The following is a 57,671-nucleotide window of genomic DNA, read 5'->3' as shown; positions in this document are numbered from 1 at the left end:
AGATTGCTGCTCGATACAATGGCAATCTTTACTATTCTTTTTCTGTTTTCAACAAAAGTGAATAATCTTTTCGAGATAATCTATTACTAAAATCTGGTAGAAAAACTACCATTTGCATCTCTATCATTAGGCAAAATTATGACAACCATCAAGCGCAAAAAAATCTATAATCCGGAGTCCAAGGAACACGTCAACGACCGCAAGATCTTCGGCGGAAATCCAACCGGTATTTTTGAACTTAACAACATTAAATATCAATGGGCCTACAATCTTTGGGAGGTGATGCTGAACAACACCTGGTTTCCCAAAGAGGTTGATATGACCCGCGACGCCAATGACTATAAAAACCTGACTGACGGTGAGAAGACAGCCTATGACAAGGCCCTTTCTCAGCTGATCTTTATGGATTCGCTGCAGACCAACAACCTGATTGACAACGTCAACCCCTATGTCACTGCGCCTGAGATCAACCTTATCTTGGTGCGCCAGTCGTTTGAAGAGGCGCTGCATTCACAATCCTACGCGGTTATGGTGGATTCGATCTCGCAAAACTCTGCCGAGATATATGATCTTTGGCGCAAAGATGTCATGCTTAAATCCAAGAACGATGCTATCGCGAGCAAGTATGAGTTGCTTTCGGAGAATCCGACCGATACCAACTTCCTGAAAGCCTGTTTTGCGAACCAGATACTGGAAGGGATCTATTTCTACAGCGGTTTCACTTACATCTACACATTGGCCCGCGCAGGCAAGATGCTCGGCTCGGCACAGATGATCCGTTTCATCCAGCGTGATGAAGTGACGCACCTTATTCTTTTTCAAAACCTTATCAACTCGCTGCGCCGTGAAAAACCCGAGCTTTTTACCGAAGAGCTTATTGAAGAGGTCTATCAGATGTTCAGAGATGCTGTTAAACTGGAAGCATCCTGGGGTAAATACATCACACAGGGCCAAATTCTGGGACTTACGGACGCGATTCTGGAACAGTATATTCAGTATCTTGCCGATGAGCGCCTTCGTGCGGTGAAGCTGGAACCGATCTATAATGTGAAAAATCCGATCAAATGGGTGGATGACTTTGCTTCATTTAATGACCAAAAGACCAACTTCTTTGAAGGTACGGTTACCAATTACTCCAAGGGTTCACTGAGTTTTGACGACTTTTAAAGAGCGCCCGCTCTGTTCGCTCGCCTTTGCCAGCGAGGCTAACAGTTATGAAGAAAACCTCTCCGCGTTACTTTCTCTCGTCAAAAAAGCACCTTCAAATGCCGTGATCGTTTTTCCTGAAGTAGCAGTCACCAATTTTGATTATGATCATTTTGAAGCGGCGGCGGCTTATGCGGAGGTTATTACCGGGGCACTCAGTGAGGCGGCACAAGAGCAGATCATCATCGCAACGATGATAGAGAAGCGCCAAGACGGGAAGACATACAATGTCGCAAAGGTGTTTCATCAGGGGCGTGTTGTCCATGAACAGGCCAAGGTAAAGCTGTTTACATTCGGCGGCGAGCATGACTATTTTGCGCCGGGAGACGAGAGCGAGATCACACTTTTCGACGTGGATGGGCTCCGTTTCGGCATGCTGATCTGTTTTGAACTGCGTTTTAAAGCGCTTTGGCAGAAGCTGGAGGGGGCGGACATAATGTTAATTCCAGCACAATGGGGTAAACTACGCAGTCAAAATTTTGTAATCCTCACCAATGCGCTGGCCATTATGAACCAGTGTTATGTTGTGGCTTCCGATGCAAAGAACAGTGACACAAGCGGGATGAGCGGTCTCATCACGCCTTTCGGCGAAGAGCGCCGAAACGGTGGTCTGGTCTGCTTAGAGGGAAATTTCAGTGAAAAAGAGGTGCGTAAAATGCGCCGATATTTGGATGTAGGTATAGCGTGATCGATAAAATAACAGCAATTAAAACAAAACGCATGGCCGATGAGATCGACAGCGTCTTTAAACTCAGCCCGAAGGTCAAAGAGGCGATTATCAATACAAATCGTGAAAAGTTCGTTCCTGTCGCGATGCGTCAGCACGCTTATAGGCTGGATGCTTTGCCTATAGGGGCAAAACAGTGGATCTCTTCACCGTTGACCGTGGCGAAAATGACCGAGTACCTTGAGCCTGAAGGGGCCGACAGGGTTTTGGAGATAGGCTGCGGCAGCGGTTATCAGGCAGCAGTGCTTTCGCATCTTTTTCGCGGCGTCTTTTCGATAGAGCGTATTGAGTCGCTGATGGTGGAGGCAAAGCAACGTTTTAGAGAGCTCGGTATTCAAAATGTGCATACCCGCACCGACGACGGGCAAAAAGGGTGGGTCCAGTACGCGCCGTACGACCGTATACTTTTTTCGGCAGCACCGACCCATATTCCGCAGGCACTGATCGATCAACTTGTTCCCAGGGGTGTACTCGTCGCTCCGATAGAAAAGGACGGAAAACAGGTGATCACCCGCTTTGTCAAGATCGGCGATGAGTTGATCGAAGATGAGCTGGAGACGTGCGAATTTGTACCTGTTCTTGACGGTGTACAACGGTAGCCACAGCACCTTTTAAGGCACAGTTTGCCTAATATATAATAAGATATTATATAACTATCTCAAGAAAGGAGCTGTCCATGCAAAAGTCTTCACTGTTGATGCCATTGTTGTTTACCCTGCAGCTAACAGTGTTTGCGGCAGCGCCTTATAATCTTGAAGGGATCGCGTCGCTGAATGTTCTGGTGATCGACAGCGGCAAGACAATTACTCCCGCATTAAAGCAAAAGATCGAAAACGAGCTGAAAGAGAAGCTTGAAAAGAGCGGTATCAAAAGCAAAAAAGAGGGTGTCGGAGCACTGTTTGTAAAGATCGACGCGCTTAAGTCCGCAAACAGCACCGTCGTCAGCATCTCTTTCGGCGTGGGCGAAGATGCGAGGATTGAACGTGCCGGAACCGTTGACAGTTTTGTCCTGAGTTACAGCAACGATGATTTTTTTGAGAGCGAAGATGTGAATGCAGACGTCTATGACTCGATCGTCAACTATTTGATGGAGGAGTTCATTGAACAGTTCCGAGAAGATAATGAAGAGTAAGGGATTGATGTGAGTATTCAAAAGATGTGGAATGAGAAGTTTTCCCGTGAAGGTTTTTTGTACGGTAAAGAGCCGAATGCCTTTCTCGCGTCGAATAAGACGCTTTTTAGCCCGGAAAGCACTATTTTGATGTTGGGTGAAGGTGAAGGCAGAACAGCGTGTTATATGGCCTCTAAAGGCTTTAGAGTGAGTGCTTTGGATGCTTCGGACGTCGGGCTTGAGAAGACCAGGGCTTTGGCGGATGAGATGGGTGTCAAAGTCGAGACTATTCATGCAGATCTCGATACATGGCGGAGCAGAGAGAAATACCGTGGTGTTTTGACCTCATTTCTGCACCTGCCCGATCCGCTGAGGACAGAAGCCTTCAGCCATGCGGTCGATATACTTGAGAACGGCGGTTATTTTGTGGGGGAGTTCTTTTCGCTCAAACAGCTCTCGCGTGATTCGGGCGGACCCAAGATGGCGGAGCTTCTCTACACGCTTGAATCGCTTGAAAAGATTTTCAGCCGCGATGATGTGAAGATCATTAGGCTCGAGGCGTGTGTCGATTACCTCTGCGAAGGCAGCGGCCATCAGGGCGATGCCGAACTGATACGTATCATTGCACAAAAGATTTGAGGAGCGCAAGATGAGCAAACCGTTCATTCATCTGCCGGAACTGACGTTGAAGGCGCTTTTCGATTACAGTATTGAACACTACGGCGACCGTCCGGCTCTGGGGCAGGTAGATGGTGAATGCATGCGCTATGCCGAATTTGCATCCAAAGTTGCGCAGGTGCAGCAGCAGCTTCGTTCGCACGGTATCCGCCGGGGAGACAAGGTGGCGCTCTACAGTGAGAACATGCCCAACTGGGGCGTGATCTATTTTGCCGTTACGACAATGGGTGCGGTCATCGTCCCGGTACTGCCCGATTTTCACCCCGCCGAAGCGCTGCATATCGCCAATCACGCCGAGTGCAAAGCGGCGTTTATTTCGCAGAAGCTGTTTGAAGCTGTTTTGGATGAAGTGCAGCCGCCGGCAATGCGGCTTGTCGTCTATACCAACAACCTGGAAGTATTGGAGAAGCTCTCCGTGCCGAGCAAGGTGGATATGGCCCTGCAGAAAGGCGGGGAGCATCTAAACAGAGCGATGGGTAAACTTGGCCGTGAGAACGACACGGCCCCGATCAAAGAAGATGATCTCGCCGCCATCATTTACACCTCCGGTACAACGGGGAGTTCGAAAGGGGTGATGCTGAGCCACAAGAACCTTGCCTTTGAGGCGACGGCGGCACAGCATATTGTCGACATCTATCCCGAAGACCGTTTTCTCTCCATCCTGCCGATGGCGCATACCTACGAATGCACGATAGGTTTTCTTATCCCGTTTCTCAACGGGGCATCGGTCTACTACCTCGCCAAACCACCGACCCCGACACTTCTGATCAGGGCGATGGCGAGCGTCAAACCGACCTTTATGCTGAGTGTGCCGCTTGTGATCGAGAAGATCTACAAGAACAAGATCCTGCCGAACTTTCATAAGAACGTTGTTATGCGCACCCTCTATGCCGTTCCGTTTGTCCGCAAACAGCTCAACAAGATAGCCGGGAAAAAGCTGATGGAGACCTTTGGCGGTGAACTGCGCTTTTTCGGTATCGGCGGTGCGGCTCTTTCACCGACGGTCGAGCTGTTTCTCCGCGAAGCCGGTTTCCCCTACTGTATCGGTTACGGATTGACCGAGACCGCCCCCCTGCTGGCAGGTACCAACCCGTCAATCACCAAGTTCCGTGCCATTGGCCCTTCCCTGCACGGCGTAGAGCTTCAACTGCGCGACAAGAACGAAAAAGGGGTTGGCGTGCTCTGGGCGCGCGGCCCGAATGTGATGAAGGGCTACTACAAGGACCCCGAAAAGACAGCTGCCGTCATGGACGATGAAGGGTGGTTCAACACCGAAGATATCGGCTACTTTGATGAAGACGGCTATTTCTTTATGAGCGGCCGTGCTAAAAACATTATTGTCCGTCCGTCCGGGGAAAACATCTATCCGGAACAGGTGGAAGCCGCGATCAATATGCACGAACTGGTCGCTGACGCGTTGGTGTTTGACGACAACGGAAAATTGACGGCACGGATCAATCTTGATTATGAAAAACTCGACGAGCTGTTTGGTGTCAGCAACACCTCCGAGACCAGGATGCACAAGAAGATCGAAAAGATTCTCGAAGAGATCCGTACCGAAGTCAACGAGAACCTCTCTTCGTTTTCCCGTATTCACAAGGTGATCGAGCAACGCGAACCCTTCGTCAAGACACCGACGAAGAAGATAAAGCGCTATCTCTATGTCGAGGCAAAGTAGTGGTCAGATCGATCCTCTTTGTCTGTCACGCTAACATATGCCGCTCACCTATTGCAGAGGCTATTGCAAGCAAGATTGCCAGAAACAGAGGGCTCGATCTCACAATCGACTCCTGTGGTTTAAGCAGCTTGTACGCGGGGGAGATGCCCTGCAACTATTCTGTCCGTATCGCAGGGGAGCACGGTATCGACATCTCTTCGATGCGCGCGCGCCAGATAACCTACAAAGATATCGATACCTTTGAGCTGATCATCGCGCACGACGACAAAAACAGACTGGAGCTTATGGAAATGGGTGCTAAGAATGTTTTAAAACTGGGGGCTTTCGGCTATAACGGCGGGGATATCCCCGACCCCCACTTGTTCCCGAGTTATGAAGGGGTAGACGAGGTCTATGCGATAATCGAGCGCTGTGTCACCAATCTGTTAGAAGAACTAACAGAAAAGTAAACTCCCCTCCCCTGTAATTTTCATACTCTGTTATCTATACTTCTTCCATATTTGCACGTTTGATGCATAGATGAAGTTTTCCAGCTTCATACAAGGATGTATCTTTAAGTAGAATTATCGGGAGAAATAACCTATAGCGAATCGGCAGCACTGAAGTAAAAATTTTAACGATGTGCCAAAAGAGTAGTAAAAACAGCTGTTATTGAAGCGTTGATCACAAGCTGATTATCAGCTGCCAAAAGGACGCTCTTCGTATTTCATCGAGCTGCCGATCAGATAGAGAGACGCGCTTTTAAGCGCCTCTAACGAGCTGTAGCTGCCTATAGATAAACCGCACATGCCACCTTCAAAAACGATGCTGATCCCTTCACTCATATCAACAAACGGCAGTTTGTTATCTTCGACCAGCTGGGCGTCGCTGACACCGTCGATCTCAAATGCGATATTGATCCAGTCATTGCCACGGTTTCTGTCCTGCACAGAGAGTTCAAGGGTGAAGTTGAGTGGTGAGTTCATGACGACGGAACGGAGCTCGCCGTCGATCGCGTTATCGATGCGTGTTAATAGTTCGTTTGTTTTATTGGATAACAGAGGTTTCATAAAGCTCCTGAAAAGGTGTGAAAAATGGAGAGGAGAGAGAACAGCTCTCTACAAACAGTTCAGGTTTTCGGCCTATTGACAGCCGACGCACTCCATTGAACGGTCTTCGACATCACCGCTTGTTTCCGGCGACTGCGAGCGCAGGTAATAAGTCGATTTGATACCCAGTTTCCAGGCCAGCATATAGATGTCGTTCAGGTATTTACCGCTTGCTTTGTCAAGCGTGATAAAGACATTGAGACTCTGCCCCTGATCGATCCATTTCTGGCGGATAGCGCCGGCTTTGATCAGGATACGCTGGTCAAGGTCATAGGCCGGTGTGTAATACGACCATGTCTCAGGGCTCAGGTTCGGCACGACAACCGGGATGAGACCGCTAAGGTTCTCTTCGTACCATTTACGTTTATAGACCGGTTCAATCGCCTGTGTCGTACCGGTCAGGATCGAGATCGAAGATGTCGGTGCGACAGCCATCAGGTAGCCGTTACGCATACCGTTTTTCTTGATCGTTTCGCGCAGTTCATCCCACTCATACGTTGAAGCAAAGAGACCGCCGCGGTCGACAAGGTTGCGAACTTCCGCATTGGCATGATCCATCGGAAGGATGCCTCGACTCCATTTTGAGCCTTCAAACTCAGGATAAGAACCTTTTTCGACTGCAAGATCGGATGATGCTTTGATCGCGTTATAGCTCACGGCTTCCATCACTTCATCGACTTTGTCGAAATGTTCCTGGCTTCCCCAGCTGATGCCGGCTTCGGCTAACATCTGGGCTTCACCCATAACACCAAGACCGACGGAGCGCGAACGCATGTTTGTGCGTTTGACCTTCTCTAATGGATAGAAGTTAAGATCAATAACGTTGTCAAGTGCCCGCATGGCAACCGGAACGATGCGTTCGATATCCTCTTTTTTGTTGATACGCGAGAGGTTGACCGAGGCCAGGTTACAGACAGCCGTTGCCCCGTCGATCTTCTCTTTTTCCACGATGAAGATCTGACGTCCGCCGATGCTGTCGAGCGCCGTGACCTTGTTAGCCGGTTTTTCAATACCGCTGTCGACCTTGATCAGTTCGTCTTCTTCGAATGTCAGGAAATCACCCTCTTCAAACTTGAGCTTGATCAGGTAGTGGTTAGGGTTGGTGTTTTGGAAGATCTCGGTACAGAGGTTAGAACTTCTGATAATGCCGTAGTGGTCATTCGGGTTAGCACGGTTAGCATTGTCTTTAAAACAGAGGAACGGGCTGCCCGATTCAAAGTAGGAGGTCAGGATCTTGCGCCAGAGATCTTTTGCCTTGACCGTCTCTTTGATAATGTTTTCGTCGTTTTCATATTCAACATAACGTTTCTCAAACGCTTCGCCGTAAAGGTTTGTCAAGTCACGTGTCTGGTATGGATCAAAAAGGGTCCAGATCGCATCCTCCTCGACACGTTTCATAAAGAGATCGCTGATCCAGAGTGAAGGGAAGAGGTCGTGCGCACGGCGGCGTTCCTCACCCGAGTTCTTTTTTAGATCAAGGAAATCATTGATGTCGATATGCCATGGTTCAAGGTAAACGGCGATTGCGCCCTTGCGGGTACCGAGCTGGTCAACAGCAATGGCAACATCATTGGTGATCTTCAAAAACGGAACCGTACCGCCGGCCGCATTCTGGTGACCATCGATGTAGGAACCGATAGAGCGGACCTGCGTCCAATCCCAGCCGATACCGCCGCCGAATTTAGAGAGCAGCGCCATCTCTTTGTAGCCGTCAAAGATTCCTTCGATGTTGTCCGGAGTCGATCCGATATAACAGGAGCTGAGCTGGTGGCGCGGCGTACGTGCGTTTGAAAGTGTCGGTGTCGCAAGCATGATTTCAAACTTGGAGATCATGTCGTAAAACTTGATGGCCCACTCTTCTCTGTTCTCTTCGTTCTGCGCCAGAAACATTGCGATGCCCATGAACATATGCTGCGGTAATTCGATAGGCTTGCGCTTGCCGTCTTTGATCAGGTAACGGTCGTAAAGGGTTTTGACGCCAAGGTAGTTGAAAAGCATATCGCGTTCTGGAACAATGTGTTTGTCCAGTTCTTCAAGGTCGTACTTGTCGCGTAATCCAAGAAGAATACGTCCCTCTTGTTCGCCGCGTTCAAAATACTTCTCCAAGCTGTCATAGCCCGTAAAACCGTTGACCTGGTGGTAAAGATCGAAAAGGAAAAGACGTGCTGCTACAAAGGTCCAGTTAGGCGCATCGATATCGATCTTGTCGACGGCCGTCTTGATCAGTGTTTCCTGGATCTCTTTTGATGTGATGCCGTCACGGAAGTGGAGCTGTGCATCCACCTCAAGCTCACTCTGACTGACATTGCTGAGACCCTCTACCGCAGCCGAAGTGTACTTCTGAATTTTGGCGATATCGAGCGTTTCTCGTCGACCGTTACGTTTAATAATCGTGATCATTTTTTCCCTTGGCACATAATTTTTATTAATGATAGCTTGTAATAATTACAGCTTTACTTAAATACGCGTTTAAAGATCGCATCCACGTTTTTCGTGTAGTAATCATAGTTGAAACATTCACGGATCGCATTTTCGTCCAAGCTTGCGCGCAGCTCTTCGTCGGCTAACAGATGGTTAAGATAGAGACTCTCGCCTTTTTCGTTAGTCGTCGGTTTGCCCTGCTGGATCTCTTCCCATACTTTCATCGCATTGCGCTGAACGATCCTGTAGGCATCTTCACGGCTGACACCTTTTAGAGGCAGCTCAAGAAGGACACGCTGAGAGAAGACCAGACCGCCCGTCAGGTTCAGGTTCTTCATCATGTTCTCAGGATAGACCGTCAGGTTTGCGATAACACTGTTCATACGGTGCAGCATAAAGTCAGTCGTGATGAACGCATCCGGCAGCCAGAAACGTTCACTTGATGAGTGAGAGATATCACGCTCATGCCATAATGCTACGTTTTCCATAGCAGGATTTGCATACGCACGGATCATGCGTGCAAGGCCTGTTACGTTTTCTGTTAGGATCGGGTTACGTTTGTGTGGCATAGCAGAAGAACCTTTCTGCCCTTTTGCAAAATATTCTTCAGCCTCATATACTTCCGTTCTTTGCAGGTGTCTTACTTGAACAGCGAACTTCTCAACGGAAGAAGCCAGCAGTGCCAAGGCAGTAGCAAGACGAGCGTATCTATCCCTATGTACGACCTGGTTTGAACATGGTTCAGGTTTAAGGCCAAGCTCTGCCATCGCATATTCTTCAAGTTCAAGAGGTGCGTGTGCAAAGTTACCCATAGCGCCTGAGATCTGTCCTACAGAGATAACATCCATCGTCTCTTCAAGGTTTTTCAAGTGACGTGCGACTTCATCATACCAAACCGCCAACGTCAAACCGAAAGTTATAGGCTCACCATGGATACCATGACTTCGTCCTACCATCAACGTGAACTTATGCTCTTCGGCACGTTTCTTGATCGACTCCATCAACATCTTAACATCATCGATGATAATGTTTAAAGAGTCTCTCATCTGTAGTGCTACACCTGTATCAACTGCATCTGAACTTGTCATACCATAGTGGAACCATCGCGACTCATCACCAAGGCTCTCGGCAACGCTGGTGTTAAATGCGATCAGGTCATGTTTGGTGACCGCTTCGATCTCTTCGATACGCTCTACGGAGAACTTCGCATTTTTAACGATCTTGTCTGCATCCTCTTGAGGGATCTTTCCAAGTTTTGCCCAGGCTTTTACCGCTGCTTTCTCTACTTCTAGCCATGCTGCATATCGAGCATACTGTGTCCATTTTTCAGCCATTTCGGGGCGTGAATAACGTTCTACCATTTTGTACCTTTGTGTTGTTGAGTGATGAATACGTACCAACCGCTTAGAATCAATTCGACTAAGGTATAATTCGTACGAAAATCTCTGGATAAAAGACCATCTTTTTACAGTTTTTTATCCAGAGATTTCATCCACATTTTATCTATAAATAGTACAGGAAATAGACTAATAAAGGGTTTAAAAATGCCATTTATCATCAAGCAATTCAGTGTTGAAAAGAAGACGCCGGCTTTTCTTTTTCTCATCCGTGAATTAGGCATGACACATAAAGTTGCACAGCGTATGATTTCAAAAGGACGTCTCCTTTGTAACGGCGAATATGTGATGAAAGACTCTTTCCAGCTCGAGGGAAAAGTTGAGCTGATAGATTTCGAGCCTCAGACAAGAGGATTGGTACCCATCTTTGTTACTAACGATTTCGCTCTTTTTGACAAACCGTCCGGTGTTTTAATTCATCCGCAAAACCGTCATACGCCCTACTCGCTCATCGATGAGATCAAACACCACTTCGGCAGGGATGCAAACATTACTCACCGCATAGACCAGGAGACGAGCGGGCTTGTGTTAAGTGCTAACAATAAAAAGAGCGAACGCACACTCAAGATGATGTTTGAAGAGCGTAAAATGCAGAAACGATATCTGGCACTGGTCCATGGTGAAGTCAAAGAGATTATGGACATCAAAGAACCCCTGCTTCGCAGAGAAGATGAGAGCGCGATCGTGCGCATGGTTGTCCGTGTCCATCCCGAAGGCAAATATTCTGAAACCCTGATCACGCCAATCCAATATTTTCCCGAGCTTGATATGACACTGGTCGAAGCAAAGCCCTTGACCGGACGGCAGCATCAAATAAGGGTGCATTTGTTTCACGTGAAACATCCGATCGTTGGTGACCCGATATACGGGCAAAGCGAATCGGATATCGTCCGTTTTCTAGATAGAGATATCGACAGCAGTGAGCGAATTAAATTGGGAGGAGCGAAACGTCTTTTGCTTCACGCATCACAGTTGGAGTTCAGTTATGGCGGCAACGATTATGTAGTGAAATCCAAGACCGATTTCTTAAAAGAGTGCTACGAAGCTATGACCACATAGCAATAGAAATGAGAATATTTTACAGGAAGCGGCAGCTCCATACTCGGTTCTGTTAAGTCAGCCTTTTTTATTGTTTCACGTGAAACAATAAATATTATTTCCTCTATGAAACAGTAATGAGATCTGCAAAATATATGGATCGATTCAGCCACCGTTCAGTGTATCGCTACGGATATAGCGTTTCTGTTTTGATGCTTTCATCAGCTGCCGGTCTACAAGAATGTAACCATCTACGCAATCATTAAAATCACTGTCTATACCAAAATCAAAAAAGGTGACACCGCCCTCTTCGCATAGTTCTGAATACTGTTTGAACAGTGTCGGTACGTTTACATCAAAAGCGGCAAGGTAGTTTTTCAGTTGGACAAAGGCTGTTTTATAGTCATTGTCGTCAAAAAGTTCGTCAAACTCTTTGTTGGTTATATTGGAGAGCCGATAGGGAGAGCGGGCGGTAAGCGTTTTTTGCATCGGAGCAAAATAGCGGCTGTAAAAATAGACGATAGCATCTCTGGCACTGGCTGGGTAAGAAGCACTGATGCTTACCGGCCCCATAAGATAGCGTATCTGTGGATTATGTTTCAAATAGGCACCGATACCCTGCCAAAGATAGTCAAGTGCGCGCGTTCCCCAGTAGCGGGGCTGGACAAAACTTCGTCCCAGTTCTACAGCTTCTAAGAGATACTGGTCATGCTGTTCATCCATACTGCAGAGTTCATTGAGATAAAGCCCCTCTTTTCCTGACCACGAGAGGATCCAGTTGCATTCTCCAAGACGATAAGCGCCGACGACTTCCAACGCCTGGTCATCCCACAGCACCAGGTGCTGGTAGTACTCATCGTATCTGTCAAGGTCTTTGTGGCGACCGGTACCCTCGCCTACTTTTCGAAAACTGTATTCGCGCAGACGCCCTATTTCATTCATAAGCGTTGGAGCCTCACGGTACTCGACAAGATAGATGAGCTTATTGTCTGTGGTAGTGCCGAGATGCTCAGCACTGCTTAGCTCCTGTTTGATGAGCTGGCGAGACTCGGGATGCGCTATGCACTGTTCGGTCTTGTAAAATCCCTTTTTGCCTTTGGCAATTTTGTAAAGATGCTTTCGGAACAGTTTTGCATGTTGTTTCAGAGGGAGATTCATGCTGAAGACGGTTTGCGGTGCTACAAGTTCACCGATAGTAAATTCAAAGACGCTTTTTTTTGATTTGAACATCTCGTGGGCCAACAGTGCTGCGCCGAATGGTTTGTAGATCAATGATGCGGTATAAAAGGTCAAACTGTTGCGTGCATGAATATGTATAGGCAGTATAGGAGACTGGGTACGTTTGGCAAACTTCAAAAACCCTTTTTTCCATTTGCCATCCGATATGCCGTTAATATTGGCACGAGAGACCTCTCCTGCCGGAAAGAAGATGACCAGTTCTTCATTCTGCAAAGCGTTTTCGATAGCATGCAGACTCTCTTTTGTCAGTTTCCCGCTTATATTATCAACAGGAATGAGAAGCTCTTCTAATTGTACTATGTGTGATAGCATGGCATTGGCTACGATCTTGATCTTTTTCTCCTGGCGGACAGATATGAGCATCTGTATTAAGACCAAAGCATCAAGTGCGCCGAGAGGATGATTGGCGACAATAATACATTTACCGATAGAGGGGACATTGAGAATCTCTTTGTTATCTGTTTTATAGGATATCTCCAAGTGTTCCAAAACATTATTGATAAAATCGATACCACTCTGAGGATGGTTCTGCAAAAAATCATTGATATGCTGTTCATGAAAAAGCAGTTGCAAAAATGAGATGCCCGGTTTGGTTATCAGCTTTGGATAAGTAAAAATTTTGGGATGCTCGCTTTGTAAAATCTCTTCAATGCTAAACATAGTTTTCTCCGATAGAAAGTAAAGCAGTTTAGATATTTAATATTGCCTGGAGGTTACACGAGGGTCATATTTGGATTACTGAAGTGCCATCAAGTCAAGCAAAATATATCTTGTTAAAAGCGATACAGTGAATAGAATAGGAGTGGCATAAAAATGGGAAAAAAGTGATATTTTCAGCCGGAAAGACGCTGCAAACTCTGGGAAATGTGAAAAACTTTTTAGAAGGCTGTTTCAGATCTGCTACATATAGATAATTATTATGAATATGGTTTAGAAAACCCTGTTTTACGGGCCTTAAAAAAGATGGGTGTAAATTTTCAAATTAAGTATTTATTAATATAAAAGTAATCTGAAATACCGTAAAAAAAGCAAAAAATTACTAAAAATGGCCTCTCTTATTCACATCTTATGCACCGTGTGAAAATAAGCGGTTTTGAGCGTTTTTTTTCTTTAGATGACCCGTAGTATTAAAAATCTATTTTAATGCCTTCATGACGAAATATAGTGGCTCTATTTTTAAGAAAAATATAATGAATTTCTGTAAACGGAGTTTGATAATAAAAATATATTATCTATGTAGCCAAGACTTAATAATGAGTGTCATTAAAGATTATATGATTTTGATGTCAGTGGTCTATAAGAATAGTGTGTTAAGATTGTGGCCATAAACGGTCTCCCTGGTGTGTTGGCCGTTTTCTCTCTTTTTTTACCCATCTTCCATATCAACTTATTTTTGCACTGCATTGATTTAACGGGATAGTTATCCAATGATGTTGTTAAATCATCCGCCGATAATGACTGAGTTGTACGTGATGGTATTTTAGTTGACACGACAAGAATCGCATTTAAAACTGAAATATATATTCGATTGGATTTTTTAATATCCTTTTTGCAGCATATTTGATATCGTTTGTGATATACAATCAGTTTTCCTATAGCAGCATGTACTGGCTAATAAAACTACACTGAAGAGAATATACTTTTAGGCTTTTTGTTAATGATGCAAGTGTAGATTTCTGGCGGAGTCTGTGTGCGAATACAGATATTGATCTAAATAAGACGGTTGCCAATAAGGGTTCTTCTATCTTTGACACTCCTCCCAGGACAAAGTCATTAGGTAATTAATCATAGCAATGATTAAAAGGCATATTAATGCAGAAGCGTATTTTATTTCTTGGAGCATCACAGTCTCAGATCGCACCTATTATATATGCAAAAGAGCAAGGCCATTATGTCATTACCTGCGATTATTTACCGGAAAATCCAGGCCATAAACTTGCAAATGAATACCATGATATTAGCACTACGGACAAAGAGGCTGTTTTGGCGCTTGCAAAAAGATTGAATATAGACGGTATCGTTGCTTACGCTTCTGACCCAGCAGCGCCAACGCAAGCCTATGTTGCCAATTATCTTGGGCTTCCTTCCAACCCATATTCTTCTGTATTGATTCTTTCCCGTAAAGATCTATTCAAAAATTTTCTCAAAGAACACAATTTTTGTGTTCCCGAATCAAAGGCATTTTATGGTTATACCGAGGCAAAAGAGTGGCTTGATTTCGTTGCACTGCCTGTTATAGTAAAACCTGTTGACTCTTCAGGCAGCAAAGGTGTTACTCAAATCAAAGCAAAGGACGAATTAAAGTCGGCATTTGAATATGCGATGAAATATTCTAAGGAAAAAAAAGTCATTGTCGAAGAGTTCTTTGTAAAAAGTGGTTATCAGATCGGGGGCGACAGTTTTTTAGTTGACGGCAAGGTGGTATTTGCAAGTTATACAAACACGCATTTTGACAAAAACTGTAATCCCATGGTTCCGGTAGGAGGGAGTCTGCCATCCGTTTACGAAAAGCCTTTTTTGGACAAATTCCATAAGGAACTACAAAGACTAATGACTCTATTAAAGATGAAAACAGGTGCAATTAATCACGAATTCCAATTTGATCAGAATAATAATATTACTATTATTGAGGCGGGTGCCAGAAATGGAGGGAATCTGATTCCGGAACTTGTCTATCATGCAACAGGGGTTAACATGGTCAAATATACTGTCGATGCCGCATTGGGCAAGGATATTTCCTCCTTGAAGATGAAAAAGCCGGAAGGTTTTTATGCCTATTATGTTTTACATGCATTGCAGGATGGTATAGTCAAAGATATTTGTTTTAGCGATGAAATCAGAAAAAATATTATCCAAGAGTCAATATATATAAAAAAAGGCGACAAAGTGAAACAATTTAGAGGTTCTGATTGTACTTTAGGTATATTTATCATGAAATTTCGCAGCGAACAAGAAATGATTGAAAAAATGGACCACATGAACGCACATATACAAGTAGAAATAAAAGGGGTTGATACTTTTGACTTGTAATGAATTGTCTTGTGTTTTACCCTAGGCTTTTGCGAACAGATGTTTATTGATACAAGTTGTCTTTGAAATAGTAATTAAACTTGCCAGTATGAAGGGTTGATATACAAAAGCCTATTGATAAAAAAGTATTTATACTACGTTATAACGTTTAATGATCTTTTTAACACGGTTTTTCAGTTTGCGCAGTGCATCGGTCGCGTCTTTACCGTCGGCAGTGAGGTTGCCGAAGTCAACGTCATCTTCAAACTGTACTTTTGCGACCCATCCGATCTTCGTGTGGTATTTGACGCCGACGAAACGTACGGAACCAAAATGTTCTTCGCAAAGTTGGTGAATACGTAAAATACGTTCCGAGTTGGTTTTTCTTACTGCTGCCATGATAGATTTTCCTCAATATGTTTTAGATAATTGTAACCAAGAGAGCATAACCGTTTGTTTAATGCCGGGAGAAAGCGGCAGTGTGATCGCCCTTTCCTACTCTGCAGTAATGCACTATTTTAGGATTGGAAGGCGTGCTTTTAGCCGTTGTCATTTTTGATGACGTAGATCATGCCTACGACACCGACAACAACAATGACGATCAGAAAACCTATCTCTGTAATATCGAGCATGGTCATACCAACTCCTTTTTCTCGTTCTCTTTAGTCTCTTTGAGCTGACCGCAGGCAGCGCTGATATCGATCCCCTTCGAGTCGCGTATCGTACAGAGGAGACCGTGGTTGACAAGGTACTCCTGAAACGCAACCATGTCTTCACGGCTTGGGCGTTGGTAGTCTGACCCCGGATAGGGGTTGAAGTAGATCAGGTTGACCTTGGCCTTAATACCGCTGAGAAGCTTGACCAGTTTTTTGGCCGACTGAAGGTCGTCGTTTCTGTTCTTGATGACCAGGTACTCGAACATCACCCGTTTACGGGTGTCAATAGGAAAACGTTTGACTGCGTCGATGATGGACTGGATGTTATAGGCTTTGTTCATCGGGATCAGTTCGGTGCGAAGATCGTCGTCGACGGCGTGCAGCGAGATGGCGATATGGACGCCCAGGTCGGCCTCGCCCAGTTTGTCGATCTTGGTACTGATCCCGCTGGTGGAGACGGTCTGGCGCTTGCCGGAGATGGCGAGACCGTCTTCGTCTTTGAAGATCTTGATCGCCTTGGTCAGGCTATCGAGGTTGTCGAGCGGCTCACCCATCCCCATGTAGACGATGTTGACGCGGCGGTTGGAGGCGTGCTGGTTGTCTTTTTTGACTGTAAGCACCTGTGCGACGATCTCGCCGGGAGTAAGGTCACGGGTGAAGCCCCCCTTTGCGGTCAGACAGAAGCTGCACCCTACCTTGCAGCCGACCTGCGTCGATACGCAGACGGTGTGCTTTGCCTCGTGCAGCAGTTTGCCTTCGTCGTCATACTGGGCATCTTTCATCTTCAGCCATACGGTCTCGATGGTCTTGCCGTCAGGGAGTTCGAAAAGGTATTTGATGGTACCGTCGGCAGACTCCTCTTTGTGCAGGATCTTGAGCGGATTGAGGATGAATTTTTCGCTGAGCTCTTCTCGGAGGGCTTTGGGGATGTTCTGCATTTCGTCGAAGCTGTCGACAAAGCTGTTATAGATCCAGCCGAAGATCTGTTTTGCACGGAAGGCGGGTTTGACGAGGGTCTGGAGTTCCTCTTTGGTATAGTCAAGGATGGTCGGTTTTGTCTCTGCCACAGTCGCCTCGTCGTAATAGATTATTGAAATAATAGCGTAGAGGGACTTCAGAGGGATTGAAAAATTTGAGGAACTTTATCTGGCAGTCAGCTCTTTGATGCGTTGTTTCACGTGGCGTGTCAGCTTCTCTTTCGCCTCGTCGTGGTTTTTCAGAAAATCCGCATGCGCATTCTCGTCGCAGTAGTTGGTGACACAGAAAACACCGCCTGCAGGGATGTCGAACTCCTGGGCAATGCGCAGCACACTGAAGAACTCCATGTTCTCTATCTCGACACCGAAGTTCAGGAACTTTTTGACCAGTTCCGCATCGGTGGAGATGTAATTGGAGGAGTTGACGATGATGTCCTTTTTCCCTTCTGTCTGGGTACTGACGACATTGTCGAGCGGCGTATAGGCCTTTTTCTGCAAAAATGCCAGCTCGATATTGGCCGCCGTTTTAGACTCGATGATATCGAAGATATTGTGTTTGCCGTAAGAGCCGGCCGTTCCGACAAAGAGCAGGAATTCGGGTTTGTCAAAGAGGCAGAGGCGGGTCAGGTTCATCGCTGTTTCGACCAGGCCGACGCCCATCGGCGTGGCGAACTCGAAGGTCTCGTTGTTGCCGGCGCAGATGATCACAGAAACACTCCTGTTTGATTGTCAGGTGACATGCTTATAAGAGTGCGGTTTGTTCGTTGCGGTGTAAAAAGCATCATAACCTTACCGGGATGTGGTGGTCATGGAGGTAGTGCTTGAGGTCCATGATGTCGATCTCTTTGTAGTGGAAGATGCTTGCCGCCAGCGCCGCATCGGCCCCGTGCTCAAAGGCCTCTCTGATGTGTTCCATCGTTCCAGCGCCGCCGCTGGCGATGACAGGCACATTGAGCAGCTTGCTGATCTGCTCGGTGATCGGGATGTCAAAGCCCGCTTTGGTACCGTCGGCATCCATCGAGGTGAGAAGGATCTCCCCTGCCCCGCGGTCGACCGCCTCTTTGGCCCACTCAAGGGCGTTGAGGCCGGTATCGACACGGCCGCCGTTGAGATAGACGTTGTACTGGTCGCCCGTCTTTTTCACATCGATCGCGACGACGATACATTGCGAACCGAAACGCTGGGCTCCCTCATTGATGAATTCGGGGCGTTTGATTGCAGCGGAGTTGACGCTGACCTTGTCGCAGCCGACGTTCAGCAGGGCATAGATGTCTTCGAGTTTGCGGATCCCGCCGCCCACGGTCAGCGGGATGAAGACCTCCTGGGCCACTTTTTCGACTATGTCGACGATGGTGTCACGCCCTTCGTGCGAGGCACCGATGTCCAAAAAGGTGATCTCGTCGGCTCCCTCGTCGTTGTAGCGTTTCGCCACTTCGACGGGATCGCCGGCATCTTTAAGGCCGACAAAGTTCACGCCCTTGACAACACGGCCGTCTTTAACGTCTAGACAGGGAATAATACGTTTTGCGAAGTAATCCATATTGCTGCTTTCTATATAGTTGTGAAATTATAGGGCAACTTCTCTTAAGGCGATAAGAGTTTTTTCCCGGATATAAAAAGTGAAAGAAAGCGGTGCATTCCTCTTAAACAGTGAAAACGAAGACATTGGCGAACGTCAGGAGAAACTTTGCTTGTTTTGATTATTTTTTAGAGGTATAATTGAGGGAAAAGGAGGACTTTATGGATGCAATACGTCAGGAACTCAAAAGTCGCCAAAAAGAGATAGAAGGAGCACTGCAGCTTCTTTTTAAAACGAATATGAAGATCACCGATTGGGATGTTCCCGAAGCGGACAATAAAGAAGCGGCCATGATCTTGCTGGATATCTTGCAAGCGAAACTTGATACAATTCGTGAAGATGTCCTTGCGGGCAAATATAACAACTACTAAGGAACAGCGATGAGCTCACATAAAGACCACACCCATTTGGAGAAGATAAAAGAGGCCGTAGTGCACTCCGACATTCTCAGCGAAGACGAAAAATCACAGACGATCAAACATATCGAGGAGTGGATTCTCGAAGATAAGGCTGAGGGAACACTTTATCAGGAGCTGATCGAGTTGACAAACGGCATCAAGCCACTGTTGGCGGAACTGGGGCTGATCAAGTAACAATGGGTTATTCAAGTGCACTTCTTCTAGTGTTCGGGGGCCTGGGTGCGACGCTTTTTGGCCTCTACCTTCTTTACGACATGCGCAAGAAGGGGCTTCTTCACAAGATAGAGTCGCTTCCCTTCCCCGAACACTACAAAACGATCCTCTCGAAGACACCCTACTATCATAGACTCTCTTTAGCCGACCAGAAGAGAGTGCAGCGCTCGATCCTTCTGTTTATCCATACTAAGGAGTTTGTCGGTGTCCATACGGATGTCACGGAGGAGATGAAGGTGGTTATTGCCTTCTACGCCTGCCTGCTCCTGCTGCATAAGGAGACGGAGAGCTGTTACGAGAGCCTAAAGACGATCATCGTCTACCCGCACGCCGTCGTGACAAAACAGATAAAAGCCTTCGGTGGCATCTACACCAAAGGGGAGTTTCTGATCCAGGGGCAGTCGGCCAACGATACGGTCGTGATCACCTGGCACGAGGCGAAAAAAGAGGCCTACCATCTGCGCCACAGCAACGTCATCATCCATGAGTTCGCCCACGAGATCGACATGATGGACGGCGTTGTCGACGGGGTGCCGCCGATAGAGAGATCGAAATATGACGGTTGGGTCAATGTGCTCTACAGAGAGTTCAATACGCTCAATGCGATCGCACTCAAAGACCGGGGCTGGGGAAAATACAAGCTTCTCGGCGAGTATGCGGCAAGCAACGAGGCGGAGTTCTTCGCGGTTGTCACCGAGCGTTTTTTTGAGTCCCCTGCCTCGCTGAAACACCACTTCCCGGAACTCTACAACATGTTAAAGGGATTCTACAATATCGATACGGCAAAGCTTTGCGCATAAGAGCCGGCGGAAAACCCTGCTGGGGCCGAAACAGCGTTCAGATGCGAACGAAAGGCGGTTTTCTAAAAATACTGCCGCCCTGCTCCCTACAGAAAATAGGGTGCTATCTGCTGCACCCATCTCTTCAGCTCTCCGCTTCCTTCGTTTCGAACCCAACCACAGGAAGGAGCTGCGTCGATCGGCCATGATCCGACGATGATCCCTCCTTTCCGAGCAACAAGATCATAAAGTGCGGTCATCGCCTCTAAAAATGTCTCGCTGTACCCCTCCTGTGTACCCAGCCCATAAAAGGCCACGATCCTCTCCGAAAGATCGGCATGCCCTATCTGCAGCAGATAGGCCTTCCACGCATCCGGTGCTCTGCCCTCATCCCATAGCGGCAGACCGATGATCATATGCCTGTAGGCGGAGATGGCCTCTGCCGGGGCCGTGCCGATATCGCAGAGGTCGATCTCTCCAAGGGGAGCGAGAGCGGCGAGCTCTTTCTCGATATTGGCTGTAGAGGCTGCCGGAGAGGCGTAAAACAGGCCTATTCTGTGCATCTTATTCCCTGTTTTTGAGCAGGTCACACATCAGTCTCACCTGTTTTCCGTCAAAGAGAAGTGCGATAAGCCTGGCCGCCGGGTGGCGGTAGCCAAGGAGCAGGGCAAAGTCGGGATCGAACAGCTCCCCTCTCGCGAAGTAGCGGGCCTTCGGGTGGGTCGACTGCTTGAAGAACTGATGAAAGAGAAGTGACTCCTGGGCATAGATCATCGTCACCTTCTTACTCTTCTCGGGACGCAGCCTGTGGTACTGGAAAAAAGAGAAGATCGCGTTGTTGACAATAGTGCGCAGGTCCGTACGCGAGAGCATCGTCTCGTCGAGGGGGATTTTCGCCTCTTCGCCGAGACAGAGGTTGAAGGCCTCGCACAGAAGCCTGCGGTAGGTTACCTTTTTGGAGGCCGGGGTCCCGGAAGCATCAACAGAGGAGAGCTTGCGGTGCAGCATCAGATCGATATTCGACATTAGCAACCCCTCTTCCTGTTTTTCAGCATTTCGCGTATCAGCACATAGAGATCATCCAGAAAAGCTGTGGGTCCATCCATCTCGTTCATTCGCATAACAGCAGCTCCTTTTATGATAATTGTTCTCATAATTATAGGGAGTTGAGCTTAACAGACCTTTATTTTAATAATCATTATTAAAAAATATCGAGCTGTAAATATATATACGCAGGAGTGGCTGTCCGATACCGGTGATCACGGCAGGGGAAGTTCGATGTCGATCACCTCTTCATCATAAAGGCACTCTTTTTTCAGGAGATACCCTTTTTTAACCCTGTTGATGATGATCAGCCACCCCATCTCGGCAAAGAAGTTGATATGGCGTCGCACTGTGGCGTATCCGGCGCTCTTTTTGCCGTCGGCGAGCTGACGGGTCAGGTAGTCGATGCTGACCGGATGGCTCTGCTCGTGCAGCAGTTTGAGTACCAGCTCTCTCTGGTCGGAGTAGCGCTTCCTGTTCTCTTTGAGATGGTGGTAGAGCGCTCTTCGAAAGCAGATCAGAGAGTCGCGTTCTTTTGGATTGATATAAAGCATTGCCTCCCCCTACTCGAGCAGCTGCTCATAGCGCTTATCGGTCAGCGTCTTCAAGAAGGCGACAAGGGCGTCGATCTTTGTGTCAGTCAGTGCCGGCATGCTCAGGTCGGTGCGGTTGACGGTGGCGTTCGTCTCGGGATCGCCCCACGGCAGGCCGGTCTCGGGGTTCTCCGGCCGGTCTCCGCTCCCCATATGGTCGTAAAATTCGATCACGGTGCGGAGCCCCCTGAAGACGCCGTTATGCATGTAGGGGCCGGTGACGGCGATATTGCGCAGGGTCGGCGTTTTGAATTTGCCCTTGTGCGCCTCGTCACTGACGGCGGGGTTCCTGAAGAGGCCGTCGTCGATCACACCGCCGGCAAGCGGCGTATTTGCGCTGTAGAGATCCGTATTGGGCGGTACGCCGATGTTGTGGAACTCGTAGCTGCTGAAGGTCTCTTTGGCCGTCTCACTCTGGGAGTTGAGCTGGTGGCAGGTGGCGCAGTTGGTGTTGGCCTCGGAAAAGAAAAGAGCCATACCGAGCTCCTCCTGAGAGGTCATCGTGTACTCCCCTTGCAGGTAGCGGTCGTATTTGCTGTCGAAAGGGGCGAAGAGCTCTGTCTTCTCAAATTTTGCAATGCTTTCTGCCATAGCGGCATAGGCGCTTTCTGCATCGGAGAAGACGGCATCGCCGTAGAGCTGTTTAAAGGCATCGACATAGTCGCTGTTCTCTTCGATGCGCGTCACGGTCGCTGCTTTGCTCGGCATCCCCATCTCGATAGGGTTGGTCGGCGGTCCGCCCGCCTGCCCTTTCAGGTCATCCTCACGCCCGTCGAGAAACTGACCGCCTTTGGGATGTGCTCCGGTCAGGCTGAAGTGAGGCGAGAACTTTGCATAGGCTGCCGTCGGGGCGTTGCGCTCGCCCAGAGAGGTGCCGTTGTCGCCTAAAGAGACCGCCCCCTCTACGATGTTCTCCCGGTCATCTATGAAACTGTGTTCGGGGTTGTGGCAGGTCGCACAGGATTGGGTGCGGTTGAAGGAGAGGTTGGTGTCGAAAAAGAGTGCTGCTCCGAGTGCCTCTTTTGTGCTGTAGAGCGCGACATCAGCTGTGTCGTTGCCGCTGCTGCCGTTGCAGGCATTCAACAGGAGTGCCGACGCCGCTGCGGCTGCAAAGGTTTGAAAGTTTTTCATCATGTCTCCTCTAAAAGATGAAGCCGGCCGAAACGGTTGCGGCCTGTTCATCTGCTAAATTGGCACTGCTGCCGTAGTCGCGCACCATAAAGTCGGCCTTGATGACGACTTTCGGGTCCGGGTAGTAGGCAAAGCCGCCGCTGTATTCCATAAAACGGTTGTTGTCGGGGTTGTCGGTCACCCCGTCGGCATCCATATCCAAACGCTCGATATCGCCGACAAGATAGAAGTTTTGTGACGTTGAAAGGAGGTGAAAGAGGTCATATCCGACGGTCAGGTACTGCCCGTTGACTTTGGAAGAGATCTGCTCGCCGGTTGCTGTACGAAGTTCGGCCAGGTCGCCGTCGAGGGCGCCATAGGTTGCCAATGTTTTCACATTGAAGCCCTCTGCGTTATAGGTGGCATGGGCCTCAAACATTACCATCGAGATATCGGCATTGCCGCTTGTCAAGGTGTCACCGGGTTTCGACTCGTTTAATATCGAACTCTGCCCGTAGAGTGCCGAAGCACCGATATCGAAGCCGCTGCCGACGCTATAGCTCGCACGGACAACACCACTGAAGTCATCGGTAAACTGGCGTGCGCCCAGGCGCCCCTGCTGTATATAGCGCCCCTCTACAAAGGCGCCTGCATCCGGCGAGGTGATCAGGCCGGCATAGTATTCGAACCCGTCGATCTCCCCGTGGAGAAGGGCCCCGTTGGTATGCCAGGTGGAGGGAATGATGAGGGTCTCTACCGTCGGCCGCTCCGTCGTCAGGTAGGCGACAGGCTCATGGTTGAGGTTGGTCAGACCCATCGGGACGAGAATGTGTCCGACGCGGAGGGAATAGGCTTTGTCGATCAGAAAGTCCAGGTAGGAGAACTCGACGATGGCATATTTGTAGTTTTTGGTGTCGTCGGAACGGGCACCGCCGTCTTCGAATTCGACCTCTGTGTTCATGACGATCCAGTCGTTGAACTTGAAGCCGAAATAGGGAACGAAACGGACAATGTTGAACTCGCTTTTGTTGCGGGTGGCGTTGGCCGTATCGCTGTCGTAGTTTTTGTAGTCAAAATATTTTTTGTACTCATACTCGCCGTAGCCGCCGATCGAGAGAAAGTCGCGGGAGTGGTAGACTTTGGATGCGGCAACCCCCATAGAGGAGAAGCTCTGATACTCATCTTCTGCTGCTGCCGCGTCCTTGCCCGTGATCTCGTCGAGCAGCGCCTCGTTGGTTTCTGACTGCTCCTGACGCATCTCCTGCATCTCTGTTCTGAGCTGGTCGAGCTGCTGCTGCAGCGCCTCGTTGGTCGCGCCTGATGCCAAAGAGGCAAGGGCGCTCAATCCTAATAGTGTTTTTTTCATTTTTCTGTTCCTGTATGTAGATTAAAGGGTTCGAACAGCAGTGCCAGGACGCTGTTGTGGTTGACGTTTTCATCAATGCCGAAGCGAAGATCTTCGCTCTTCTGAATGAGACGCGTCCCGAAGAGAGCGTCCCAGATGCTGAGTGCACCGCCGAAGTTGGTATGGGTGTGGGTCGTCGAGTGGTGGAGCTGATGCATATAGGGCGAAACGAATATTTTTTCGAACACCGCCGGAAAACGAAGCGGCAGATGTGAGTGGCGGAGGTTTGCACCGGCGAGGGTAAATAGGACCACGAAGGCGTTGGCACCTAGAAACTCGACCAGACCGACGCGCGCGCCGAAGAAGTAGATAAAAATCCCGCTGACAAACCCAGCACTAAGTGCGTAACGCAGACCGAAAAGAAGATTTTCGACCGGGTGGACCCGGTAAAAGGTGGCCGGGTTCAGGACTTCGGCACTATGGTGAACGCGGTGAAAACGCCATAACAGCGGGATACGATGCATCATGCGGTGCAGCCAGTAGCGGGTGAGATCGCTGACGACAAAGAGGGCCAGGGTGTAGAGCAGAACGATGGCCGTCTTCTCCCACCGCAACATCGGCTGGTAGCCGAAGAGCAGCTGCATCCCCTTCACCATGGCGAGGGCGACCTCTGCCGCGCTGAAGAGCAGCGGTGCGATCAGCAGGGCTTTGATGAGGGCGATCACAAAGAAGTAGAGATAGTCCAGCTGTGCCGATCGGTGCCACCAGATGGTTTTGGCGAAGAGGATCTTACGATACTCCGGTCTGCGCCACACGAAGTAAAGGGCGATCACAAAAGCGCTTGCAAGGTAGAGCCAGAAGATGCGCTGGTGTTCATTGAAGAGGTAATCGATGCCGATCATCTCAGTCTCCGTCGGCTTCGATGATCTCCGCCGTCAGGTCGAGGGCGTTGATCAGCGAGACATAATAGGCGTCGTGGAGGCTGTCGAGTTTGTCGTAAAGGCGTGCAGCATGGGCTCCTGCAATATCATCCTCGTAGGCGTTTTCAAAAGCGTCACAGGCGGCCAGTGCCTCGGCGATGACCGTATTGACTAGGGTCGCTTCGTTCTCTGCACCGGCAGCGGCGCTGATGTCGTAGAGTCCGTTGGCAATCACCTGCTGATGGGCTTCGAGGATCGCCCTGACGGCATCGAGAGAGTGTCTGGAACGGTGGTACTCCGCGCGGGCGGGATCCAGATCGTCCTCGTATTTGAGTGTAAATCCGGAGGGTTCGCCGATACGCCACTCCTTGAGCTTGTAGCTGCTGTCGATCAGAACGTTGAGCAGGCTCTCTGTCGAGGTGATAATGTCCGTTTCAAAGGCTTTGGATTCTTGATAATAGTCGTTGATGACAGAGAGGTGGCCCTGGAGGGAGTGAACGATCAGGGCCGCCGCCTGCGCATAACGCGGATTCGACGCCATCAGGGTTACCATCTGGGCCGAACTGTTCTGCTCATCGCCGTAGAGCAGATACTCCAGGGCATTGAGCGTCTTGTGGGAGCTGGTGTAGAGCGCAGCGGCGACATCGCCGCTGCCGTTGACGACACTGTCCATTTGTGCAGGGATATCGCTGTTCTTGCCGATATTGAACTGGTCGATGAAGCGGGGCATGTCGATCAGGGCCTCTTCGAAATCCTGGGCAACATAGGTGGCTTCCACCCTTTTCCATGCCGTCATCAAGGTGACAAAGGAGGCTGTTGCCCCGGCATAGCTCTCTTCGTTGACTTCTGTTTCCAGCGCATGCATCGCGTCAAGGGCTTCCTGCGCGGCTTCCGAGGCTGCTTGGGAATTGGCCCGCAGCACCCGGTTGTTGAGTGAGACGAGGGAGGCCGAACCGGCGGCTGTGGTCTTGATCAGCCCGGTCTCTCCGTCGTACGCGTTGTCGCCGCATCCGCTCATCAGCAGCACGGCCGAGAGTGTCAAGGCGGTTAAAAGTGCTCTCATCACAGTACTCCTATGTAGGCAAGCAGAAGGGCCCGCTCTTCTTTGGTAAGGTGTTTAAAGGCCTCTCTGGACGGTGCAGCTTCACCGCCATGCCAGAGGATCGCCTCTTCGATGCTCCTCGCCCGCCCGTCATGCAAGTAGTTGGCTTCGCCGCCGACCGTTTTGTAGAGACCGGCACCCCAAAGCGGCGGGGTCCTGAACTCATTAGGCCCGGCTCTGAAGTTGCGGTGCCCGTCGGAGAGGGCTTCGCCCATATCGTGTAGCAGGAAGTCGGAGTAGGGGCTGATATGAAGGCCGTCTGCCGTCGTATAGCTTTCGACATGGCAGCCTGTGCAGCCGATGCGTCTGAACAGCTCTCCGGCCTCCTCTTTGTTCTCCATCTCACGCTGTTTGGGGATGCGCAGAGAGGAGATGTAGAATGCGACCGCATCCAGACGGCCCTGAGGGACATCAAAAGGATCCCTTCCCGAGGCGGCCTCGTTGCACTCTTTTTGGCTTTCGGTACAGTTCTCTTTCGGAAAGAGCGGGGTGGTCAGCCCCATATCATTGCTCATCGCATTGGCTGTCTGATATCGGACAGAAGGGGCCGAGGCTTTCCACGTGAAACGGCCGAGCTCCATCTTTTTTGTCTCGGGAGAGTAGACCCAGTTCGCTTTGCCCGAAATGCCGTCGTTGTCACTGTCGTTGATATCTTCATGTTTGAGGATGTCGTCGGCATCGATGCGTTCGATCGCCCCCAGGCCGATCAGTGCCAGTGCGATATGCGGTGCGATGTTGGCCTGCGGGTGCAGCGGCCCGTAGTTGAGACTGTCGATACGGTAGGCGGGTGCACGCAGCGAAAAGGTCTCTCCGTCGCCGTAACGCCCCTCCACCGTTTTGTAGGTGACCTCAGGTTTTCCTTCGAAGGGGACACTGAAAATGCCGTTGACGCTCAGCTGTCCGCCGTAGTGAGGCTCAGGCAAAAAACCTTCGTTTTGCATCTCCAAGCCATTATTAATATTTTCGGCATGCTTAAGCGAGAGCCGCATTACCAGAGAACGGTTTATCTCTCCCCGCTCGTTTACAGCGGTGCCTGCCCCGTTGGCGGGGTGGCAGTTTTTGCAGGTGTTGGCAGAGAAGAGGGGGCCGAGGCCGTCGCGCGCGGTCGTCGCCGAAGGGGCTTCGACCCAGGGAATGCGGAAAAAGCTTTTGCCCAAAACGAAAAGATCCGTCTGGGTACCGTCCATGCCGCCTATGGCATGGCTGAAGGCTTTTTTCCCGCTCTCTTGGGTGTAGTGGTTTTCAGCTAGAGTGTCTCTCTCCGGCTGCTCTGTGGCGGTGTCGGAGCAGCCGGCGGCCAGGAGGGCCGCAAGTGCCATCGGAAGAATCGTTTTCATCGCTTAGATTTCGGTCTCTTCTGCATCGGTGACATCGTCTTCCGACAATGAGATATCGAAGGCCTCCGCCACGTTGACCATCTCGTCACCCAGCTTGCGCATCTTGTTTTTTGTGTCGATGATATTTTGCTTGTAGGCCGATCCGTCTTTGATCTGGTAGTCAAAGTGTTCGGACGTTCTGGCGGCACTGTCGATGGCGGCTACTTTTTCTGAAATGTCCGAGATCAGAGTGTCAACGGCACTTTTGCCGGTTGTATCCAAGAGGGAGTACATGCTGGTTCCTTTGGAAACGCCTCTGTACTCGCCTTTCAGGATGTTGACAAAACCCTGATAGTTCAAGACGATGTCACGGTGGGTGTTGTCGGAGAAGCAGGAGTGCTCATCCTCTTCGCTCGGGGTCAAGACGGCGACGGCAATGCGTTCGTTGGCAACTTCCGACTTGATGAAGACACCCAGCCCCGAGATAACCGTCTTGAGGGCGGTGTCTGGTGCGATATTCTCGAAATTTCCCGCTAGGGTGGCGTTGAGATCGAGCTCGCCGAGGAATGCGGCGCGGTAGCATCCTGTCGCCGGCAGTACCGTACAGTCGGCCGGCTTGCTGTGGTCCCATGCCGCGGCAACTGTTGAGAGGTCCTCCACGATCAGATCGGCGGCAGCCTGCAGGTATTCCAGCCGGCGGTCGCTGTTGGCATTTGTGCCGTCAAAGTCCTCCAGAGGGCGTTCACCCGCTCTGAGGGCGCCGTTTGTAATGGTGTCGTTGAGGAAGTTCTCATAGTCCTGGTCCTGTCCCCAGAGAAGGAACTCGACGGCATGGTAGCCCGTAGCGACGTTGGCATCGCCGCCGTTCTCGTTGAGCTCCGCGAGAGCCGACGTGGTGATCGTTGTCACGTCAACGGCGCTGCCGCCGTTGGGTGTGAAGAGATCGGCGGTGTCGATGATGTTGCCGCTTGTCGGCTCGGAAGAGCTATTTGTCTGCGTATAATCGATCATATTCTCATCCAGGGGCCAGGCGTTAATCTGCCCCTCCGGCGCTCCGTAGATCGTCGCAAAACCCTCTTCGGCATCGATAGGGCCTTCGCTGAGGCGGAAAGCCTCTGTCGTACCGTAGGACTCGCGTGCAGTCAGCCAGGCCGCTTTGGCAGCGGCCAGGGTAGTTTCATCGGGCGCTGCGGCAAAGGCAGTGATTGCTATCTGCATAGCCTGGGCATCTGAGAGGGCATCGTTGTAGTTTGTTTCGGCAATATCGGCATAGGTGGTCAGAACAGTCTTTTTCTGTGCAGTTGAGATAGAGGTCTCGCTCTTATCGCTGCTGTCGCTGCCGCAGCCGCTCAATACCAATACGGCTGCCAGAGACAGCATGCTTCCGATCTTTGTGTGAACTTTCATTGTATTATTCCTTAATGATAATTAATATCGTAATCATATAGAAATAGACTTAGCCTCTACTTGTTTCAATAATCATTATTAATATTATTTTAATGTTTTGGAGAGAAAGCTGTGAGAGTAGATGATTATGGGTTCCAATAGCCCCTTTATCTGCTGTGAAGTGCTTTTGAAGCGATATGCGTAATATTGGGGGTTGCGGTCTTCAGAGAAAGATCAGCAAGGAGAAGGGGTGCCCTGTCGGGAGGGGCCCCTTTCAGGGATTAGAAGTAGTAGCCCAGACGAAAGGCAGCGTAATGATCGCTCGCCGAATCGCTTAATCCATAGGCATAACTGAAGGTCGTAAACCAGTGTTTGTCAATAGAGTAGAAGAGATAGGCGGAGGCACTTTCAATCGTCTCGACATTTTGATAGATGCTGTCGCTGCGGTTATAGGCGACACTGGTATAGAGTTTCTCTGTCGGATAAAAACCGATACCTGCATTAAAAGCCTGGGTGTTCTGATAACGGATTTCGACAGTGTCGCTGTTACTGTCAAGATAGCTGAAATCATCATCGTTGATCAAGGTGTAATTGTAGCCGCCAAAGAGGTTGAAATTATGAAAAAGGTAGCTCAGGCTTGCAGAGACTATATAGTCAAGATTATTGTTATCGTAACCTGTATCATAGGTTGGCAGGAGAAGACCGCCGCCAAGTTGCAGGTTTAAAGAGCTTACCGGATAGAGTTGATAATAGGCGCCAATAAACGAGTCGTTCTGCCCGCTGTTACTGTCGCTTTGGCTTTGCGAATTAAAGTAAGATGTCGAGGCCTGGAGAGAGAAATTTTTATAGTAGTAATCAGCCTGCAGCGTTGTCGTAACGGTATCTGTATCGTTCGGATCCAGCGCACTCAAGGTGTTCTCATTAAACTGCGAGAGGCTTACACCTGCGATAATATCAAAATGGTGGTCACCTTCGAGGTTTTTGGTGGTACAGCCGTAGATATCTACGAGTTCTGTCAAGGGGGTGTTGGGACAGCGGTCAATCGCATCATCGACCCCGTCCATATCAAAGTCGCTGTATGCAAACACCGACAGGGGTAATAGCGACAAAGTAAACAGTAGTCTTTTCATCTATTCTCCTAATGGTACCCTTTAAAGGGTACCGCTTATCTAAAAATCAGTGCCCCATACTTTTGGGTGTCGGGTTGGTCTCCAAGCTCCCTTTTTGTCTGATCTGCTGTTGATTCATTTGTTGCATTTGCTGCATCTGTTGAGTCTGTTGCATCTCATTAAGACGGCTGCGCTCCTGAGTCATCGTGCGTGTCTGTATCTGTTCACCGTCAGCATCGCCTGTTGCTGTACGGGTCTGTGTTTGTGTCTGCGTACGAAGCTGCGTGATCGCTGCTTCGCGTTCCGCTTCATTCATGGTAGCCAAACGGACTTTAAACTGGTTCATCAGTCGGACACGCTCCTGTGCCGGGGCGTTCTTGATAGCAGTGATCTGCTCATCTACCGTCATCTCTGTCGTAACATCCGCTGCCATTGCTAGGGTCAAGGTTCCGAACAGCATCAGTGTTGCTGCGCTTAATGTAATTGCTTTCATGTGTTTTCCTTTTTTTTTGATAGTTGAATTATCGCACACGACTGTTAGTGAAGTGTGAGCGAGCTGTTAGCCGACTGTAAGCGACGAGAGATCCAGACTGAAGATGGTCCCCTGCCCAATTTCACTCTCCACCCTGGTTTTAATACCCAATTCGTCGGAGAGCTTTTTAACGATATGCAGGCCGATACCGATACCGCGTTCCTGCTCTTTATAGAAGCGTTCAAAGATGCGTTTTGGGTTTTTTATCCCCTTCCCTGTATCGACAATACGGAGGGTTGAACGGTTTCGTTCGAATATTATATCAACAGAACCGTGCGGCTTGTTGTACTTGGCGGCATTGGTCAGGAGATTGTCGATGATACGGGTAAAGGCCTTTCTGTTGGTCATGATATTGACTTTTTCTATGGTCAGTCCGAAGTGAATATCGGGATAGCTTTTTTCCAGCATCGAGACTCTCTCGCTGATGAGTAGTTTGAGGTCAATAAGCTCTTTCTGGCCGGTATGATCATGCAGATAGGAACGCAGGTGCTGCTGAAGGTCCAGGACATTCTGTACACTCTGTTCAATACGCGTTATCTTGTCGTTCTCGCCGATCTCGCGCTTGAGCATAGCGCTGTTAAGGCGCAGGGCGGCGAGCGGGGTGTTGAAATCGTGCAGTATGTCTTTAATGAACTCCCGGGTAAGCAAGAGGGCGTTTCGAAGCGGGTAGATGGCGTAGAGTGAAAAGATGACGGAGAGGATCAAGACGACCGTGATGACCGCAGCAAACTCCAGGAGCGCTTCATCCTGCAGCGCCTGACGTGCATTGTTATACGCTTCGGCAGAGAGGTGCAACTCCATAAGATAATCGTTTGCACCTGGAATAGGAAAGTAGCTGTAAAGGCCGCTGTCGTCTTTGTAAAGGGTGTAGAGGGTCTGATTCTTCAAAGGAACAAAGTCGATCGCATAACGTTCGCATTTCAGGTTGAAACTGCAGAGGCGCATCTCTGAGAAAAGGGTGTCGTCAAGTGTCTTGAGCTCTTTGGTATAGCTGATGTAAAAGAGTGTTGTGATCAGGATGCTCAAAGAGGCGAAAAAAAGGAGAAACCCCTTTAGAAAGGACTCCAGCTCAACGCGGCTCAAGAATGTATCCTACACCGCGAAGGTTTTTTATGTCGAGCCCGGTGGTCTGTTTGAGCTTGGTCAGGGCAACACGGAGTGCCGTCGGCGAAGGTTTTTCAAGGCTCTCCATCAGAATATCTTTGTCGATGACCTGACCGATATTATGGATGAAGAGCTCAAAAAGCTTCTCCTGTACCTCGCCGAGCGCAAGCACCCGCCCCTCTTTACGAAGCAGCTTTTTCCGGGGGTCGAATTCAAGGTCGCCGTATCGGATAGCGGAAGGTGCTTTTGGTGCCAGTTTGGCATTGACCCGCAGGAGAAGCTCTTCGGGAAAGAAGGGCTTTTTGATGTAATCATCGGCCCCGACTTCAAAGCCCTTGGTGATGGAGTCAAGGTCGACCAGTGCACTGATAAAGATAGCCGGCGTCTTGTCTTCCGCCCCCCGCAGGCCCTCTAAAAGCTCAAGCCCGTTGATCTCGGGGACATTGATATCAAAGATATAGAGGTCAAACGGCGTATCATACGAGGCATCAGCCGCTGCCCCGCCGTCGGGGACCAGTGTGACTTCATACCCCTCGCTGCTCAGGAGCTCTTGCAGTGTCTCTGCTAATAGTGTGTCGTCTTCCAATAAAAGTATTTTTTTAGCCATGGTTTATTGTAGTACAGAAGTGTTAGCAGAGTGCTAAAAGTATCAATTTGGGCGGCAGTTTTTAACGTTGGGCTTAGATGAGACAGAGTACATTTATGGATCTGATTAGTATAAGGAGTGATAATATGGAACCTCAATTCACACGGTTGTACCGCATTTGGCACTGGACGATGGCACTTTCGGTCATAGGGCTGCTTTTTACCGTCTTGTTACGCAAGACCTTTTTGAGCTGGCATACCAATGCTGCCCTGATCCAGAGCAAGCTGGCCGAGACCGGTACCGAGATAACGGCTGAGACGGCGAAGATGATCGCCAAGGCGATCCGCGCACCGATGTGGGAGTGGCACTATATCTTCGGTCTTTTCCTGGGTATCTCAATAGTGATACGCATCTATATGATACTGGCTAAACAGGCGAAGTTCCCGCTCTTTGAACTGCTTCGGGCACCGAAAGAGGAGAAACTGAAACGTGGCGTCCATCTCTTCCTCTGCTTCGTGATCATGGTGATGGCACTGACCGGTGCGACGCTCTACTTCTATGAACCGCTCGGTTTTACAAAAGAGGGGATCGGATGGGTCAAAGAACTCCATGAGATCAGTATGTACGGCGTTCTAGGGCTGGTCGTCCTGCACCTCGGCGGCGTCTTCCGCCACGAGATCACGACCAAAGAGGGGATCGTCTCCAAGATGATCCACGGAGACGACTAGATTATTTGAAATCGATACCTTCGTAACGGTCGTAGATCCACTCCGCTACGGCCTGACGCTCCTCTTCGCTCAGCTGGGTCTGCGCCGGCATAATGCCGAAGCGGTCTATGGCCCCCGGATTGCACATACTGTAGTCCAGAGAGGGCTTTTTGACATACTCCTTGATGAAAGAGAGCACCGTGAAACGGTGTACATCTTCATCATCATCCCCAATTCTGATATTGCTTTTGAGCTGTTTTGAGACCTCGACCATCGGCGGTGCCTTGAGTGTCTTAAATGTCTTGAGGGTCTCGGTTTTCGAGATCATTTCGATATGGCATTGTTTACAGTTCTCCTGATAGACCTTGTAGCCGTCAACGGCAAAGAGCGATGTCGCAAACAGGAGTAGGGCGGCTGTTTTTTTCATAGTAGTATCCTTTTTAGTACCGAAATCATAGTGTGACGTTGTTAAGAGAATGTTAACGCATGACTGTGAAGATTCATGATTATGGTTTGAAAATATTGTTTTTCAATCTTCATATAGGTAAAAAGATTATTTTTTGTAGAAAATTGTGATTTACTTAAAAAATAAAATTAGTCTAATAATAAAAAATTAACATAAAATTAACACTCTCCTATTAAACTTGCCAACTTTGAAAATTACTATAGACAAGGGGAATATATGAACAAGAAGATCTATTTTTCAGCTGTTTGTGCATTGGCGATCAACCTTTCTGCCGCAGATCTTGGGACCATCCAGGTCGAATCGTCAACGATCGACGATAAACTGGATACAAAAACAGAGGTCTCGAGTGTCGCTGTTATCAGTGGTGAAGAGGTTGAAGAGATCAATCCGAAGACCCTTGGTGATATTCTTGTCGGTGTACCGGGTGTGACACTCTCCAACGTAGGCACGGCTGAGGTAAAAATACATATCAGGGGTATCGACAACCAGAATTACATGGGTGAAAAACCGGGTGTGGCGGTTGTTATTGACGGGGTACCGGTCCAGGAGACGGCAGGTCGGATCAATGTTGACCTCGATAATATTGAATCGATCAAGGTGATCAAGGGCGGGGCGTCGTATCTCTACGGAAACGATGCTCTTGCCGGTGCGATCGTCATTACCACGAAAAAACCGAAAGGCAAAAGCGCTTCTAAAATAGAGGGTGAGCTGGGAAGTTTTAATTCAAAGCGGGTGTTGGCGACGACCAACCAGAGCTTGGGGAATTCGGCGCTGCAGCTCCAAGCGAGTTATAGAGACACCGATGGCTACTGGGATGATGCCTATTCGACGATTAAATCGGCTAACGGAAAATATACCTACTACATTGACGAGACCAGCGATGTGACCGTCGGCCTTGATTATACCAATCGAAAAACAGGGGATGGCAACAGCGTAAGTGGCACGATCGAAGCGGAGGAAAACCCGAAAAGCGCGGGAGAGTACTCCTACACCGGCTATTATGACAGTGACCTGATCAAAGCGTTTGCGAGCTACTCAAAAGACTTTGGAGAGGAGTCGAACCTGATGCTGCAGCTGCACAAGTACCGGGATGACAAAAGCTACAAATCGGCACGTCTGAAATATGATGCGAACGAAGTGTGGAATCAGGACGGGGCCAAGGGCGAATACCGAACGGTTTTTGGTCCATTGGCGCTGATGGGCGGTGTTGACCTGCAGCGAAATACGACGGATGAGTTACGTTATTTGGCTGCCGACGGAACGTTGACCAGCGATTATGAGACAAAAGAGGCGATCAATGCCGTCTATACCGAGCTGATCTATCAATTGACCGAAAGTCTGACGACAACGTTCAACTTCAGATACGACTATATCGGGCAAGAATATATTGACAATACAGACAGTACGAACAATGTTAGTCCGACCTATAAAGTCCCTTCATACCGCGCCGGACTAAACTATGCGCTCTCTGGGAACAACGCCTTGTACGCCAACTTCTCGACAGGCTTCAGAACACCGACCGCCTATCAGATGAGTGTGAACAATGTCGCTCTGGCAGCTGATCCTGCTCTTGATATCCCTTCGGAGATCGGCGTCGAGACGACCTACAACTACGAACTGGGGGCACGAGGCAGCGTTTCAACACTGGCCTATAATGCGTCGGTCTATCAGCTTGACAGAAAAGATTATATCGGCAGGATTGCGGGTAACTATATCACTTCCGACGATGAAAATGAGAGCAATTATGACAATGTCGGCGACATGCGAAGCCGGGGTTTCGAACTCTCGATGAACAGTGACAGAAGCAGGATGTTCTCGTTCGATCTGGCATACACCTACCTTGATGCGGTCTTTACCAGATATGTGTTATCCCAGCAGGTTACCGAAGATCCTGACGGTCCATATAGACCACTAACAGCTGAATATACGCGAAAAGACCTTTCCGGAAACCGCGTTCCGAGGACCTCCAAACACATGATAGACTTTACGCTGCATTACAAGCCGACTGAAGCGGCATTGATCTCGGCAGAGGTTTACGCAAAAAGCAGTTACTACGCAGATGAAGTGAATGAACATGAAATGCCCGGATACGCCGTTATGAACCTCAGAGGTGAGTACCGCTTTAACGAGATGTTCGAGATCTTTGGACGGATCGACAACCTGTTGAACAAAAACTATTACCAATTTGTGAACATAAACTCTTCTGCTCTCGCGGAGATGGAGACAGATGCGACGATCCGGGTCGCACCGCCAAGAGCCTATTATGCAGGGCTTAGAATCCGGTTTTAAGTAGTCCAGCATGCAGAGCATGACCTTTTTCTCGCTATTTATTGTCGGGCTCTCTTACGGCAGTACGGCCTGTATGTTTGCCTGCATGCCCTTTCTGACACCTCTTCTGGTGACCAACGCAGAGAGTGTGAAACAGTCTATGCGTGTCATTTTACCCTTTAGCCTCGGCCGCATCTTTACCTACAGTGTGATCGCTGTTTTAGCCTTGGGCGGTGCGGGATTTGTCAAAGCGGTACTCGACGATAACGCACTGTTCCAAGGGATTTTGGGGACAGTGACATTGGTTATGGGCCTTTTTATGTTCTACAGGGTCTTTTACAGCAAGAGAAAAGCCTGCACCTCCAATCCAACTGCACCTAAAAAGCATACAGAGAGCCTGTTCGGGCTGTTCGGGATCGGCGCACTGGTCTCGATAAACCCGTGCGCCCCCGTTTTGACCCTTGTCGCATTGAGTGCGAACAGCGGCTCTGTTTTGAACGCTGTCGGCATGGGGGTATCTTTCGGGGCGGGTGCGGTGCTTGTGCCGTTTCTGTTTTACGGATTTTTTCTTTCCAATGTCGTGCGGGGGCTGTTGACAGAGTTCAAAAGATATACGAAGGGCATTGAGATCACGGCAGCGCTGCTTTTGACGGCTGTCGGTATTTTGATAGTAAACGGTCAGATCAGACTGTAAAAAAAGGTAGACAATGGTAGATTTTATAAAAAGAGACAAAAACGATCTTTTTGACAAACCTCTTTTGGGCTTTCTGTTTAAAAACAGAACCTTCTTAATGACGCTCAGAGTCGTCGTAGCGGCATTCTTCTTCTATGCGCTCTATTTCGGTTTTGCCCATCCGGGCAAAGAGAATATCTTTACGGGAGCACTTTTCTGGGGCATCTTCTGGGCACTTTTTATGGTGGCGACGCTGCCGAGCTTCGGACGGATCTTCTGCGGCATCTGTCCGCACGGTTTTTTTGGAAAATATATCACGAAACTCGGGCTTAAAAAAACGATGCCCAAATGGATGCAGAACCGCTACATCGGTATTCTTCTGCTCGTTATCGGGTGGTGGGGCATCTACTACACCTTCCCTTCGTTCTGGAAATCGCCGCTTGCGACAGCGGCGATGTTCAGCGGGATGACGCTGCTCGCTTTTCTCTTCTACTACCTCTACAAAGAGATGAGCTACTGTAAATATATCTGCCCTATCGGCACCCTGACCAGAGCGTACGACAAGCTCTCTTTTACAAAGCTGGAGACCTATACCGACAGCTGCAGTGAGTGCCGGACCTTTGAGTGCGCCTCGGCATGCCCGTACAACCTCAAGCCTTTCAGTTTTGCGAAGAAGAACCAGGCCGATGACTGTACGCTCTGCATGGAGTGTGCCGGGGCCTGTGAAGCGGTGAAGTTTTCGATCACGAAACCCTCAGAGCAGCTTTTCAGCAAGTTCAAGACCCTGAATGCAGAGGTATGGACCTACATCCTTATACTGGGTTCCATTCCTATCTCGATGAGTTTTGCCCATGGACTTAACCGAACCAACATCGCCGACACGATGATCTGGAACAGGACGGCCGAATACTTTGGGATGAGTGAATACGCGGGCGGATTCGCCTTTGGCTACGCGCTGCTGTTGACCGTCTTTTTCTCCATGCTCGGACTTTTTTTGGCATCAAAGACACTGAAAAAAGAGTATTCGACCACCTTTTCGACACTGGGTTACGGCTATGCACCGCTTTTTATTTTGGGCTCGCTGGGCCATACGCTGGGTAGCTTTTTTACACATGATTACCAGGAGATCGTAACCGGTTTTGCGCAGGCTTTCGGTTTTGTCGCAGAGGTCTCGCCGTTGGCACACCGGGGTGACGGCTGGCTCGGTTATTTCGGCCTGCTCAAATGGATCGGCGTTGTCTGGGCGTTTATCTTGATCTACAAACGCCTGAAACTGATCGAGGCTTCACGGGTAAGAAAGATATTCGGCTATGTTTTTGCCTCGTTACTGATCTTCTTTTTTATCGGTCTGAACGCCTACTCAGGTTATGTCTTCAAGACCTACGGCGCGAAACAGGGCGGACACGGAAGCCACGGTGCCAAAAGCACTATGCACGGCGGGACAAACCGAGCCAAACCTGCCGCGACAGCAGAATGGCCGGCCGTGAAGCTGAAAGATGACGCGCCGATCTACTTCACGCTGAGCGATCCCGCGCAAAAAGCAAAGGCGTATGGCGGCGGTATGGGATCACATGGCGCCGGCGGTAAAGGTGCCGTTCCGACAAAAAAATCATGGCTGGCGTACGGAGACGATCTCAAAGAGAAGAGAACGGTGCCGGCGACGGATATCGAGGTTTTTTACTACGATACGGAGCAAAATCTGAAAGATGCAAAGGTTGACCACCCGCTCAGCGGTGCGGCATACATTTTTGAGGTTCCAAGAAACGGTTATTACACCATTTATGCCAAAAATGAGCTAGTAAGAGACGGAAAGCTCTTCTACAAAGTCGCAAAACTGGAGTATCTTAACGGTCGCCACGGGAGTGAAGAACGTTATACGCAAGAGGTAAAAAGAGCGCTCTATACCGATAGGACGAAAATAGACCTGCTGAGAATCAAAAACGACAGAGAGGAGAGCTTCTTCTACAGACACGCCATGGGCGACGAGCTTGCCTTTCAGGCACTCTTCAAAAACAGCCCTCTTGTCGACGCGGAGATCACCGTATCGACGGGGAGCGGCTGGGTCAAAAAGATCAGAACAGACGAAAAAGGGATCGCCAGGTTCACCATTATCAGAGACTATTTTCCGGAGTGGAACGCGTTTGACAAGCGCCACCAAGGGGAGCTTCTCGTCACATTGACCCATGCGCCCAGAGCAGACGAGACGTATATTCTGACCTATCCGGTCTACTTCTATCCGAACAGCAGCGACTATGAGTCATACGGTTATGCGCTTATGCTGATCACACTGGCGTTTCTTATTTCGGGAACGGTTGTGTACCGATTCCGCAGAAACAGGACAAAACCCTTTAGCGAGCTGAGATATGAAGCGTAAAGTAAAAGATCTGATCAACAACATGAACCTTGCCAAAGTGCGGTTCTGGATACAGCTGGTCTCTTTCATCCTTTTTGTCTACGGCGGCTATTTTGCCGTGGATCTTGGGTCCAAACTGCCTATTTTTGCCTGCCCATACAACGCCCAGAGCGGCGGGGCCTGCTATCTTATGCCTCTGCAGCATCAGCTCGCCATGCCTGCGAAGATCCTGCTCGGCGGCGCAGGGATCGCCGTACTCTTCGGCGTGCTGACCTTTCTCTTCTGGTTTATCTTTTTGAACAAAGCCTGGTGCGGGTATGTCTGTCCGTTTGGAACATTCCAGGACTGGCTGACTGCGCTTAGAAAGAGTCTGGGGATCAGGTATTCGACCTATACACAGCAGCAGTTTGAGAAACTTTCAAAAATCAAATATATCTTTCTGGCGATCGTGCTTATGGTGCCGCTACTGATAGGTGTCGGTGTTCTCGGAGGCGAGTGGTCCTCCGCCTTCTGCCAGATATGCCCTGCCCGTATCATAAGCCCCATGTTCAGTGGGGACTTTTCGCAGTGGGCGATAGACTTCTCGACAAAGACGGCGATGGTCCTGACGGCCATCGGGATGATATTTGCAGGGCTTTTTCTGGCCGGTAGTTTTGTCAAAAAACGCTTTTTCTGCTTCTTCTGTCCGATGAGCGCCCTGCACTTCATCTTCGCCAGGTCCTCGATCGTAAAGCTTAGGAAAGAGGGGAGCAAATGCACCCGTTGCGGCGACTGCTACAGTGTCTGCGATATGCAGATAAAAGATATTGCGGATGATGTGACAAGCACGGATATACTCAGGGATGACTGTATTCTGTGTCTGAAATGTGTGGCGGCATGTCCCGAGGATGATGCGTTGCATTTTGATATTTTGAATCTCAAAGCATTCAGCTCGACGAGGCAGGGGTTTGAAAAGAGAATGGGGATAGAAAAACCGAAGGGAGATAGAGATGAGTAACCGGCTCAACCGCGAGATAGAGACACCCGCCGAGAAACAGAACCGGCACAAGGCTATGGAGGCGATAACGGTCTTGAACACCCTGAAAGAGTCCTTCAAAGAGCCGCCGAAAGCGATGGGCTATTTCTATGATCTCTTTGAAGAGGTCTATTGCCATCAGAAAGCGCTGCACAGCGACAAAGTAAAAGTCGGGACGATGTGTATTCAGATCCCCTCGGAGATCATCTATGCGCTCGACGGCGTGCCGATACGCCTCTGCAACGGTTTCTATACGGACGATGAGATCGGCAGCGATCTTCTGCCTCAGAAATCATGCCCGCTGGTCAAGGCGAGCGTGGGCCATCTGGCATCGAAGAACATCACGGACAGGCCCGATATGATCTACTCGCCGACGACCTGCGACCAAAAGACAAAGGCGGGCAGTACCATCGAGGGGTTCGGCTACGATGTGGTTGACGTCGATTTTCCGAGAACAAAAGAGAGCGAGATCAGCCGGGAGTTTTTCCGGCGAAGTATCAGGGGCTTTTCTGCTGACCTCTCTGCCAAAACGGGCAAGAAACTGAGCAGAAAAAAGCTGAGAGCCTCCATCTCAAAAATAGGCTATGCGCAGTCGCTTTACCATCAACTCAGCGAGCTGAGAAAGAGCAGCGCCGTGCCGATCCTCGGCAATGATATGTTCCTGGTCACAAACGCTTTTTTCTTCGACAGAATAGACAGCTGGATAGAGGCGACCGAAGCGCTTGTCGAGGAACTTGAACAGAGAGCAAAAGAGAAGGTGCATGCCGCCGGAAGGGTGAGCCCAAGGATCGTTTATACCGGTTCGCCCCCGATCTTCCCGAACTACAAGATCCCCCTGATCATTGAGGAGTCGGACGCGATCATCGTTGCGGACGAGACCTGCAGCTCGAACCGGATGTTTAACGACAGGGTCGCTGTCGATGAGTGGTTTGTGAACGATATGATCGATTCGCTGGCGGACAAATACCTGAAAGCCTGCACCTGCCCTGTCTTCACCAAAAACGATGACCGCATACGGCGCATCATCGAACTGGTAAAGTCACACAATGCCGACGGGGTGATCTATCAGGCTTTTGCCGGGTGTACGGTCTACGAGCTTGAACAGCGAAGCGTGCTGGAGGCAATGGAGAAAGAGGGGATCTCCATTCTCTACATCGAGAGTGACTACAGCCCGTCCCAGCACGGGCAGCTCAGTACAAGGGTTGAAGCCTTTGTCGAGTCTCTGAAAATAAAGAACAGGAAGAGAAGATGAACTATTTTGCCGGTATCGATATAGGCTCTACGGCCATCAAAATAACCATCATTGATGAAAACAGAGCATTGGTTGGACAGCGGATCAGCGGTAGCGGCAGCATGTTTTACAAATATGCGCACCAGACGCTCGATGACCTGCTCAGGGAGCTGAAGATCGCAAAGGAGGAGATTGTCTACACCGTGGCAACGGGGTATGGCCGGAAACTCTTCAAAGAGGCGGACGAGAACATCAGCGAGATAACGGCGAATGCCATCGGGGCCGTCGCGGCAGCCAGGGAGTTCGGTGAGATTAAGACGATCATCAATATCGGCGGGCAGGACAGCAAGGCGATCTCGCTCGATGATACGGGAAATGTCGTGAACTTTGCGATGAACGACCGGTGTGCGGCCGGGACCGGAAAGTTTCTTGATGCCTGTGCGATGAACCTCGAGATCGGTGTGGAAGAGCTGGGCGAGCGCCATTTTCACGCCATCGGCACCCCGCTTTCGATCAACAGTACCTGCGCCGTTTTCGCAGAGTCCGAGATCATAGGATTGCTGGGGAACAACCACAATGTCGAAGATATCGTCTGCGGTGTGCACTACTCTATTGCGAAGAGAATCGTTAAACTGGTCAAAAGGGTCGGTATCAGAGAGGGGATCTATTTTGACGGGGGGCCTGCCCTGAATGGAGGGCTTGTCAATGCCATAGAGAATGAGCTGGGTAAAAAAATATTTATACCGGAACACCCGCAGATCACGACCTCTTACGGTGCTGCCATTCTGGGAGCGGATTCTTTTGACTATCAAAAGATGAACGGATAGAGAGGAAAGGCACGGCCGAAACGCGACCGGAACATGGGATTAACACAAAATTAACACTCTGTTTATAAAATATAACTAAAAAAACAGGATTAGTATAATGAACATAGAATTATTACAAGATGGCCTCGATTACGGGGTTATCGGGATACTGGGTTTTATGAGCTTCCTCACGATATGGTTCTGGATCGAAAGATTGATGTTTTTCCGTACGGTCGATCTGGAGAAATACAAACTCAAAGAGGCACTGGAGATCGATCTGACCAACAACACAAGCATCATCTCCTCATTCGGCTCCAACGCACCCTACATCGGGCTGCTCGGAACAGTCTTCGGGATCATTATCACCTTCTATGTTATGGGCCAGAGCGGTGACCTGGATGCAAAAAGCATCATGACCTCACTCGCACTTGCATTGAAAGCAACGGGTATGGGGCTGGCTGTCGCCATTCCGGCCATATTCTTTCATACGCACATTGTCAGGAAGATGGAGGTTCTGATAGCCAAATGGGAGATCATCCAAAAGGAAAAAGATGAATATCAAAAAGTTTGAATCGATCAATGTCGTCCCTTTCATCGATATCATGCTTGTCCTGCTTGTCATCGTGCTGACAACGGCCACCTTTGTCGCCAAAGGGGTCATACCTGTTGAGCTTCCGAGTGCTAAAAGCGCCGATAAACAAGAACACAAAAAAAAGATTATGATTACGATCAAAGAGAACGGGGAAATGTTTTTCGACGGTACCCGAACAGAGTTGAAAGAGATCGATGCCCGTATCGCAAAATATGACGCTCAGACACCGATAAACATCAGCTGCGACAAAGAGGCCAGGTTTGATCTTTTTGTCGTTCTGCTTGATACGCTAAAGCAGAAAAAGTTCAATAATATCGGCATCATTACTCGCAGGGAGGGGCAAGGTGCCCGGATCTGATGTTTGACAGAACGTTAAAGTTTTTCCTTGAAAACTACAAAATCAACTATACGCTGTTCTTTCTTCTTTTGGCACTCGGCGCCTATGCGTACACACAGATCCCGAAAGAGATATCGCCGACGATAGAACCCGACTCCATAACCGTACGGGGCTCCTACACAGGTGCTTCTGCCGATCTGCTCAACAAGATCGCCGTACAGGAGATCGAAGACAAGTGCAAAAATATCGACGGCATCGACGCCATCTCCTCGGTGATATCGCCCGGCAAATTTTCAATTACGCTGGAACTGGACAAAAGAGAGGACAAGAGCAGGATAACCGATGACGTCAAAGATGCGATCTCGCTTATCGCCGTGAATCTGCCAAGTGATATGGATGAACCGCTGATCAGAGGGGTCGGTCATGCCCGAGCGATCATGCAGGTCTCCATCCTCTCGCCAAACGTTCCGAGAGGCAGTCTGATCGCGCACGCCAAAAAGCTCAAGAGCAGACTGCTCTCGATCAATGATGTGGCCGATGTGACGATATTCGGTGATTCGGAGCAGTTTTACGAGATATTGATAGACGAGAAAAAGGTCAACGCCTACAACCTGTCGCTCAGCGATGTGTTAAAAACGTTGTCGGAACTCTCCAATATCTTTCCGCTGGGTCAACTAGACAATAAGAAAGAGAAGTACTATATATCGACCTATAACGGCAAAAAGGTTTCGGATGAGCTTGAAGAGACGATTCTAAATATCAACGAACAGCACGTGCTGCTGAAGAATATAGCGCGTGTCCAAAAACGCTATGAGGACTCCTCAACGCTTGCGAGCATGAACGCCGAAAACTCCATAACACTCGCGATTTCCCAGAACCCCAACGGCGATGCGATCAAGATAGCAGACGAGATAAAAACTTTTATCTCCGGTCTAAACAACGAAGCTATCCAATACAATATCCGCGTCGACCAGTCGCCCATCATCAAAGACAGTCTGAACATCATCATCTCAAATATTTTGCTTGGGATCATATTGATCTCCCTGCTGACTGTCATGCTTATCAATGCCCGTATCGCTTTTATCATCGCGCTCGGTATCCCGACATCATTTGTCATGGGAGCGATCTATTTCTATTTTACCGGCTACAGCATCAATGTGAACTCTCTGATAGGGGTCCTGATCGCGATCGGTATCATCGTCGATGATGCGATCGTCGTAAGCGAGAACATCCAGCAATACATAGAAAAGGGGTACCCGCCGAAAGAGGCGGCACTGCTGGGAACAAAAGAGATGGCCAAACCCGTGACGATCGCTTCGGTCACGACCCTCTTCTCATTCATACCACTGCTGATGCTCAGCGGGACCCTGGGTGAGATCATACGGTTGATCCCTATCGCTTTCAGTGCGCTGATTATCGCCTCGCTCCTGGAGTCATTTGTCTTTTTGCCGATTCACGCATCGCACACCTTGAGCAAAGAGTCCAGGACGCTGTCATGGCAAAAGATAAACAAGGTCTATGCAAAGCTCTTGAGAGGGCTGATCAGATACCAGAAAAGTTTTCTGCTGCTGTTCGTCATTATCGTCCCTGTACTGATCTACGCGAGCATCAAAGAGTCGAGGTTTCACATGTTTGAAAAGTTTGACTCGCCGAACATCAATATTACCTTCAAAGCCGACTCCACGGCAACGCTTGAGGATTCATTGGCGGTCGTCCAGACCATCGAAAAAGATATTCTCGATGAAAAAGAGAGGTTTTCTGTCAAGCATGTCAGTTCGACTGCAGGTTACAGAAGAAGTGCAACGGGCGGTGCCGAGATGTACCCTTATGTAGGCTATATCTCCATTGAACTCGAGAAAAAGAGAGCCTCCAATTTTTTTGAGCAATATATCACACCTGTATTGAGCCCCTATGATGACGGCGGAGAAAAAGTAAGAACAGCATCATCGCAAGCGATCTCGGCAGACTTGAGGGGGTGGCTGAAAAAGAGGGATTACAGACAGCGGTTTGATTTAAAAAACCTGATGGTCCTTGAAACAGGGATGAAAAACACGAAAGCCGATATTATGATCGGTGTCGTCAGTGATGATTATACAGAAGCGATGCGTGCCATCAGGGAGATCGAAGAGGTCTTTGGCGGACTTGCCGGTATAAAGCATTACGGGAACACTATCAAGCTGGGGCCAAAAGAGATCAAGCTGAAGATCAACAGTTACGGCGAATCGCTGGGTATTACCGAGGAGTATGTCGGCGCCTACATCTCAAAGCTCTTTCTATCTATGAAAATAGGGACGATATTTGACGATAAAGAGCTGATCGATGTCAAAGTCAAATCGGTCAACTACCGGGATGATCTGGAGAGCTTTAAAAACTTGGAGATTCCACTGAGAAACAATATCTTGGTAAAGCTCAAAGATGTCTGCGATTTTCAGACAATAGAGTCTTTGGAGAGACTGGTCAAAGATGACGGTGAAACGACATTCTATTTCTATGCCAATATTGACCCATCGCAGACAACTGCGGGTGAGGTTCTGGAGCGCGTTGCGCCAACGTTCAGCAGGCTGAAATCTGAAGGTATAAAACTGAAGTTCAAAGGGGAGCGGGAGCAGAAAGAGACGCTTGAGATCGAGATGGTCCTTGCGTCACTCCTTGCTCTGGTCCTGATCTTTATCGCCATCCTCTACCTCTTCAACTCGGTCAGAGAGACCCTGATCGTGATGTCGGTCATTCCTTTTTCGTTGCTGGGCGTCTATGCGGGCCATTTTGTCATGGGGCTACATATATCCCTCCCCTCCCTGATAGGGGCGCTGGGGCTTGCCGGTGTCATTGTCAACGACGGGATCATCATGATGTCGACACTTAAAATGACACAGGCCAAAGAGGATATCTATACATTGGCATCCAAGCGGCTTAGACCGATCATGCTGACATCGATCACGACAATTATAGGCTTGTCGTCACTCATGTTTTTCGCAACGCAGCAGGCGGTAACATTTCAACCTCTTGCCGTAGCGATCGGGTTCGGACTCTTTTGGGGGACGCTGCTGAATCTTTTTTATCTGCCTGTTATCCACAATTTTTTGAGAGGAAGATATGAATAGACACGTCAGCTCTTTTTTGATTACTCTGGTTCTGTACCTCTCCGTTGCCGGTTTGATTATCTATCAGTCGAATGACGATAACTACTGTGACAAGAAAAGCCCGGATGAGCATGTCGGGAGAGTGTGTTTTTCAGTAATCGACGAACAGTTGCCGGTTCAGAAGCATGTGCCAAAAGAGAAGAAGACTGATAAGAGAGCCGAAAAAAAGATCGAGAAGAGAGTCGAAAAAAAGGTCACGAAAAGAGTTGAAAAGAGGATCGAGAAGAAGGTCGAAAAAGCAATACCAAAAAAGGAGCCTCTGCCGGAGCCTGTACCGGAAGCCTTTGAAGAGGAGGCAGCAGAGACGATCCCGGAGCCGACCGCAACGCAGGAGATCGCAAAGGTAGAACCGGAGCAGGCCGAGCACCCCGCAAACACCGAACCGAAGATGGAGAAAGCAGCCGAGACAAGGATCCAAAAAGAGCTCGACAAAGAGCTGCTTCAAGCCAGACAGGACAGGTTTCTCGCCTCTCTGGTAGAAAGAATAAACCGCAACAAATCGTACCCGAAAAGTGCCAGAAGAAGAGGAATAGAGGGCAGTGTTAAGGTGGGGTTTCAGCTCTCTTCCGATGGGAGTGTCGGCAATATCACATTGATTTCAGGAAGAAAAGTATTCAAGAAGTCCGCCTTTGAGGCGATTGCAAAAAGCTTTCCGATAGAGGTCGACAGCGCAATATTTGATTTTCCCAAAGAGTTCAAGGTCACCCTGGCGTATGTGCTTAAATAGGATCAACTGAAGGTCAGTGAGATCGTCGTCCCGTTGGCAGATGAGTCTACGCTTATTTTGATTTTCATCGCATCGCAGAGACGTTTGACGATGTCCAGACCGATGCCGCTGCTGCTCTGCTCGGAGTAGTTGCGCTCAAAGATACGTTCGGGATTTGTGATGCCGGTACCGCTGTCCTGGATGTAGAGCGTTTTACCCTTATTCCAAATATTGATATGGCCATTTTCTCTGTTGTATCGGCAGGCATTGGAGAGAAGATTGTGCAGGATCTGTTTCAGGGCGGTTTCGTTGAGGTTGCTTTTTAAGGCGCTACACGCTGTTTTAAACCGCAGTGCGGGATAGATCGCTTCATAATCGCAGAGAAGCTCGGCTGCGATCGTGCATACATCGATCTCTTCAAGCAGGAACGTGTCCTCTTCAAGCAATACTGTGAGATTCTGATGCAGTTCCGAGATCTCGTAGGCACTTTTACCGATCCGTTTGAGCGCCTTGTTCTCAGGGTATGCGGCATCTTTTTCAAGCAGCTTGAGATTGAGCTTGATGGTGGTAAGCGGGGTGTTGAGGTCGTGAATCAGGTCTTTGGTGAACTTGTCGAGCCTGAAGATCATCTCCTTCATCGGGCGCAGCGCCGAATTGGTCAGTAGCAGACTGATCAGGGCAAAAAGCGAAAGCAGCAAGAGCTGTACAACGATGATCTGCTGCTTCAATGCGCTAATATGTTCCTTGAAACGGCGCGTGTCTTTTTTGATATAGAGATAACTTTCATGCCAGTTATTGGGGATATACTTCTCAAAGTAGTTCTCTTTGATGATCAGGGTGTCCATAGAAAAATGCTTGATCTCTTTTTTGACGATCTCATGGGTGATGTCCGCCGAAACGATCGGTTCGTTCATTTTGAGATGTCTGGCATATTCGATGATGGCGAAGTGTTCGTCTTTGATACGCTGCTGGTACTGTTCTTTGTAGTAGAAGTGTCCGGCAAGCAGGATCAACAGGGCGACACTGCCGAAATAGGCCAGAAAAATCTTCCAGAATGACCGTTTTTCATGCTGATGCAAGACGGTATCCTGTCCCTTTAATGGTCTGAATAGGAAGTCCTGTTTTGCGCAGCTTGTTAATGTGTACGCGCAAGGCGCCTTCGCTGGCCTCTTCACCCTCGGAAAGTTCAAGCAATATGGTCTCTTTGGAGAGGGTCGTATTCATATGCTTGAAGAGCAGAGCGGCCAATCTCCGTTCGGCAGGGGTAAGAGGCATAAAGTTGTTGTCCTTGTAGAGTTCATTGCTATCGATGTGGAAGTGAAAACTGCCGGCAGTGATGGTGTTGTTTTTGATCTTGAGGCGTTTGCGTATAAGCGAATAGATACGCACGGTAAGTTCGTCAAAATCAAAGGGCTTTTTGATGTAGTCATCTGCACCGACTTCAAATCCTTGCGAAAGCGAGGCGATATCGTTCATAGCGGTGATAAAGATGGCCGGGGTTTCGTCACCGCTCTCACGGAGCCCGTGAAGGAGCTCGAAACCGTTGACAAAAGGGACGTTGACATCGAGTAGAAGCAGGTCGTAAGTGTGGCCTAGTGTGGCATCAAGCGCCGCCTCGCCGTCACCGACCCAGCAGATATCAAAGCCCTCGAGCTCCAACAGTTCGACAAGGGTCTCGGCCAGATCCTTGTCATCTTCGACTAGTAGCAATCGTACCATCATATGCCTTTTCAGAGGTATTGAATAGGCCAAAGTGTAGCAAAATCAGGTTTAGGTAGATTGTAGACTTCGGCCGAAGCAATAATGCCGCAAGGGTGTTAACGTATCGTTAAGAGCGGCGAATTTTTTAGAGGGAGACGGTGGTCATCAGTTGACCGGGTATTCGCCGGTTTTGTTATAGTCAACGCCGTCGCGGAAAAAAGCACATCCGATGCCATCAATAACTTTAAGCGTATCATGGAACTTCCAATAGTGTTTGTAGCTGCCTGCTCGAAGAATCTCAAAGGTGTCTATGAGCGCCCGGTTCTCTCCGGCCTGCTCGATATAGCGGTTAAGATCATTGACGTCCGTGACCTCTACTATACAGCCTACCTGCAGGCTACTCGTCAGGTTTTCCTCGCCCAGGTTATAGAGGGTATTATAGAGATTCTGGACTTCGTCCATCGCGAACTCTCCGGGCGCCAGTGCGTCCAGCTCTGCTGCGGAGTAGCTGGTATTGTAATCCGGTATATTCGTGACATCGATATCGTACCATGCGACGAGATCTTCGACATACTGCATATGGATGATCTCCGATTTCACCGGGATCATCGCCAGCGGCATAGAGGGGTTAACCGCATTGAGTGCGAGATAGAGGTCGTGTGCCAACTTCTCTTCGTGCCACATGTAGGCCAGTGACTCTTTCTGCGTGGTATTCAAATCGATCTTGTCGTAGCCGGAGAGGCCGAGAAGGGAACTGTCTGTTGTTCCCGATGTTGTCGAACTGTCACACCCCGTAAAAAGATAGAGTATTGTGAGCAGGGCGGCACCTGTTTTCAAAGTATGTCTCATATGATCTTCTCCCCTTGTGCACCAAGTTGTGGAAGCGTATCAAAAGAGTGTTACAAGAATGTTAAGCGGTTGATTTCGGCGAAAGGTTTTATTGCATCCGGTTCATTGAAAAGAAAGCTTTCTCCATAGCGACAGCAACGCTGTTTTAGAGGCTTCAGCCTTGTTCGACAAGATCGCATCAGTTTTGTATAAGCAGTGTCACAGTATAATGAGCTATGAATAACGAACATGTTGCCAAAAAAAAGTTTGGCCAGAATTTTTTAAAAGATAGAAGTGTTCTCTACAAAATCGTCGAAGCGATGCCCAACAATGATAATATCATTGCAGAGATTGGGCCTGGCTTAGGTGATTTAACTAAGTTTTTAGTGGATGTCAAAAGTGTTGTCGCTTTTGAGGTCGATACCGATTTATGTCAGTACTTGAACCGTGAATTTAAAGAAGAGATCACAACCGGCCGGCTCACCATCAATTGTGGTGATGTCCTAGAGGCATGGCAGAGTGAGCTTTTGGATGAACCCTATGATCTGGTGGCAAATTTGCCCTATTACATAGCCACAAATATCATCCTGAAGGCCCTTGCAGATCCACATTGCGGCAATCTACTGGTCATGATCCAGCGTGAAGTGGCAGAGAAGTTTTCTGCCGCACCTGGAGAGAAAAACTTTGGTGCATTAAGTGTCATTGCCCAGACGGTGGGTGAAGCCGAGATAGTGGTTCATGTACCGCCGGAAGCATTTGACCCTGCGCCGAAAGTCGACTCAGCTGTTCTGCTCATTAAAAAAACAGCCAGTCGGAATGATGAAGTGTTTGAACTCATGCTCAAAACGGCTTTTACACAGCCGCGTAAGACACTTCATAAAAATCTCTCTGCACGTTACGACAAGGAGAAGGTCCGCGCTGCTTTAGAGCAGCTGGGACTTTCTCCTTCAATTCGACCGCATCAGGTTTCGACAGCAGACTATCACCAATTGTATAAATTATTAGAAAATATTTAAAGCTTCTCTGACTGTAATTAATGTCATATTGAGCGGCTTATTCAAGGAATAAAAATGTCAGATTCACAAAACAACGCTCCAAAGAGCGAAGAACAAGGCGAGAAAAGAAGTACTCGTCCTAATCGTCCGCGTAATAACCCAAACCGTAACCGCAGCCGCAGCGGGAACCGTCAGCCACGTGAGCCGAAAGCAGTAGACGGTAATCGCGTTGCACCTGAAAAAGAGGTTGACGGCAACCGCAAGCCGGCTGCAAAAGAGGTGGATGGCAACAGCGATCAGAGTCGCAACCGCAACCGTCCAAACCGCAGCAAGGGCAATCGCCCAAATCAAAACCGTCAGGGCGGAAGTGCCCAAAACCGTCAGGGCAGTAGCAGCAGCGGCGGCAATAAAAACCGCAACCGCCGCCGCCATGCACCTGCTCCTACGGATCAGGCTCTTCTCGATTGTGCGATGCGCAACCAAGAGGTACAACGCGAGCGTCTGAACCCGCACAACAAGCTCGACCTCAATGCGACTGCCAAAGTACGTATTACACCGCTTGGCGGTCTCGGTGAGATCGGCGGAAACATGATGGTGATGGAGACGGACAACGAAGCGATACTGATCGATGTCGGGATGAGTTTCCCGGATGAGACGATGCACGGTGTCGATATCCTGGTCCCTGACTTTTCTTATGTCAGAGAGATTAAGAACAAGATCGTCGCTGTCATCATCACCCACGCACACGAGGACCATATCGGTGCCGTACCATACCTTTTCAAAGAGATGCAGTTCCCTATTTACGGAACAGCGATGCCGCTTGCGATGATCGGCAATAAATTTGATGAGCACAACCTCAAAGATGCCCGCCGTTTCTTCAGACCGATCGAAAAACGCAAGGTCTACAAGATAGGAAACGATTTCGAGATCGAGTGGATGCACATTACCCACTCCATCATCGACTCATCATCGGTAGCGATCACGACGGCTGCCGGTACGGTCATCCATACAGGTGACTTCAAGATCGACCATACGCCGATAGACGGCTATACGACCGATCTTCACCGTTATGCCTATTATGGCGAGAAGGGTGTTCTGTGTCTGTTATCAGACTCGACTAACTCGTATAACAAAGAGATAACACCGAGTGAGCTTTCTGTTGCACCGGCGCTTGACCGTGTCTTCGCAAAAGCGGAGGGACGTATTATCCTTTCAACGTTTAGTTCGAACATCCACCGTCTTCAGCAGGCGATCCAGTACGGTATCAAATACGGCCGAAAGGTCTGTGTTATCGGACGCTCTATGGAGCGCAACCTTGAAGTGGCGATGCAGTACAAATATCTCGAGTTCCCGAAAAACATCTTTGTTGATGCGGATGATGTCAGCCGCATGAATGACAAAGAAGTCCTTATCATTACAACAGGTTCACAGGGTGAAGAGAACTCGGCACTCTTTAGAACGGCGATCGGCGAGCACCGTCATATCAAGATCAAGCCGACAGACCTGGTGATCCTCTCTTCACGTGCGATTCCGGGTAATGAAGGCGGTATTTCTCAGATGATGAACCACTTGGAAAAAGCAGGTGCACGTATCGCCCGCGACCGTGACCTTCACGTTTCCGGTCATGCCAGCATCGAAGAGCAGAAGCTGCTTCTTCGCCTGGTCCAGCCAAAGTTCTTTATGCCGATCCACGGTGAGTACAACCACGTAATGCGCCATAAAGAGACGGCAATGCAGTGTGGCATACCTGAGCGCAATATCCTGCTGATGGGTGACGGTGATACGATCGAAGTGACACCGAAATATATGCGCAAAGCAAAAACAGTCAAATCAGGCAAGACCTATATCGACAACCAAAACAACCATATGATCGCTGATGATGTTGTTGTCGATCGTCAGAAGATGGCAAGCGACGGTATGGTCATGATCATTGCACAGGTCTCACAATCTGACTCTCGACTGATCTCCAAACCTCGTGTCACCAGTTTTGGTATTGTACCGGATAAGCAGGATAAAGCTTTTGCTCAGGAAATGGAGGATGTACTCGAACACTTCCTGGTCAATCTCAAACCTGGCCTTATCGAAAATGCGAAAGCGATGGAAAATGATCTGCGCGCCGTGGTGCGTAAACATATCTACCGTAAAATGAAAAAATATCCGCTTATCGTTCCAAACGTCTTTGTAAGCTAAACCCCTCTTTCCCGGGCACTACAGGTGCCCTCCTTTACACCTTCTTTTTGCACCTCTTTTGTTATAATGAATACAATAATAAATCGGATGAAGGATTTTCCAATGCAGATAAACAGTGATGATGCGATCGAAATTTTCAATAGATATTTGGAAAAGTTGATAGAAAAAGAGGGAACCGATCTTCACATTAAAAGTAACAGTGTTATCCGTGCCCGTATAAAGGGCTCAATCATACCTCTTGGCATCGAATCAGTCAGCAGTGACGACGTTGACCGTATTGTTGAGTACCTTCTAGATAAAGATATGGATAAGTTTAAACGGGATTATGCCTACGATACTATCTACATACTGGACGAAAAGCACCGTTTCCGGGTCAACCTCTATTATCAGCTTAAAGGGATTGCGATCGTTTTACGATTGATCCCGCATCAGATCAAATCGTTTGAACAGCTGAATCTTCCAAGTGCACTTTCTCGCATATCTCAACTACAGCGGGGACTTGTCCTGGTCACCGGGACAACAGGATGCGGCAAGTCAACGACACTCGCTTCGATCGTAGAAGATATTAACCGACAGAGTCATCGGCATGTCATTACGATTGAAGATCCTATAGAATATGTGTATGATGACGACAAATGTGTTATTGAACAGCGAAGTATCGGACAGCATGCTGCTGATTTTGGTACAGCATTGCGTTCCGCGCTGCGTGAGGATCCGGATATCATTATTGTCGGGGAACTTCGTGATCTGGAAACAGCCAGAAATGTCCTGCAGGCGGTTAATACCGGCCACCTTGTCTTTACCACCCTGCATACTCTGGATGCTAAAGAGACGATAGACCGACTTTTAGCAATCTTTCCGAAAGAAGAGCAGGAGCGTGTGCGTATGGATCTGGCTGAAAACCTTGAAGTGGTGATATCGCAGCGTATGCTGCGCGATGTTAAGGATAACCTTATCCCAGCGGTAGAGCTGATGTTTAAAAGTTCGCGCACACAGCAATTGATTGCTTCTTCGCGCGAGGCAGAGCTTTTAGATGCAATGACGACTGATCACAACAGTTTCGGTTCCATACCTATGGACAATTCACTGTTTTATTTAACACTGGAAGGGAAGATAAGCGAAGAGACGGCTTACATAAACGCGACACACCCTACCAATCTGCGCCTGATGTTTACAACAAGTGTCGAGTATCAGAAAAAGATCGGTGCCGGCTCTTTGGATGATGCCGTGATGATAAAAGGCGATGAAGAAGATAACAAGAAAAACTGAATATTATAAAATCTTTATTTGATTTCATAGATCAACTATAATTATCTTATAATATGAAAAAAATTTAAAGGATAGGTATGCCATTTACGAAAGAGAAACGTGGCGGTACGATCAACGGTATCATTTTTGTCGCCTTGGTGGCTGCTGCGGCAACCTATATTGCCGAATTGGCACCCGTACAAAGTTTAGGGATTTCGCCGCTGGTCGTAGGGATCGTGATCGGTATTTTTTATGCGAATACGCTTCACAACCACTTTCCGAGTGCATGGGAATCGGGTATCGTTTTTTCAGGTAAGAAGATTCTCCGTTTTGCGATTGTGTTTTACGGGTTTCGAATTACCTTTCAGCAGATCGCAGAGGTAGGGATCCAGGGTTTCATGGTCTCACTTTTAATGCTTTCGTCAACGATGATCATCGGGATATGGCTGGGACAGAAGATCTTCAAGATGGACCGTGACACTTCGATTTTGAATGCTTCGGGTGCTTCTGTATGTGGTGCTGCAGCCGTTTTGGCAACGGAGCCTGTCCTTAAGGCCGAAGAGCATAAAACAGCGATCGCCGTCTCGATGGTGGTCCTTTTCGGTACGATTTCGATGTTTTTGTATCCGGTCCTTTATTCCGTGATCATTGAGCCGGCAACCGGCATTCTGCACATGAGTCCGTCAACGTTCGGTATCTATGTGGGCGGAACGATCCATGAGGTAGCACAGGTCGTTGCCGTACCGGCATCGGTTCCCGGAGCGGAGCAGAGCATGGCAAACACAGCCGTCATTGTAAAGATGACAAGGGTCATTATGATCGCACCGATGCTGATCGTTTTGGGGCTCTTTTTGAGTTATGCGGCTAAACGCACCGGCGGTGAGACAGGGAAGCTCAAACTTGTCATTCCGTGGTTTGCAGTCTATTTTATCGGTATGGCCGGGGTGAACTCACTGATCCACGGGTATACGTTGAGTGCACCGGAAGATACGGCTATGATGATCAAAAACGTGATCGATAATATCAATGTTGTCGATACCTTCTTGTTGACAATGGCGATGACGGCATTGGGAATGGGAACCCGTTTCGCAAAGTTCAAAGGTTTGGGTCTTGCGCCGATCTATACGGCTGGGGGTATGTTCCTGTGGCTTGTTGTCGGCGGTTTCTTCATCACACAGTGGGTGGTCGCCACCTTTTAATACTGCCGGGCGTTTGCCCGGTCATCTCTTCATAATCTTCTTGAGTCCGACAACAATCAGGCGGACTATCCCGATCATCAGATAGACACCCAATCCAAAGAGAAAGGGATGATAGTAGTTTGCGCGGTTAGCCATCGTATCGAATCGTATCAACGGTGTTGAGAGCAGGTCCGGGTGCATTATCAGAGCAGAAACCACAACGGTAAGAAGATAGATCAACAGCTCTTTTTTCATTCTGATACTCCATCATACAGCTTATCCAGCATCAGCTGTAGAGAGACCTTGCCATTCCACTCATTTTTGCTGATGGTATAGCTGCAGGAGATCCTGCGGTGTGCCGGCATCTGGTATCGCTGCTTGAAGGCAATGAGATCATGCCGATCAACACCCCCTTCAAGCTGAATACCGATACGGCTGTGGTCCCGCTCTTTGCCCATATAGTTTACACTGACGATGTAAGCTTCGTTCGCCAGAAAACGGGGACGGGGATTGGCTTCGCCGAAAGGTTCGTAGGCATCAAGAAGCTGCAGAAGATTATGGTTGATCGCATAAGGCGAGAGCTCACCGATAAGCTCTTCCTGCGGTACATAGTCCTTTTCGTCTATTTTGGATGCTGTGGCATTGATGCCCTCTTTGAAGGCAGCTATATGCTCCGCAGGCATAGCGAGTCCTGCGGCCATCATATGTCCGCCGAAGCCTGTCAGCAGGGCCTCTTGAGACTTTATAAGTTCATAGATACTGACGCTTCCTATGCTGCGGGCACTCCCCTTTGCCCGTCCTTCCGAAATGCTTAAAACGATCGCGGGGCGTCCAAAACGGTGGACCAGGCGTGAAGCGACGATACCGACAACACCCTCGTTCCATTCCTCCCCCGCAACGACCAGAACGTTATCGCCTTTAGCGACTTGTCCGATCGCCTCTTCGGTCACATCGGCTTCGATCGCTTTGCGGAGATCATTGAGCTGATTGAGCAGTTCAAACTGTTTGAAAGCGCGCTCAGGGGTTTCGGCCGTTAAAAACTTCAGTGCGATCGAGGCATCTTCCAGACGTCCGGCAGAATTTATGCGGGGGGCGATCTGAAAACCGATATCTTCCGCACTGAGAGAGGATTTATTGAGAAATTCTCTGATGATCGTAAATGCGGGCAGGGCGCTTGTCATCATCTGGTTTAACCCGTGCTGGACAATGGCGCGGTTGATGCCGATAAGCGGCATGACATCAGCGACAACGGCCAGTGCGAGCAGCGGAAGGAATTGGCCCATATTGATCGCCAGAGAGAGCTCTTTTTTGACCAGGACAAGTACGAGCCATGCCACCTGTGCCCCACAGATCTCTTTGAAAGGGTAGGTGTCATCGGAGAGTTTCGGATCGACAATCGTATAAACATCGGGCAGTGTGTCGGACGGTGTGTGGTGGTCGGTAATGATAAGGTCGATACCGCGCTCTTTGCACACCTCTGCGGCAGCAAAGGCATTGATACCGTTGTCGACCGTAAAGATCAGATCGGCATCAACCCTTTCCAATACCGAAGGAGAGACCCCGTAACCGTCCGTAAAACGGTTGGGAATGATAACATCAAGGGGATAGCCAAGTTCTTTGAAAAAAAGGGTTGTCAGCGCCGTCGCGGTCACACCGTCGACATCGTAGTCGCCGACCAGGGTGATACGCTCTTTACTGCGGATCGCATCGGCAATGCGCTGAGCCGCTTTGGGTGCATTGAGCAAAAGGGCGGGGTCCGGAATATCGGAAAGTTTGGAAAAACCGTCAGAGAAGCGCTCGTCAAGTTTCCGTTTAAGCGACTCCAAGTCGAGTCTGGGGACTTTAGGCGCGCTCTGCATTTTCCAGTGAGGCTTTAACAAAGGCTAGGATCGAAGGGTTCGGGGTTTGAAGACGGGAGGTGAACTCCGGGTGAAACTGGACACCAAGGAACCACGGGTGTGCCGGTATCTCAACCGTCTCGATAAGACCGTTGGACTCTCCAGTCACTACCATTCCCGCTTGCTCCAGCTGCTCTCTGTAGGCCGGATTCGCTTCATAACGGTGGCGGTGACGCTCGAAAATGAGTTTTTCGCCGTGATACGCGTTACGGATGATCGAATCTTCCTTTGTCTCACAAGGGTATTCACCCAGACGAAGGGTTCCACCCATCGGCGAAGTGTGGGTACGAAGCTCTTTGTCGCCTGACTGATTGATAAACTCATCGATCAGATAGATCATCGGATTGGTCGTCTCCGGATTAAACTCGACCGAGTTCGCATCGGCAAGACCAAGCACATTGCGGGCATATTCGACCAGAGTCAGCTGCATGCCAAGACAGATACCGAGGTAAGGGATCTTGTTGACGCGTGCATATTCGATTGCCTGGATCTTGCCTTCGACGCCGCGGTTGCCGAAGCCGCCGGCGACCAGGATAGAATCACAGTCGCTGAGCAGCGATTCGGCGCCGGTCTCTTCGATCTTCTCACTGTCTACCCAGCAGATTTCAACTTTGCTGTCCAGGTGGGCACCGGAGTGGATAAGCGCTTCGATCAGTGATTTGTAGGACTCTTTGAGTTCAAGATATTTACCGACAAAACCGACAACCGTGCGTTTGGTCGGCGAGACGATCTTTTTGACAAGTGAATCCCACTGCTCCATGTTTGGTACAAGCTCTCCGAGTTCAAGCTCCTTGGCAATCGGGGCCAGGATGTTCTGCTGCATAAAGCTGATCGGTACAGCGTAGACCGTCGGTGCATCGAGGGCCAGTATAACGCTGTCCTGGTTGACGTCACAGGATAGCGCGAGTTTCTTTTTAAACGATTTCGGAAGATCGTTTTCGCTTCTGGCGATGATCATCTGCGGTGTGATCCCGATA

General features: G+C 49.1%; 55 protein-coding genes (1 of these 55 running past the window's edge). 27 read left to right on the top strand and 28 right to left on the bottom strand.

What is annotated here, in order from left to right:
* The first annotated feature begins 147 nt into the window (after positions 1–147).
* From WCY20_RS14230 to WCY20_RS14200, 7 genes are all read left to right on the top strand, one after another.
* Positions 148–1,167 (top strand): ribonucleotide-diphosphate reductase subunit beta, encoded by a 1,020-nt coding sequence (locus tag WCY20_RS14230; RefSeq protein WP_345978283.1) that lies wholly within the window; start codon positions 148–150, stop codon positions 1,165–1,167.
* A complete protein-coding gene (locus tag WCY20_RS14225; protein WP_345976041.1) occupies positions 1,154–1,894 on the top strand; it encodes a carbon-nitrogen hydrolase family protein in 741 nt (246 codons plus the stop codon). The genes WCY20_RS14230 and WCY20_RS14225 overlap by 14 nt, the downstream gene beginning before the upstream one ends.
* Positions 1,894–2,532, top strand: a complete 639-nt coding sequence (locus WCY20_RS14220; RefSeq protein ID WP_345978282.1) for a protein-L-isoaspartate(D-aspartate) O-methyltransferase — start codon at positions 1,894–1,896, stop codon at positions 2,530–2,532. Before WCY20_RS14225 ends, WCY20_RS14220 begins: the two co-directional genes overlap by 1 nt.
* A gap of 77 nt (positions 2,533–2,609) precedes the next feature.
* Positions 2,610–3,065: a hypothetical protein gene (locus WCY20_RS14215; RefSeq protein ID WP_345976040.1), complete on the top strand. Its 456-nt coding sequence runs from the start codon at positions 2,610–2,612 to the stop codon at positions 3,063–3,065.
* Positions 3,066–3,074: 9 nt separating this feature from the next.
* Complete coding sequence (locus WCY20_RS14210) at positions 3,075–3,683, top strand: class I SAM-dependent methyltransferase (RefSeq protein WP_345976039.1); 609 nt, start codon at positions 3,075–3,077, stop codon at positions 3,681–3,683.
* Positions 3,684–3,693: 10 nt separating this feature from the next.
* A complete protein-coding gene (locus WCY20_RS14205; protein ID WP_345976038.1) occupies positions 3,694–5,400 on the top strand; it encodes an AMP-binding protein in 1,707 nt (568 codons plus the stop codon).
* Positions 5,400–5,849 (top strand): low molecular weight protein-tyrosine-phosphatase, encoded by a 450-nt coding sequence (locus WCY20_RS14200; protein ID WP_345976037.1) that lies wholly within the window; start codon positions 5,400–5,402, stop codon positions 5,847–5,849. Before WCY20_RS14205 ends, WCY20_RS14200 begins: the two co-directional genes overlap by 1 nt.
* A gap of 228 nt (positions 5,850–6,077) precedes the next feature.
* Here WCY20_RS14200 and WCY20_RS14195 read toward each other — a convergent pair whose 3' ends face one another.
* The 3 genes from WCY20_RS14195 to purB form a co-directional block, all read right to left on the bottom strand.
* On the bottom strand, positions 6,078–6,449 hold the full coding sequence (locus tag WCY20_RS14195) for a hypothetical protein (RefSeq protein WP_345976036.1): 372 nt from the start codon (positions 6,447–6,449) through the stop codon (positions 6,078–6,080).
* Positions 6,450–6,521: 72 nt separating this feature from the next.
* Positions 6,522–8,888: a ribonucleoside-diphosphate reductase subunit alpha gene (locus tag WCY20_RS14190; protein ID WP_345976035.1), complete on the bottom strand. Its 2,367-nt coding sequence runs from the start codon at positions 8,886–8,888 to the stop codon at positions 6,522–6,524.
* Between the two features lie 53 nt (positions 8,889–8,941).
* Complete coding sequence (gene purB / locus WCY20_RS14185; RefSeq protein WP_345976034.1) at positions 8,942–10,270, bottom strand: adenylosuccinate lyase; 1,329 nt, start codon at positions 10,268–10,270, stop codon at positions 8,942–8,944.
* A gap of 183 nt (positions 10,271–10,453) precedes the next feature.
* On the opposite strand from purB, the gene WCY20_RS14180 reads away from it, so the two are divergent.
* Entirely contained in the window at positions 10,454–11,365 is a 912-nt protein-coding gene (locus tag WCY20_RS14180) for an RluA family pseudouridine synthase (protein ID WP_345976033.1), read from the top strand.
* 144 nt (positions 11,366–11,509) lie between these two features.
* Here the strand turns inward: WCY20_RS14180 and WCY20_RS14175 are convergent, their stop codons facing one another.
* On the bottom strand, positions 11,510–13,243 hold the full coding sequence (locus tag WCY20_RS14175; protein WP_345976032.1) for a lysophospholipid acyltransferase family protein: 1,734 nt from the start codon (positions 13,241–13,243) through the stop codon (positions 11,510–11,512).
* A gap of 1,152 nt (positions 13,244–14,395) precedes the next feature.
* On the opposite strand from WCY20_RS14175, the gene WCY20_RS14170 reads away from it, so the two are divergent.
* A complete protein-coding gene (locus WCY20_RS14170) occupies positions 14,396–15,613 on the top strand; it encodes an ATP-grasp domain-containing protein (protein WP_345976031.1) in 1,218 nt (405 codons plus the stop codon).
* Positions 15,614–15,742: 129 nt separating this feature from the next.
* Here the strand turns inward: WCY20_RS14170 and WCY20_RS14165 are convergent, their stop codons facing one another.
* The 4 genes from WCY20_RS14165 to hisF all read right to left on the bottom strand — a co-directional run bounded on the left by WCY20_RS14165 (position 15,743) and on the right by hisF (position 18,765).
* Complete coding sequence (locus tag WCY20_RS14165) at positions 15,743–15,991, bottom strand: hypothetical protein (RefSeq protein WP_345976030.1); 249 nt, start codon at positions 15,989–15,991, stop codon at positions 15,743–15,745.
* 235 nt (positions 15,992–16,226) lie between these two features.
* Positions 16,227–17,315 carry a 23S rRNA (adenine(2503)-C(2))-methyltransferase RlmN gene (gene rlmN / locus WCY20_RS14160; RefSeq protein WP_345976029.1) on the bottom strand — a complete coding sequence of 363 codons (1,089 nt, stop codon included), beginning with the start codon at positions 17,313–17,315 and terminating at the stop codon, positions 16,227–16,229.
* 75 nt (positions 17,316–17,390) lie between these two features.
* The gene (locus tag WCY20_RS14155) at positions 17,391–17,933 is read right to left on the bottom strand and encodes a purine-nucleoside phosphorylase (protein WP_345976028.1); all 543 of its coding nucleotides are present in this window, start codon (positions 17,931–17,933) and stop codon (positions 17,391–17,393) included.
* Positions 17,934–18,006: 73 nt separating this feature from the next.
* A complete protein-coding gene (gene hisF / locus WCY20_RS14150) occupies positions 18,007–18,765 on the bottom strand; it encodes an imidazole glycerol phosphate synthase subunit HisF (RefSeq protein ID WP_345976027.1) in 759 nt (252 codons plus the stop codon).
* 200 nt (positions 18,766–18,965) lie between these two features.
* Between hisF and WCY20_RS14145 the strand changes: the two genes are divergently transcribed.
* Genes WCY20_RS14145 through WCY20_RS14135 form a run of 3 tightly spaced genes read left to right on the top strand, consistent with a single transcriptional unit; the run spans position 18,966 to position 20,236 of the window.
* The gene (locus tag WCY20_RS14145) at positions 18,966–19,175 is read left to right on the top strand and encodes a hypothetical protein (RefSeq protein ID WP_345976026.1); all 210 of its coding nucleotides are present in this window, start codon (positions 18,966–18,968) and stop codon (positions 19,173–19,175) included.
* Between the two features lie 9 nt (positions 19,176–19,184).
* On the top strand, positions 19,185–19,397 hold the full coding sequence (locus WCY20_RS14140) for a hypothetical protein (RefSeq protein ID WP_345976025.1): 213 nt from the start codon (positions 19,185–19,187) through the stop codon (positions 19,395–19,397).
* A 2-nt stretch (positions 19,398–19,399) separates the two neighbouring features.
* Entirely contained in the window at positions 19,400–20,236 is an 837-nt protein-coding gene (locus WCY20_RS14135) for a M90 family metallopeptidase (protein ID WP_345976024.1), read from the top strand.
* A gap of 86 nt (positions 20,237–20,322) precedes the next feature.
* On the opposite strand, the gene WCY20_RS14130 is transcribed toward WCY20_RS14135, so the two are convergent.
* From WCY20_RS14130 to WCY20_RS14070, 13 genes are all read right to left on the bottom strand, one after another.
* On the bottom strand, positions 20,323–20,778 hold the full coding sequence (locus tag WCY20_RS14130) for a hypothetical protein (protein ID WP_345976023.1): 456 nt from the start codon (positions 20,776–20,778) through the stop codon (positions 20,323–20,325).
* A 1-nt stretch (position 20,779) separates the two neighbouring features.
* On the bottom strand, positions 20,780–21,241 hold the full coding sequence (locus WCY20_RS14125; RefSeq protein ID WP_345976022.1) for a hypothetical protein: 462 nt from the start codon (positions 21,239–21,241) through the stop codon (positions 20,780–20,782).
* A 233-nt stretch (positions 21,242–21,474) separates the two neighbouring features.
* The gene (locus WCY20_RS14120; protein ID WP_345976021.1) at positions 21,475–21,813 is read right to left on the bottom strand and encodes a transcriptional repressor; all 339 of its coding nucleotides are present in this window, start codon (positions 21,811–21,813) and stop codon (positions 21,475–21,477) included.
* Between the two features lie 9 nt (positions 21,814–21,822).
* Complete coding sequence (locus WCY20_RS14115) at positions 21,823–22,983, bottom strand: cytochrome c peroxidase (protein ID WP_345976020.1); 1,161 nt, start codon at positions 22,981–22,983, stop codon at positions 21,823–21,825.
* A gap of 10 nt (positions 22,984–22,993) precedes the next feature.
* Entirely contained in the window at positions 22,994–24,328 is a 1,335-nt protein-coding gene (locus tag WCY20_RS14110; protein ID WP_345976019.1) for a hypothetical protein, read from the bottom strand.
* Entirely contained in the window at positions 24,325–25,209 is an 885-nt protein-coding gene (locus WCY20_RS14105) for a sterol desaturase family protein (protein ID WP_345976018.1), read from the bottom strand. Before WCY20_RS14105 ends, WCY20_RS14110 begins: the two co-directional genes overlap by 4 nt.
* Position 25,210: 1 nt before the next feature.
* On the bottom strand, positions 25,211–26,290 hold the full coding sequence (locus tag WCY20_RS14100) for an imelysin family protein (RefSeq protein WP_345976017.1): 1,080 nt from the start codon (positions 26,288–26,290) through the stop codon (positions 25,211–25,213).
* On the bottom strand, positions 26,290–27,666 hold the full coding sequence (locus tag WCY20_RS14095) for a di-heme oxidoredictase family protein (protein WP_345976016.1): 1,377 nt from the start codon (positions 27,664–27,666) through the stop codon (positions 26,290–26,292). The genes WCY20_RS14100 and WCY20_RS14095 overlap by 1 nt, the downstream gene beginning before the upstream one ends.
* A 3-nt stretch (positions 27,667–27,669) precedes the next feature.
* Positions 27,670–29,052 carry an imelysin family protein gene (locus WCY20_RS14090; RefSeq protein WP_345976015.1) on the bottom strand — a complete coding sequence of 461 codons (1,383 nt, stop codon included), beginning with the start codon at positions 29,050–29,052 and terminating at the stop codon, positions 27,670–27,672.
* A 260-nt stretch (positions 29,053–29,312) separates the two neighbouring features.
* A complete protein-coding gene (locus WCY20_RS14085) occupies positions 29,313–30,161 on the bottom strand; it encodes a DUF3187 domain-containing protein (protein ID WP_345976014.1) in 849 nt (282 codons plus the stop codon).
* Positions 30,162–30,207: 46 nt separating this feature from the next.
* The gene (locus WCY20_RS14080; RefSeq protein WP_345976013.1) at positions 30,208–30,633 is read right to left on the bottom strand and encodes a hypothetical protein; all 426 of its coding nucleotides are present in this window, start codon (positions 30,631–30,633) and stop codon (positions 30,208–30,210) included.
* Positions 30,634–30,699: 66 nt separating this feature from the next.
* Positions 30,700–31,755, bottom strand: coding sequence for a HAMP domain-containing sensor histidine kinase (locus tag WCY20_RS14075; protein ID WP_345976012.1), 1,056 nt, complete (start codon positions 31,753–31,755; stop codon positions 30,700–30,702).
* A complete protein-coding gene (locus WCY20_RS14070) occupies positions 31,742–32,383 on the bottom strand; it encodes a response regulator transcription factor (protein ID WP_345976011.1) in 642 nt (213 codons plus the stop codon). Before WCY20_RS14070 ends, WCY20_RS14075 begins: the two co-directional genes overlap by 14 nt.
* Positions 32,384–32,508: 125 nt before the next feature.
* On the opposite strand from WCY20_RS14070, the gene WCY20_RS14065 reads away from it, so the two are divergent.
* On the top strand, positions 32,509–33,090 hold the full coding sequence (locus WCY20_RS14065; RefSeq protein WP_345976010.1) for a cytochrome b/b6 domain-containing protein: 582 nt from the start codon (positions 32,509–32,511) through the stop codon (positions 33,088–33,090).
* A 1-nt stretch (position 33,091) separates the two neighbouring features.
* On the opposite strand, the gene WCY20_RS14060 is transcribed toward WCY20_RS14065, so the two are convergent.
* Positions 33,092–33,496, bottom strand: a complete 405-nt coding sequence (locus WCY20_RS14060; protein ID WP_345976009.1) for a hypothetical protein — start codon at positions 33,494–33,496, stop codon at positions 33,092–33,094.
* Between the two features lie 255 nt (positions 33,497–33,751).
* On the opposite strand from WCY20_RS14060, the gene WCY20_RS14055 reads away from it, so the two are divergent.
* From WCY20_RS14055 to WCY20_RS14010, 10 genes are all read left to right on the top strand, one after another.
* A complete protein-coding gene (locus WCY20_RS14055; RefSeq protein ID WP_345976008.1) occupies positions 33,752–35,824 on the top strand; it encodes a TonB-dependent receptor in 2,073 nt (690 codons plus the stop codon).
* A 10-nt stretch (positions 35,825–35,834) separates the two neighbouring features.
* Positions 35,835–36,497, top strand: a complete 663-nt coding sequence (locus WCY20_RS14050; protein WP_345976007.1) for a sulfite exporter TauE/SafE family protein — start codon at positions 35,835–35,837, stop codon at positions 36,495–36,497.
* A 13-nt stretch (positions 36,498–36,510) separates the two neighbouring features.
* Positions 36,511–38,850: a 4Fe-4S binding protein gene (locus WCY20_RS14045; RefSeq protein WP_345976006.1), complete on the top strand. Its 2,340-nt coding sequence runs from the start codon at positions 36,511–36,513 to the stop codon at positions 38,848–38,850.
* Positions 38,840–39,826, top strand: a complete 987-nt coding sequence (locus WCY20_RS14040; protein WP_345976005.1) for a 4Fe-4S binding protein — start codon at positions 38,840–38,842, stop codon at positions 39,824–39,826. The genes WCY20_RS14045 and WCY20_RS14040 overlap by 11 nt, the downstream gene beginning before the upstream one ends.
* Complete coding sequence (locus tag WCY20_RS14035; RefSeq protein WP_345976004.1) at positions 39,819–41,096, top strand: 2-hydroxyacyl-CoA dehydratase family protein; 1,278 nt, start codon at positions 39,819–39,821, stop codon at positions 41,094–41,096. The genes WCY20_RS14040 and WCY20_RS14035 overlap by 8 nt, the downstream gene beginning before the upstream one ends.
* Positions 41,093–41,902, top strand: coding sequence for an acyl-CoA dehydratase activase (locus WCY20_RS14030; RefSeq protein WP_345976003.1), 810 nt, complete (start codon positions 41,093–41,095; stop codon positions 41,900–41,902). Before WCY20_RS14035 ends, WCY20_RS14030 begins: the two co-directional genes overlap by 4 nt.
* A gap of 97 nt (positions 41,903–41,999) precedes the next feature.
* Positions 42,000–42,452: a TonB-system energizer ExbB gene (gene exbB, locus WCY20_RS14025; RefSeq protein WP_345976002.1), complete on the top strand. Its 453-nt coding sequence runs from the start codon at positions 42,000–42,002 to the stop codon at positions 42,450–42,452.
* The gene (gene exbD / locus WCY20_RS14020; protein ID WP_345976001.1) at positions 42,433–42,831 is read left to right on the top strand and encodes a TonB system transport protein ExbD; all 399 of its coding nucleotides are present in this window, start codon (positions 42,433–42,435) and stop codon (positions 42,829–42,831) included. Before exbB ends, exbD begins: the two co-directional genes overlap by 20 nt.
* The gene (locus WCY20_RS14015) at positions 42,831–45,911 is read left to right on the top strand and encodes an efflux RND transporter permease subunit (RefSeq protein ID WP_345976000.1); all 3,081 of its coding nucleotides are present in this window, start codon (positions 42,831–42,833) and stop codon (positions 45,909–45,911) included. Before exbD ends, WCY20_RS14015 begins: the two co-directional genes overlap by 1 nt.
* Positions 45,904–46,677, top strand: a complete 774-nt coding sequence (locus tag WCY20_RS14010; protein WP_345975999.1) for a TonB family protein — start codon at positions 45,904–45,906, stop codon at positions 46,675–46,677. Before WCY20_RS14015 ends, WCY20_RS14010 begins: the two co-directional genes overlap by 8 nt.
* Positions 46,678–46,679: 2 nt before the next feature.
* Here the strand turns inward: WCY20_RS14010 and WCY20_RS14005 are convergent, their stop codons facing one another.
* The 3 genes from WCY20_RS14005 to WCY20_RS13995 form a co-directional block, all read right to left on the bottom strand.
* Positions 46,680–47,735 carry a HAMP domain-containing sensor histidine kinase gene (locus tag WCY20_RS14005; RefSeq protein WP_345975998.1) on the bottom strand — a complete coding sequence of 352 codons (1,056 nt, stop codon included), beginning with the start codon at positions 47,733–47,735 and terminating at the stop codon, positions 46,680–46,682.
* Positions 47,722–48,378, bottom strand: a complete 657-nt coding sequence (locus WCY20_RS14000) for a response regulator transcription factor (protein WP_345975997.1) — start codon at positions 48,376–48,378, stop codon at positions 47,722–47,724. The genes WCY20_RS14005 and WCY20_RS14000 overlap by 14 nt, the downstream gene beginning before the upstream one ends.
* Before the next feature lie 144 nt (positions 48,379–48,522).
* A complete protein-coding gene (locus tag WCY20_RS13995; RefSeq protein ID WP_345975996.1) occupies positions 48,523–49,206 on the bottom strand; it encodes a DUF2202 domain-containing protein in 684 nt (227 codons plus the stop codon).
* Between the two features lie 215 nt (positions 49,207–49,421).
* Between WCY20_RS13995 and rsmA the strand changes: the two genes are divergently transcribed.
* From rsmA to WCY20_RS13975, 4 genes are all read left to right on the top strand, one after another.
* On the top strand, positions 49,422–50,201 hold the full coding sequence (gene rsmA / locus WCY20_RS13990) for a 16S rRNA (adenine(1518)-N(6)/adenine(1519)-N(6))-dimethyltransferase RsmA (RefSeq protein ID WP_345975995.1): 780 nt from the start codon (positions 49,422–49,424) through the stop codon (positions 50,199–50,201).
* Positions 50,202–50,255: 54 nt separating this feature from the next.
* A complete protein-coding gene (locus WCY20_RS13985; RefSeq protein WP_345975994.1) occupies positions 50,256–52,370 on the top strand; it encodes an RNase J family beta-CASP ribonuclease in 2,115 nt (704 codons plus the stop codon).
* A gap of 102 nt (positions 52,371–52,472) precedes the next feature.
* Entirely contained in the window at positions 52,473–53,639 is a 1,167-nt protein-coding gene (locus WCY20_RS13980; RefSeq protein WP_345975993.1) for a PilT/PilU family type 4a pilus ATPase, read from the top strand.
* Positions 53,640–53,716: 77 nt separating this feature from the next.
* Positions 53,717–54,817, top strand: a complete 1,101-nt coding sequence (locus tag WCY20_RS13975; protein WP_345975992.1) for a YeiH family protein — start codon at positions 53,717–53,719, stop codon at positions 54,815–54,817.
* A gap of 21 nt (positions 54,818–54,838) precedes the next feature.
* On the opposite strand, the gene WCY20_RS13970 is transcribed toward WCY20_RS13975, so the two are convergent.
* The 3 genes in view from WCY20_RS13970 to WCY20_RS13960 are tightly spaced (each overlapping or abutting the next) and all read right to left on the bottom strand, a layout consistent with a single transcriptional unit that may run on beyond the window.
* A complete protein-coding gene (locus WCY20_RS13970) occupies positions 54,839–55,051 on the bottom strand; it encodes a hypothetical protein (protein WP_345975991.1) in 213 nt (70 codons plus the stop codon).
* Positions 55,048–56,655 carry a single-stranded-DNA-specific exonuclease RecJ gene (gene recJ / locus WCY20_RS13965; protein ID WP_345975990.1) on the bottom strand — a complete coding sequence of 536 codons (1,608 nt, stop codon included), beginning with the start codon at positions 56,653–56,655 and terminating at the stop codon, positions 55,048–55,050. Before recJ ends, WCY20_RS13970 begins: the two co-directional genes overlap by 4 nt.
* Positions 56,639–57,671, bottom strand: the 3' portion of a protein-coding gene (locus tag WCY20_RS13960; protein WP_345975989.1) for a CTP synthase. The gene runs 596 nt beyond the window's last position; only the last 1,033 of its 1,629 coding nucleotides appear in the window; its start codon lies beyond the right edge, outside the window; its stop codon occupies positions 56,639–56,641. Before WCY20_RS13960 ends, recJ begins: the two co-directional genes overlap by 17 nt.

Source organism: Sulfurimonas sp. HSL3-7, assembly GCF_039645985.1.
Taxonomy (GTDB): Bacteria; Campylobacterota; Campylobacteria; order Campylobacterales; family Sulfurimonadaceae; genus Sulfonitrofixus; species Sulfonitrofixus jiaomeiensis.
This window is presented reverse-complemented; position numbering and strand designations above follow the sequence as displayed.

Bases quoted from the DNA above. Each gene is read 5' to 3' on its own strand.
- WCY20_RS14215 (WP_345976040.1), top strand. From the start codon at position 2,610: ATGCAAAAGTCTTCACTGTTGATGCCATTGTTGTTTACCCTGCAGCTA.
- WCY20_RS14205 (WP_345976038.1), top strand. From the start codon at position 3,694: ATGAGCAAACCGTTCATTCATCTGCCGGAACTGACGTTGAAGGCGCTT.
- WCY20_RS14195 (WP_345976036.1), bottom strand. From the start codon at position 6,449: ATGAAACCTCTGTTATCCAATAAAACAAACGAACTATTAACACGCATC.
- WCY20_RS14190 (WP_345976035.1), bottom strand. From the start codon at position 8,888: ATGATCACGATTATTAAACGTAACGGTCGACGAGAAACGCTCGATATC.
- purB (WP_345976034.1), bottom strand. From the start codon at position 10,270: ATGGTAGAACGTTATTCACGCCCCGAAATGGCTGAAAAATGGACACAG.
- WCY20_RS14180 (WP_345976033.1), top strand. From the start codon at position 10,454: ATGCCATTTATCATCAAGCAATTCAGTGTTGAAAAGAAGACGCCGGCT.
- WCY20_RS14175 (WP_345976032.1), bottom strand. From the start codon at position 13,243: ATGTTTAGCATTGAAGAGATTTTACAAAGCGAGCATCCCAAAATTTTT.
- WCY20_RS14170 (WP_345976031.1), top strand. From the start codon at position 14,396: ATGCAGAAGCGTATTTTATTTCTTGGAGCATCACAGTCTCAGATCGCA.
- WCY20_RS14165 (WP_345976030.1), bottom strand. From the start codon at position 15,991: ATGGCAGCAGTAAGAAAAACCAACTCGGAACGTATTTTACGTATTCAC.
- hisF (WP_345976027.1), bottom strand. From the start codon at position 18,765: ATGGATTACTTCGCAAAACGTATTATTCCCTGTCTAGACGTTAAAGAC.
- WCY20_RS14145 (WP_345976026.1), top strand. From the start codon at position 18,966: ATGGATGCAATACGTCAGGAACTCAAAAGTCGCCAAAAAGAGATAGAA.
- WCY20_RS14140 (WP_345976025.1), top strand. From the start codon at position 19,185: ATGAGCTCACATAAAGACCACACCCATTTGGAGAAGATAAAAGAGGCC.
- WCY20_RS14135 (WP_345976024.1), top strand. From the start codon at position 19,400: ATGGGTTATTCAAGTGCACTTCTTCTAGTGTTCGGGGGCCTGGGTGCG.
- WCY20_RS14130 (WP_345976023.1), bottom strand. From the start codon at position 20,778: ATGCACAGAATAGGCCTGTTTTACGCCTCTCCGGCAGCCTCTACAGCC.
- WCY20_RS14125 (WP_345976022.1), bottom strand. From the start codon at position 21,241: ATGTCGAATATCGATCTGATGCTGCACCGCAAGCTCTCCTCTGTTGAT.
- WCY20_RS14120 (WP_345976021.1), bottom strand. From the start codon at position 21,813: ATGCTTTATATCAATCCAAAAGAACGCGACTCTCTGATCTGCTTTCGA.
- WCY20_RS14115 (WP_345976020.1), bottom strand. From the start codon at position 22,983: ATGAAAAACTTTCAAACCTTTGCAGCCGCAGCGGCGTCGGCACTCCTG.
- WCY20_RS14110 (WP_345976019.1), bottom strand. From the start codon at position 24,328: ATGAAAAAAACACTATTAGGATTGAGCGCCCTTGCCTCTTTGGCATCA.
- WCY20_RS14105 (WP_345976018.1), bottom strand. From the start codon at position 25,209: ATGATCGGCATCGATTACCTCTTCAATGAACACCAGCGCATCTTCTGG.
- WCY20_RS14100 (WP_345976017.1), bottom strand. From the start codon at position 26,290: ATGAGAGCACTTTTAACCGCCTTGACACTCTCGGCCGTGCTGCTGATG.
- WCY20_RS14095 (WP_345976016.1), bottom strand. From the start codon at position 27,666: ATGAAAACGATTCTTCCGATGGCACTTGCGGCCCTCCTGGCCGCCGGC.
- WCY20_RS14090 (WP_345976015.1), bottom strand. From the start codon at position 29,052: ATGAAAGTTCACACAAAGATCGGAAGCATGCTGTCTCTGGCAGCCGTA.
- WCY20_RS14085 (WP_345976014.1), bottom strand. From the start codon at position 30,161: ATGAAAAGACTACTGTTTACTTTGTCGCTATTACCCCTGTCGGTGTTT.
- WCY20_RS14080 (WP_345976013.1), bottom strand. From the start codon at position 30,633: ATGAAAGCAATTACATTAAGCGCAGCAACACTGATGCTGTTCGGAACC.
- WCY20_RS14070 (WP_345976011.1), bottom strand. From the start codon at position 32,383: ATGGCTAAAAAAATACTTTTATTGGAAGACGACACACTATTAGCAGAG.
- WCY20_RS14065 (WP_345976010.1), top strand. From the start codon at position 32,509: ATGGAACCTCAATTCACACGGTTGTACCGCATTTGGCACTGGACGATG.
- WCY20_RS14060 (WP_345976009.1), bottom strand. From the start codon at position 33,496: ATGAAAAAAACAGCCGCCCTACTCCTGTTTGCGACATCGCTCTTTGCC.
- WCY20_RS14055 (WP_345976008.1), top strand. From the start codon at position 33,752: ATGAACAAGAAGATCTATTTTTCAGCTGTTTGTGCATTGGCGATCAAC.
- WCY20_RS14050 (WP_345976007.1), top strand. From the start codon at position 35,835: ATGCAGAGCATGACCTTTTTCTCGCTATTTATTGTCGGGCTCTCTTAC.
- WCY20_RS14045 (WP_345976006.1), top strand. From the start codon at position 36,511: ATGGTAGATTTTATAAAAAGAGACAAAAACGATCTTTTTGACAAACCT.
- WCY20_RS14040 (WP_345976005.1), top strand. From the start codon at position 38,840: ATGAAGCGTAAAGTAAAAGATCTGATCAACAACATGAACCTTGCCAAA.
- WCY20_RS14035 (WP_345976004.1), top strand. From the start codon at position 39,819: ATGAGTAACCGGCTCAACCGCGAGATAGAGACACCCGCCGAGAAACAG.
- WCY20_RS14030 (WP_345976003.1), top strand. From the start codon at position 41,093: ATGAACTATTTTGCCGGTATCGATATAGGCTCTACGGCCATCAAAATA.
- exbB (WP_345976002.1), top strand. From the start codon at position 42,000: ATGAACATAGAATTATTACAAGATGGCCTCGATTACGGGGTTATCGGG.
- exbD (WP_345976001.1), top strand. From the start codon at position 42,433: ATGAATATCAAAAAGTTTGAATCGATCAATGTCGTCCCTTTCATCGAT.
- WCY20_RS14015 (WP_345976000.1), top strand. From the start codon at position 42,831: ATGTTTGACAGAACGTTAAAGTTTTTCCTTGAAAACTACAAAATCAAC.
- WCY20_RS14010 (WP_345975999.1), top strand. From the start codon at position 45,904: ATGAATAGACACGTCAGCTCTTTTTTGATTACTCTGGTTCTGTACCTC.
- WCY20_RS14000 (WP_345975997.1), bottom strand. From the start codon at position 48,378: ATGATGGTACGATTGCTACTAGTCGAAGATGACAAGGATCTGGCCGAG.
- WCY20_RS13995 (WP_345975996.1), bottom strand. From the start codon at position 49,206: ATGAGACATACTTTGAAAACAGGTGCCGCCCTGCTCACAATACTCTAT.
- rsmA (WP_345975995.1), top strand. From the start codon at position 49,422: ATGAATAACGAACATGTTGCCAAAAAAAAGTTTGGCCAGAATTTTTTA.
- WCY20_RS13985 (WP_345975994.1), top strand. From the start codon at position 50,256: ATGTCAGATTCACAAAACAACGCTCCAAAGAGCGAAGAACAAGGCGAG.
- WCY20_RS13980 (WP_345975993.1), top strand. From the start codon at position 52,473: ATGCAGATAAACAGTGATGATGCGATCGAAATTTTCAATAGATATTTG.
- WCY20_RS13975 (WP_345975992.1), top strand. From the start codon at position 53,717: ATGCCATTTACGAAAGAGAAACGTGGCGGTACGATCAACGGTATCATT.
- WCY20_RS13970 (WP_345975991.1), bottom strand. From the start codon at position 55,051: ATGAAAAAAGAGCTGTTGATCTATCTTCTTACCGTTGTGGTTTCTGCT.
- recJ (WP_345975990.1), bottom strand. From the start codon at position 56,655: ATGCAGAGCGCGCCTAAAGTCCCCAGACTCGACTTGGAGTCGCTTAAA.